The 57671-nt window shown below is 55.3% G+C and carries 51 protein-coding genes and 4 pseudogenes (2 of these 55 running past the window's edge); 6 read left to right on the forward strand and 49 right to left on the reverse strand.

Features of this window, described 5'->3' with window-relative positions; all coding sequences use genetic code 11:
- Nucleotides 1-951 (reverse strand): annotated as a pseudogene (locus DG357_RS13375) (RHS repeat-associated core domain-containing protein); its annotated part reaches 420 nt to the left of the window's first position; the annotation flags it as partial.
- Nucleotides 952-953: 2 nt separating this feature from the next.
- Here DG357_RS13375 and DG357_RS13380 point away from each other — a divergent pair.
- Nucleotides 954-1055, forward strand: a pseudogene (locus DG357_RS13380) (DUF933 domain-containing protein); the annotation flags it as partial.
- Nucleotides 1056-1105: 50 nt separating this feature from the next.
- Here DG357_RS13380 and DG357_RS23190 read toward each other — a convergent pair.
- The 7 genes and pseudogenes from DG357_RS23190 to DG357_RS22975 all read right to left on the reverse strand — a co-directional run bounded on the left by DG357_RS23190 (nt 1106) and on the right by DG357_RS22975 (nt 3982).
- Nucleotides 1106-1398: pseudogene (locus tag DG357_RS23190) on the reverse strand (YciI family protein).
- Between the two features lie 140 nt (nt 1399-1538).
- Nucleotides 1539-1865: a hypothetical protein gene (locus DG357_RS13390; protein ID WP_224222655.1), complete on the reverse strand. Its 327-nt coding sequence runs from the start codon at nt 1863-1865 to the stop codon at nt 1539-1541.
- A gap of 16 nt (nt 1866-1881) precedes the next feature.
- Entirely contained in the window at nt 1882-2262 is a 381-nt protein-coding gene (locus tag DG357_RS13395) for a hypothetical protein (protein ID WP_049119986.1), read from the reverse strand.
- A 79-nt stretch (nt 2263-2341) separates the two neighbouring features.
- Nucleotides 2342-2818 (reverse strand): hypothetical protein, encoded by a 477-nt coding sequence (locus DG357_RS13400; RefSeq protein WP_088204315.1) that lies wholly within the window; start codon nt 2816-2818, stop codon nt 2342-2344.
- 26 nt (nt 2819-2844) lie between these two features.
- The gene (locus DG357_RS13405) at nt 2845-3327 is read right to left on the reverse strand and encodes a hypothetical protein (protein ID WP_088204314.1); all 483 of its coding nucleotides are present in this window, start codon (nt 3325-3327) and stop codon (nt 2845-2847) included.
- A 224-nt stretch (nt 3328-3551) separates the two neighbouring features.
- Nucleotides 3552-3707 (reverse strand): hypothetical protein, encoded by a 156-nt coding sequence (locus tag DG357_RS23195; protein WP_224222656.1) that lies wholly within the window; start codon nt 3705-3707, stop codon nt 3552-3554.
- A gap of 89 nt (nt 3708-3796) precedes the next feature.
- A complete protein-coding gene (locus DG357_RS22975) occupies nt 3797-3982 on the reverse strand; it encodes a hypothetical protein (protein ID WP_126346166.1) in 186 nt (61 codons plus the stop codon).
- Nucleotides 3983-4223: 241 nt separating this feature from the next.
- Between DG357_RS22975 and DG357_RS13415 the strand changes: the two are divergent.
- Nucleotides 4224-4304: pseudogene (locus DG357_RS13415) on the forward strand (DUF933 domain-containing protein); the annotation flags it as partial.
- Nucleotides 4305-4365: 61 nt separating this feature from the next.
- Here DG357_RS13415 and DG357_RS13420 read toward each other — a convergent pair.
- From DG357_RS13420 to DG357_RS13610, 38 genes are all read right to left on the reverse strand, one after another.
- Entirely contained in the window at nt 4366-4839 is a 474-nt protein-coding gene (locus DG357_RS13420) for a hypothetical protein (protein ID WP_088204312.1), read from the reverse strand.
- 171 nt (nt 4840-5010) lie between these two features.
- Complete coding sequence (locus DG357_RS13425; protein ID WP_088204311.1) at nt 5011-5493, reverse strand: SMI1/KNR4 family protein; 483 nt, start codon at nt 5491-5493, stop codon at nt 5011-5013.
- Between the two features lie 89 nt (nt 5494-5582).
- On the reverse strand, nt 5583-6026 hold the full coding sequence (locus DG357_RS13430) for a tetratricopeptide repeat protein (protein ID WP_331847211.1): 444 nt from the start codon (nt 6024-6026) through the stop codon (nt 5583-5585).
- A gap of 337 nt (nt 6027-6363) precedes the next feature.
- Nucleotides 6364-6570, reverse strand: coding sequence for a hypothetical protein (locus DG357_RS13435; protein WP_088204310.1), 207 nt, complete (start codon nt 6568-6570; stop codon nt 6364-6366).
- A gap of 5 nt (nt 6571-6575) precedes the next feature.
- Nucleotides 6576-11009, reverse strand: a complete 4434-nt coding sequence (locus DG357_RS13440; RefSeq protein WP_088204309.1) for an RHS repeat-associated core domain-containing protein — start codon at nt 11007-11009, stop codon at nt 6576-6578.
- Nucleotides 11010-11012: 3 nt separating this feature from the next.
- Nucleotides 11013-11453, reverse strand: coding sequence for a DcrB-related protein (locus tag DG357_RS13445; protein WP_059358115.1), 441 nt, complete (start codon nt 11451-11453; stop codon nt 11013-11015).
- A 73-nt stretch (nt 11454-11526) separates the two neighbouring features.
- Nucleotides 11527-12603, reverse strand: coding sequence for a hypothetical protein (locus DG357_RS13450; RefSeq protein WP_088204308.1), 1077 nt, complete (start codon nt 12601-12603; stop codon nt 11527-11529).
- Nucleotides 12604-12606: 3 nt separating this feature from the next.
- Nucleotides 12607-13161, reverse strand: coding sequence for a hypothetical protein (locus DG357_RS13455; RefSeq protein ID WP_224222657.1), 555 nt, complete (start codon nt 13159-13161; stop codon nt 12607-12609).
- Between the two features lie 75 nt (nt 13162-13236).
- Complete coding sequence (locus tag DG357_RS13460; protein ID WP_047366809.1) at nt 13237-13749, reverse strand: hypothetical protein; 513 nt, start codon at nt 13747-13749, stop codon at nt 13237-13239.
- Nucleotides 13730-16270: a type VI secretion system Vgr family protein gene (locus DG357_RS13465; RefSeq protein WP_108780355.1), complete on the reverse strand. Its 2541-nt coding sequence runs from the start codon at nt 16268-16270 to the stop codon at nt 13730-13732. Before DG357_RS13465 ends, DG357_RS13460 begins: the two co-directional genes overlap by 20 nt.
- 157 nt (nt 16271-16427) lie before the next feature.
- Nucleotides 16428-17495 (reverse strand): ADP-ribosylarginine hydrolase Tri1, encoded by a 1068-nt coding sequence (gene tri1 / locus DG357_RS13470; protein ID WP_063438215.1) that lies wholly within the window; start codon nt 17493-17495, stop codon nt 16428-16430.
- 25 nt (nt 17496-17520) lie between these two features.
- Nucleotides 17521-17871, reverse strand: a complete 351-nt coding sequence (locus DG357_RS13475) for an immunity protein Tsi6 family protein (protein WP_045261346.1) — start codon at nt 17869-17871, stop codon at nt 17521-17523.
- A 348-nt stretch (nt 17872-18219) separates the two neighbouring features.
- Nucleotides 18220-19293, reverse strand: a complete 1074-nt coding sequence (locus tag DG357_RS13485; RefSeq protein ID WP_047366826.1) for a hypothetical protein — start codon at nt 19291-19293, stop codon at nt 18220-18222.
- A gap of 22 nt (nt 19294-19315) precedes the next feature.
- Complete coding sequence (locus DG357_RS13490; protein WP_028013479.1) at nt 19316-19750, reverse strand: hypothetical protein; 435 nt, start codon at nt 19748-19750, stop codon at nt 19316-19318.
- 24 nt (nt 19751-19774) lie between these two features.
- A complete protein-coding gene (locus tag DG357_RS13495; protein ID WP_088204532.1) occupies nt 19775-20830 on the reverse strand; it encodes a PAAR domain-containing protein in 1056 nt (351 codons plus the stop codon).
- Nucleotides 20831-20852: 22 nt separating this feature from the next.
- Nucleotides 20853-22811: a type VI secretion system Vgr family protein gene (locus DG357_RS13500; RefSeq protein WP_108780336.1), complete on the reverse strand. Its 1959-nt coding sequence runs from the start codon at nt 22809-22811 to the stop codon at nt 20853-20855.
- Between the two features lie 64 nt (nt 22812-22875).
- On the reverse strand, nt 22876-23286 hold the full coding sequence (locus DG357_RS13505) for a hypothetical protein (protein ID WP_047367777.1): 411 nt from the start codon (nt 23284-23286) through the stop codon (nt 22876-22878).
- A 279-nt stretch (nt 23287-23565) separates the two neighbouring features.
- Complete coding sequence (locus DG357_RS13510; RefSeq protein ID WP_088205033.1) at nt 23566-24987, reverse strand: serine/threonine protein kinase; 1422 nt, start codon at nt 24985-24987, stop codon at nt 23566-23568.
- A 24-nt stretch (nt 24988-25011) separates the two neighbouring features.
- Complete coding sequence (gene tssH, locus DG357_RS13515; protein WP_088205034.1) at nt 25012-27627, reverse strand: type VI secretion system ATPase TssH; 2616 nt, start codon at nt 27625-27627, stop codon at nt 25012-25014.
- Between the two features lie 35 nt (nt 27628-27662).
- Nucleotides 27663-28706 carry a type VI secretion system baseplate subunit TssG gene (gene tssG / locus DG357_RS13520; RefSeq protein ID WP_069733000.1) on the reverse strand — a complete coding sequence of 348 codons (1044 nt, stop codon included), beginning with the start codon at nt 28704-28706 and terminating at the stop codon, nt 27663-27665.
- Nucleotides 28703-30574 (reverse strand): type VI secretion system baseplate subunit TssF, encoded by a 1872-nt coding sequence (gene tssF / locus DG357_RS13525; RefSeq protein ID WP_088205035.1) that lies wholly within the window; start codon nt 30572-30574, stop codon nt 28703-28705. Before tssF ends, tssG begins: the two co-directional genes overlap by 4 nt.
- Before the next feature lie 2 nt (nt 30575-30576).
- Entirely contained in the window at nt 30577-31140 is a 564-nt protein-coding gene (tssE, locus tag DG357_RS13530; protein ID WP_028013485.1) for a type VI secretion system baseplate subunit TssE, read from the reverse strand.
- Entirely contained in the window at nt 31133-31945 is an 813-nt protein-coding gene (locus tag DG357_RS13535; protein WP_108780337.1) for a type VI secretion system accessory protein TagJ, read from the reverse strand. The genes tssE and DG357_RS13535 overlap by 8 nt, the downstream gene beginning before the upstream one ends.
- Before the next feature lie 9 nt (nt 31946-31954).
- The gene (locus DG357_RS13540; protein ID WP_063437358.1) at nt 31955-32953 is read right to left on the reverse strand and encodes a hypothetical protein; all 999 of its coding nucleotides are present in this window, start codon (nt 32951-32953) and stop codon (nt 31955-31957) included.
- A gap of 16 nt (nt 32954-32969) precedes the next feature.
- Nucleotides 32970-33767 (reverse strand): PP2C family protein-serine/threonine phosphatase, encoded by a 798-nt coding sequence (locus DG357_RS13545; RefSeq protein WP_023336024.1) that lies wholly within the window; start codon nt 33765-33767, stop codon nt 32970-32972.
- A complete protein-coding gene (gene tagH, locus DG357_RS13550; protein ID WP_047367784.1) occupies nt 33764-35524 on the reverse strand; it encodes a type VI secretion system-associated FHA domain protein TagH in 1761 nt (586 codons plus the stop codon). Before tagH ends, DG357_RS13545 begins: the two co-directional genes overlap by 4 nt.
- Before the next feature lie 86 nt (nt 35525-35610).
- Nucleotides 35611-35964: a T6SS amidase immunity protein Tai4 family protein gene (locus DG357_RS13555; protein ID WP_088205037.1), complete on the reverse strand. Its 354-nt coding sequence runs from the start codon at nt 35962-35964 to the stop codon at nt 35611-35613.
- On the reverse strand, nt 35961-36452 hold the full coding sequence (locus DG357_RS13560; RefSeq protein ID WP_023330611.1) for a type VI secretion system amidase effector protein Tae4: 492 nt from the start codon (nt 36450-36452) through the stop codon (nt 35961-35963). Before DG357_RS13560 ends, DG357_RS13555 begins: the two co-directional genes overlap by 4 nt.
- Before the next feature lie 58 nt (nt 36453-36510).
- Nucleotides 36511-36993, reverse strand: a complete 483-nt coding sequence (locus DG357_RS13565; protein ID WP_008502640.1) for an Hcp family type VI secretion system effector — start codon at nt 36991-36993, stop codon at nt 36511-36513.
- 225 nt (nt 36994-37218) lie between these two features.
- The gene (tssC, locus tag DG357_RS13570) at nt 37219-38718 is read right to left on the reverse strand and encodes a type VI secretion system contractile sheath large subunit (protein ID WP_006810956.1); all 1500 of its coding nucleotides are present in this window, start codon (nt 38716-38718) and stop codon (nt 37219-37221) included.
- 3 nt (nt 38719-38721) lie between these two features.
- The gene (gene tssB / locus DG357_RS13575; protein ID WP_008502644.1) at nt 38722-39246 is read right to left on the reverse strand and encodes a type VI secretion system contractile sheath small subunit; all 525 of its coding nucleotides are present in this window, start codon (nt 39244-39246) and stop codon (nt 38722-38724) included.
- A 75-nt stretch (nt 39247-39321) separates the two neighbouring features.
- Complete coding sequence (gene tssA / locus DG357_RS13580; RefSeq protein ID WP_047367787.1) at nt 39322-40338, reverse strand: type VI secretion system protein TssA; 1017 nt, start codon at nt 40336-40338, stop codon at nt 39322-39324.
- A gap of 11 nt (nt 40339-40349) precedes the next feature.
- Nucleotides 40350-41066, reverse strand: coding sequence for a type VI secretion system-associated protein TagF (tagF, locus tag DG357_RS13585; protein ID WP_028013492.1), 717 nt, complete (start codon nt 41064-41066; stop codon nt 40350-40352).
- Between the two features lie 16 nt (nt 41067-41082).
- Complete coding sequence (gene tssM / locus DG357_RS13590) at nt 41083-44703, reverse strand: type VI secretion system membrane subunit TssM (protein ID WP_045260278.1); 3621 nt, start codon at nt 44701-44703, stop codon at nt 41083-41085.
- A 2-nt stretch (nt 44704-44705) separates the two neighbouring features.
- Nucleotides 44706-45944, reverse strand: coding sequence for a DotU family type VI secretion system protein (locus DG357_RS13595; RefSeq protein WP_028013493.1), 1239 nt, complete (start codon nt 45942-45944; stop codon nt 44706-44708).
- A 17-nt stretch (nt 45945-45961) separates the two neighbouring features.
- Entirely contained in the window at nt 45962-47305 is a 1344-nt protein-coding gene (tssK, locus tag DG357_RS13600) for a type VI secretion system baseplate subunit TssK (protein WP_041909533.1), read from the reverse strand.
- A gap of 28 nt (nt 47306-47333) precedes the next feature.
- On the reverse strand, nt 47334-47837 hold the full coding sequence (gene tssJ, locus DG357_RS13605) for a type VI secretion system lipoprotein TssJ (protein WP_088205038.1): 504 nt from the start codon (nt 47835-47837) through the stop codon (nt 47334-47336).
- A 23-nt stretch (nt 47838-47860) separates the two neighbouring features.
- Entirely contained in the window at nt 47861-48355 is a 495-nt protein-coding gene (locus DG357_RS13610) for a hypothetical protein (protein WP_028013496.1), read from the reverse strand.
- A gap of 978 nt (nt 48356-49333) precedes the next feature.
- Here DG357_RS13610 and DG357_RS13615 point away from each other — a divergent pair.
- Together DG357_RS13615 and DG357_RS13620 are read left to right on the forward strand one after the other, a co-directional pair.
- Nucleotides 49334-51622, forward strand: a complete 2289-nt coding sequence (locus DG357_RS13615) for an FdhF/YdeP family oxidoreductase (RefSeq protein ID WP_088205039.1) — start codon at nt 49334-49336, stop codon at nt 51620-51622.
- Between the two features lie 23 nt (nt 51623-51645).
- A complete protein-coding gene (locus tag DG357_RS13620; protein ID WP_063437361.1) occupies nt 51646-52542 on the forward strand; it encodes a LysR family transcriptional regulator in 897 nt (298 codons plus the stop codon).
- Here the strand turns inward: DG357_RS13620 and DG357_RS13625 are convergent.
- Nucleotides 52521-53279, reverse strand: coding sequence for a phosphate/phosphite/phosphonate ABC transporter substrate-binding protein (locus DG357_RS13625; RefSeq protein WP_063437362.1), 759 nt, complete (start codon nt 53277-53279; stop codon nt 52521-52523). The genes DG357_RS13620 and DG357_RS13625 overlap by 22 nt on opposite strands.
- Nucleotides 53272-54243: a fatty acid desaturase gene (locus tag DG357_RS13630; protein ID WP_088205040.1), complete on the reverse strand. Its 972-nt coding sequence runs from the start codon at nt 54241-54243 to the stop codon at nt 53272-53274. Before DG357_RS13630 ends, DG357_RS13625 begins: the two co-directional genes overlap by 8 nt.
- 148 nt (nt 54244-54391) lie before the next feature.
- On the opposite strand from DG357_RS13630, the gene DG357_RS13635 reads away from it, so the two are divergent.
- A complete protein-coding gene (locus DG357_RS13635) occupies nt 54392-55372 on the forward strand; it encodes a GlxA family transcriptional regulator (protein ID WP_028013500.1) in 981 nt (326 codons plus the stop codon).
- 78 nt (nt 55373-55450) lie between these two features.
- Nucleotides 55451-56461, forward strand: coding sequence for a type I glyceraldehyde-3-phosphate dehydrogenase (gene gap, locus DG357_RS13640; protein ID WP_049138809.1), 1011 nt, complete (start codon nt 55451-55453; stop codon nt 56459-56461).
- Between the two features lie 41 nt (nt 56462-56502).
- Here the strand turns inward: gap and DG357_RS13645 are convergent, their stop codons facing one another.
- Nucleotides 56503-57671: the 3' portion of an MFS transporter gene (locus tag DG357_RS13645; protein WP_045260284.1), read on the reverse strand. It continues 19 nt past the right edge of the window; the window shows 1169 of its 1188 coding nt (coding positions 20-1188); the start codon falls outside the window, past its right edge — the gene reads right to left on this strand; it ends in the stop codon at nt 56503-56505.

Below are 57671 nucleotides of genomic sequence, written 5' to 3' on the forward strand. Positions count from 1 at the left end.
GTAAAGGTTCATCCCCCCCGCCAGCCCTATCGGGTCCTGCTGCGTAAACCGTCCGCAGTCCGGGTCGTAATATCGGAACAGATTGTAGTGCAGCCCTGTCTCACGGTCCAGGTATTGCCCCTGCATACGCAGGTTCTGAGAATATCCTGATACCTGCGTCTCGCTTTCCCGCAGCAGCTTGCCCCAGGCGCTGTTCACCCCTTCCCAGCGTACCTGCCCTTCGATATCCGTTATCCGCTCCGGCGTGCCGTTGGGCTGGCAGTGGAACCAGAAGATCTCCGGCGCTTCCACGCCATCAATACGCGCCAGTGGATCGTAGCTGTCCTGATCGCTGTAGACGTAGGTGAGCGGCACATCCCCGTGAACTTCCTGCAGCAGGCGGAACCCTTCCCAGACAAACCGGGTGGTGACCGGCTTGCCGGTTGGCTGTCCGCCCAGCATCTGGCGGCGCGTTTTGCTGATGCGTCGCCCGAGCGGATCGTAGCGGAAGCTGACCTGCGTCTGCGGCCTGTTGCGGTCCCGCGGCTGGCTGATCACCTCCGTCAGACGGTGCTCACCGTCGTAGCGATAGTGCCAGCGGGTCTGGCCGTTATCTTTCTCCACGGTGCGTCCGTGGACGTCATAGCACCAGCGAATGCCGTTCAGCTGCGTCAGGCGGTTATGCGTGACCTTCTCAGCAGAGCCTTCGAGCGGGTTACCCGCCGCATCCCAGCGCCACTGCTCCTGACCGGGCAGCGTGCCGTCCTGAACCAGCAGGCGCCCGGCGCTGTCGTACTGCCAGCGGGACCAGCGGCGCGGCGACGGGCGCTGGGCATTGCCGGTAAAGACGTCCCGGCGATGCAGTCGGCCAAGACGATCGTATTCGCTGCGGGTGGTCAGCAGCCCCTGGGTGCGGCTGGTCTCGCGGTGGAGTTCGTCGCGGGTTAAATTGGAGATCGACAGCTTATTGAGAACAAGGTGAGCAAGGCGAGAAAGAATCAGGCAAGATGCGTGCGAAAGGGAAAGATTACATCGTTAAAGATGGCTATGTGATGAACTTCCTGTTTAATGTTTGATTTGTTTTGAATGAAGAAAATCCACGCTTTGGCGTGGATTTTTTGCGGGGTTAAAACACATTCTCTAATAGTTCTGTTTTCATGCTGGGTTCAAAAGGAATGATCTCAACAGTCTCAAGCTTTAACCTCTGAAAAGGATCCTCGCATAATCGTTTTGAAGTGAGGCAAGACTCTCACACTTAGCGAGAATGACTCCACCGTTTCTTGAGGTCCTTCTTTCGGACGCCAGGAAAATCCCTTCTGCATACCCCTTTTTAAGTCACTCAACATGAGCAGGTATCGCTGCGTCGATTTCTTCGAGTGGTTTTATATAGGTCAAAATGACAATGTAAACCGTGCTTATCCTTTGCCACTTAACTCAGTTTTTTAAACTGCTTGTCGGAACTGCTGATACAGTTCCTCTTTTGCCACTGATTGTTGTTATCATTTTTTGGCGCTTTTGATCTTAATATGCAGGGCCCGATTGAGTCAACGCGTTACGCTTCATATCCCAGGAATAAAACCTGTCATGCCAGCCATTTTTTTTGCTGGATAGCTACAGACAACGACCACTTCCTTTGACAGGTTGAATGTTAAGTAATAGAAAATCGCACCTTCAGGAGGTGCAGACCAAAATAGTTTTTCGCCCTGCGCATTGAAGATGGTCAAAACGGTCGGTAATGGCTTTGGTTCGCTTAACGCAAAGACTAACTGGCGTGTTGAGTCGACCATTGCATAGACTAAAAATGGCATACTAACCAGTATGTTACTTTCGCCACACGTCCATTGAAGCAGGTCATTTTCTTTGATGAAATTGAGATTTTTAATCACAGGTTAACCTCAACTTTTAAAGTTTAATCTGTTTCAAATCACCTTCAAAAAGCCCCACAAGATATACCCGATATCGGGCTGGCTGCACTTCTTTATACGTTAATACAGCAGAAAATTCTTTCAAACACTTTGAACAAATGTTTTTCGAAACATCTAATTGGCTTTCATCGTAACTATATTTTTTATATTCACTAACAAACTTCACGCCTCTCATTTTCTTAACCAAAAAGCATTTTACCTCTACAGGGAGCGTGTCAAACTCATATGAGTTCACTATGGAATAGACTATTACGCCTTCGCATTCAGGGCATGCTATTTCCTTTCCATACTCTATGAAATCATTGTCAATGCCATCAAGGACTAGTAACTTCTTTTTAAGTCTATTAATTATTTTCATTTCTAACCTTTTATTGTGTTAATAGAAAAGTCAGGTGAGAGGAAAATGAAGGCTTTTATTAATCAATTACATCATATAGTCAAACATTCCATTCAATATAAACACCACAATCGAAGCTTTTTTCATTAGATTGTACAACAATTCTACCCCAATCATGCTCCCATTGAAATCCATATGGGGGATTGTTAATTTTGAGCTTAGGGCTTGAGGTTATTTCATTCTGAACCCATGATATCAAACGCTGCTGCTCATCCGATAAATTACTTAGACTAGCCCTTTTATCCCAATCCGCTAGAGTTTTATAAAAACTTCCATCCTTACTAGTAAGGAATATTAATGGAGAAAAAGAAAATACTGAAGGCCTCAGTTCCAAAATGAAAACTTGATTTTTCCATTTAATATTATCGATAGCAAAATAAAAAGGACCTACTGTAGTCAATGACGAAAAGAACCTGTAAAATGCGGAATTTTTAAAAGTATCAACATCTTTTAATTCGATGGGGTAGTTGTTGATTGCTACAAATCCAGTATGAACATCAAGTTTCATTTCTAACATATCTAAACCACTTTGTCTGGAAGTGACTACGTTAAATTCCAAACTATATATGCCCCATGATTAAATGACTTTGTCTCATATGAGACTGAAACCCGCCCCCACTCAAAGTTCCACCTAATGATGTCTGTTTTCGTGGTATCAGGAGTGTCCAGGTTTAGTGATTCTTTCAGCCAATCAGACAAGCTTTTCACTGATTCATTTAGCATGTTAATATTAGTTCGGGCATTCCAATCATTAAATGATTTATAGTATTGACTGTTTTTATCAACAAGATGAAGCATAAAAGGAAAACCATAGCACACAGGGCGTATAGTAACTTGAAATTCTCTTTCAAAAAACGCTAGTGAGTCAACAAGGTAGTGATTTGGTATGATTTTCTTTATAGCTCTCTGCTTTACTAATCCGTGGTATAAATCACACCTACAAAAGCCTTCTTCAGTATCAATTTTCAAAGGCAGACCATCAATATTTAGTTCACCTGTGATCGGTTTAAAATTTAATTCAATCATGTTGCCCTATTCTAATTTTGAATGCCGATCACGAGATTGTAACTAAATCAACTACAACATGATGGCATCCATATAAAGAAGCATTTCCGCGTACAGATTACAGGTGTTATATGCAAGGCTCACACTGCATTTTCCACTACGCAAATAAAATGCATCTGCATCAATTATTGCATTACGCCAAACCGTTATAACCATTTCAATCTAATCTACATGACAATAAACCCTTATTGCCAATGGTGCAATAAATCAATCCACATTTCTTTTTCTCCAAAGATAAATTTAATGTTATCTCTATTTTCTTTTACATACTGCATGTACGTTTCATAAATAGCTCTTATAGTCACGGTTTTTTCAGAGCCAGAACCTTCAATTAAAGTCATCAGTTTTTCTAAATAAATTGATGAATCCACTCTTTCGTTGAAAAAAACCTTGAGATAATCGAGTACTTCATCATATGAATCGTAATTGATTATTCCTCCGGAAGAATATGAATTTTGTCGAAAGTAATTGTCCGTTTGTCTGCATGCATTTGTTCTACGCCACCCTTTCCATATTGCGGATAAGCATGCGTAAATTGTTCTAATGGTGCACCAATTTCATCTCCAAACATTCTTGGATGCCTCTCTTGAGGAGTACCGTTTTCATAAAGTTGCAATGTATCAAACGTTCCTCTAATCCTTGCATCACTCCAAGAGACATCCGCTGGTAAAGTTGGAGCAACCTTATCGGGACCTTTTATCTAAAACGCATCACGAGTAGCTTTACCCGTTTCAAATTTTTCGAATCCAAAATACGTTACTGGCACTTGTTTTGTTTCGAGAAGACCAGGAACCCATTTATCTAAACTGCCATCGTCATTCAAATATCGAACATAACGATAAGCAGTTGAAGGCATAGAAGCAGGCAAGTTTCGTGCAGAAGGGAAAGATTACATCGTTAAAGATGGCGACGTGATGAACTTCCTGTTTAACGTTTGATTGGTTTTGAATTGGTGAGAAAAATCCACACCAAGGCGTGGATTTTTTTATTGCGAGTCTATCAATAGATAACTAGTTTTCCCGCTGGCCAAATACCTGACCATCCACAAGGCATATGACTAGCTTCATAAACATTAATCAATCCATTAAAAAAGAACGGCTCTCGTAGTAAAGAACTATACGCATCTTCAAGCAAGTAATTGACAAGATCCCATTTTAAGCTCTCAATCATTGAGATTTTCTCAGACTCTGGGAAGATTATTTTTGGGGTAATATCAATCTCCACAACTTTCTTCGCTTCTTTGACCAAATAGTTCCAGTATTGATATTTTTCAGTGTGTTTTATTGCGAGATAACCCGTTATTTCATTAACAGCCTCTAGGGTGGCACTCTCCCATTCATCACTATTGAGGCTTTTTATAAACAAGCTAAGGGACTGAGCCTGGAGAATCACAGGGAGTGTCGTCGCCTTACCAAGATTAACAAACCAATTAATTTTATTTAACCTATCTATTGCTAGCTGGGATATTTTCATGTTTTAACCTGATTTATTCATCCTGGGATCCACGGTATGTTCATAGCACCAAGCGCCATGCTGTTTTATAATAAAACTCTATGATCTGCGTTACAGAGTCTTATTAAAATTAAGAATATAAAAATAACAGCAATAGAATTAAATAAATTGATTAAATTTTTTAAATGTACTTTAAGAAAGATTCTCTTCTGCAACTAATTGGTTAACAAAGTTAGCAAATGAATTTGTCAGATATCTTTGAAGTTTTGTGTGATTCTCTTGCATAGTCAAATCCTCATCAAAAGAATCTGAAGCATAATATACAATTGAGTAATTATCTAAATCCAGGCAGAAAAAATTCCCTCCCCAATCATTTGCGAAAGGAAGCAGGTTTTGAGGAATCACTTCTCTATCCACCATGCTGATATAGCAACTGTCAATAAAAGATCCAGGATCATCATTTGTCTGACCATTATAAACAAATGACTTAAACGCAGCCACCTCTATAGGCTCAAAATTTTCATCACCGTCCCACCAACTTTTCTCTGGAGTGCCACCATTAAATTGCAGATAATGTGAAACGAAATCATCCGGAAGAGTAATAGATAATTTCTCTTCCGTTTTAGCAATATCTGTACGTCCTATCTTTTTTTCACAGTTAATGATATTATTCATAAGTATGTAGCTTAATGACGATTCTTCGTAATAAATTACGTGGAAAACGCTTATTCTAGCTGTCTAAGTAACGTAATACAGCGAGGCCTTCACGTTATTTTGCATAAATAAAATTCAAGATATTTTTTAGGCCTATGCTTAAACGCACGCTCTTTGCCGTAGTTATAAGCATCGTTAAAATATTTATACGCTTCATCACATTGATTCAACTCGTAACAGACCATCCCGAGGTCGATTAAGGGCGCAGTGTATATATCCGATCCACGAGTGCGTAACGTCACCTCTCCCCATTTCTTCGCCTCCGCATAATCCGTGAGGTCATAATAAGCGCTGTACACACACGCAGCGATCCAGTTAGCAAGTTCCGATTCGAACTTTGGGTCAGGAAGAGCTTGCCAGGCTTTTCGGTACTGCTCTAAAGCTTCGGCGTATTTTTGGTTCTCGTGAAACTCTATTCCTATTTCAACAAGAGATGTAACTCTTTTTTCATCGAATTTATAGCATACATTTTTCATATGTTTATTCATTATCATTCGAAAAGAGACCTCCTTGCCTATATAAAAGGGATATCAGCGATAAATGCCTTCATAAGCAATGAGGTCTCTAAAAGAGTGAGTTTTGATTGTTAACTAACCAAAAAAGAATTATTTAAAACCTTCTGCCTCAACATCCTTATACAAACCCCAGCATAATTAAATATTTCCAGTTATTTTTTCTTCTATAAGATCAGCCTGACCAATAATTCTCCAAACGCCTTTACTGATATTATAATTGCCGGTAAAAATAATCTTCATCTTTTTACCGCCCCATTCGCCAGCAAAAAAATATAAAAAACGAACGGAGAAAATAAATTTTCAATGTGATTAGCTGTCAACAAAAATAAAAGTAAATATCCCGTATCAAATCTCCATCAACTTCATCAACAGTTCTAGTTTTGACTTTATTGAAGTCAGCTAAAATACCTTTCACTGGCACAACAGACTTTGATATATCATCATAAAATGCTTTTTGTTGACTTTCCGGAACATATTTTTTTATTAAAAAAACAAGATTCTTTCGTAACTCTTCATCTGTCATCGCTTTTACTCCGGAATTATAGTTACACGTTCAAAAATAACAGGGAAATTACGTTCGATTGGTAGCAACTGTAATGCCCCACCTTTACCATACTCAGGGTATGCGCTGGTGAAAAGCTCATATCCAGGCCCTCGGCCACCATTGGCAAGAGGTACTTGCACCTGAGGCACTCCATTTTTATACAGTTGTAATGTATCAAACTCACCTAATAAACGTGCATCACTCCATGAATCTGGATTACCTTTTTCATAAAAAATTTGATAGGCGTCCCTGGCTTCATGTGCAGATTTATATTTCGTATACCCAAAATAACTTAACGGGGCTGATTTATTTTCTATTGTCTGTGGAGCATATTTGCTATCCATATAACGATATGCTGTAGAAGGCATAGTTGAACTAGGGCCACTTGGACCGACATAAAAATCAGGTTTTGTTTTACCGCTACACTCCCGGCTCAACCCCCACGGATCCACCCACCCCAGCGCATTCGGCGCATACTGGTAAAGGTTTATCCCCCCCGCCAGCCCTATCGGGTCCTGCTGCGTAAATCTTCCGCAGTCCGGGTCGTAATACCGGAACAGATTGTAGTGCAGCCCTGTCTCACGGTCCAGATATTGCCCCTGCATGCGCAGGTTCTGAGAATATCCTGATACTTGCGTCTCGCTTTCCCGCAGCAGCTTGCCCCAGGCGCTGTTCACCCCTTCCCAGCGCACCTGTCCTTCGCTATCCGTCATCCGTTCCGGCGTGCCGTTCGGCTGACAGTGGAACCAGAAGATTTCCGGGGCATCAACCCCGTCGATACGCGCCAGCGGATCGTAGCTGTCCTGATCGCTGTAGACGTAGGTCAGTGGCACTTCCCCGTGCACTTCCTGCAGCAGGCGGAACCCTTCCCAGACAAACCGCGTGGTGACAGGCTTACCGGTTGGCTGGCCGCCCAGCATCTGGCGGCGCGTTTTGCTGATGCGTCGCCCGAGCGGATCGTAGCGGAAGCTGACCTGCGTCTGCGGCCTGTTGCGGTCCCGCGGCTGGCTGATGACCTCCGTCAGGCGATGTTCGCCATCGTAGCGGTAGTGCCAGCGGGTCTGGCCGTTGTCCTTCTCCACGGTGCGTCCGTGAATGTCATAGCGCCAGCGAATGCCGTTCAGCTGCGTCAGGCGGTTGTGCGTGACCTTCTCAGCAGATCCTTCGAGTGGATTACCGGCTGCATCCCAGCGCCACTGCTCCTGTCCGGGCAGCGTGCCGTCCTGAACCAGCAGACGCCCGGCGCTGTCGTACTGCCAGCGGTACCAGCTGAACGGATTATCGTCCCGCTCTTCGCGAACCAGGTTATTACGGTAATCGTAATCCCAGCGGCGGGACCAGCGGCGCGGCGACGGGCGCTGGGCGTTGCCGTTAAAGACGTCCCGCCGATGCAGTCGGCCCAGGCGGTCGTATTCGCTGCGGGTGGTCAGCAGCCCCTGCGTGCGGCTGGTCTCGCGGTGAAGCTCGTCGCGGGTAAAGTCGGAAACCGACAGCTTATCGAGGGCAATGCTGAGCAGATGCCCGCTGCCGTAGTAGAACTGCTTCAGCTCGCGGCCATCGGGCAGCGTAACGGAGGTGCGGTTGCCCAGCGCATCATATCCCCACGCCAGCTCACCATGCTCGCTCGCTTCGCGCGTAACGCGACCAAGCGCGTCATACTCAAAGGCAAGCTCCTGCTCTGCCTCGGTGGTCCATGCGTCGGCTGAAAGCGCCGGATGCAGCCCAATCCGGCTTAACAGCCCGGACGGCGTGTAGTGGTAGCGGGTCTGCCCTTCTGGCGTGGTGCGGGCGACCAGCTGACCGCTCGCGCTCCAGGCGAAGGCGTGGGTAATGGCCTCCGGATGACCGGCGGCAAAGGTGCGCGCAATCGTGCGTCCGCAGGCATCATAGCGATACTGTGAGGCCACGCCATCAAGCCCTACCTCTTCCAGCAGCAGCGAGTCAGCGCCCCAGCGGAACTGGTACGCTTCGCCGTTTTCGTTTTCCAGGGCAATCAGACGCCCGCGGCTGTCCCAGCGGCGACGGACCTCTTCGCCCTGCGTATTACGGGTGGCGGTTAAGCGCCCCGCCTCATCGTATCTGAACTCACATTCTTTCCCGTCGGCGCCCGCGTGCCTCACCGGCAGGCCACGTTCGTTCCATTTAAGCGACTCAGTCCAGCCTTCCGGGCGATCGAGCTGCACCGGGCGCCCTGCGGCGTCGTAGCGGTAGCGCGTCTCTTCACCGTCGGCGCTAATCTCTGCCACCAGCCAGCCCAGCGGGTGATAGCTATAGCGGGTAATACGCCCGGAACAGTCCGTCGAACGGACAATCTGCCCGGCCTCGTTGTACTCCTGATAGCGGCTGTTGCCGGCGGCATCGATCTCTTCCACAACCTGGCCAAACTCGTCCCGGCGCAGCTGCGTGGTCTGCCCCAGCGGATCCAGCACGCGCTTCAGTCCGTGGTGTTCGTCGTACCAGAAGCGGGTGGCGCTGCCGTCGGCTTCGATAATGGCCGAGGGAAGCGCGCGATGCTCCAGCCAGGTGGTGGTGCGGGTATTGCCGTCGGCATCGGTCTCCTGCACCCGGTTGCCCATCTCGTCGTAGACGAAGGTGACGGCATTGCCGAGCGGATCGATGCGACGCGTCAGAAGCTCGTTATCGTCCCACTCGTAGCGCCAGTTTTCACCGCGCTCGTCCACGTAGCGGACGATAAGATTCTGCGCGTTCCAGTAGTGGCGGCGCGTCTGACCATCGTAGTGCTCGACGGTCGTCAGCCCCGCGTCTAAATCGTAGCTAAAGCGGCAGCCGTCGCCGGTGCTGGTGCGGTTTTCCACCACGCGCCAGTGGTCGAATTTTTGCCAGCGGTATTCGCTTTCCAGCCCCCCGGGCATCCGGTGCCAGACCATCAGGCCGTGGTCGTTGTAACGGTATTCACGCGTCACCACGCCGGAGGCATCCGTCGCGCTCGCCAGCTGGCCGCGCGCATCGTAGCCCCACTGCATCAGCGGCCAGGTTTGGTTGCCGTCGAAATGGCTGGCTGCGGTAACCCGCTGCGGGAAACGTTCATCCTCATAGCGCAGGGTGACGTCTATCGCCCGCGGCTCGTCGTGAAGACCAACCAGCCTGCCGTGCTCGTCCCACGCCGTCAGCAGCGCATTGCCGTACTCGTCGCTGAGGGATGCCAGACGCAGGATGGAGGGGTTCGCCCGGGTCGGTTTGTACAGACGCCACACCGCGCCGTCATCGTCGGCAATCGCCACGTCGCCGTTCTCATTGCGGCGGATAATGATGCCTTCGCTGATGCTGTAAAACGCGCGGTCGACCGGCGGCAGCTCGAAGCTCAGCTCGCGCCCGGTTTCATCGAACCAGGTCGCATTGCTATCTTCCAACGTCAGATAGCTGTCAAAAGTTGTAGCCCAGCCCAGACCGAACAGCCCTTCGCGGGTGGTCAGGCTGTTATAGCTGCGCTGCCAGCGCAGCGGGAAGCGCCCCGGCAGCGAGAAATCAAGCTCGTCGTCGTCATTCAGGACCTTCACGCCGGTGGCGGCGTGAACCGGGTGCGAGGAGCCAAACACGGCATTCACCGCCATATCCGCCAGCATCCCACCGCCTGCCGCCGCCAGCGCGCAGGGCATGTTTTTCAGGATCTTGCCCGGACGCCCGCGCAGCAGGGAGAGCGCAATCATCCCCAGCGCCAGACCCGGCGTTTTACCGCTTTTGATATCGCGGACCGTGAGCGTGTCCCCGCCGATGATCACGTTAGGAGAGACATCGTCGGAAACGGTGCCTTCGCAGGTGGTGCGATCTTTCGCGCGCACCGCAGGCTGGCCGTTGATGAAAACGCTTTTGGAGCCTTCCGCCAGATACTGCGGCCCGGAGTGTTTTTCACACGCCACCTTGTCTTCTTCCAGCGGCGAAGTTCCCGCAGCGGCAGAGGCCACGCTCGGCTGCCACATTTCGCTGCCAAACTGTCCGGCGGCGGAAAGCAGCATGCCCGCGTAATCGGCAAAGTTGCCCGGCGACTGCGGTTCAGGGGACGGGGTATCGGCGGGCGTGAGCGTGCCTGCCGCACGCGCGGCAGGGATTGCGTTGGTCAGAACGTTATTCGAACCGGTAGTGATTTTGCCCGCAGGCGACGGCGGGAAAAGCGCATTACCTAACCCTTCCGCGGCGTTGCTGATATCGTCTGTGATACCCGCCACGTTCGCCAGCACACCACCGATAATTCCGCTTAACAGACAGCTGGACCCAATCGCCGCCACGCCCGCTGCGGCGGCTCCGGCACCGAGTAATGGTGCCGCAGCCGTAGCCGCCAGCCCTACCGCCGCACCGATCACCGCATAGGCGGCACCTTCCGCCACAATGCTGGTGATGTCAGCAAAAATGCTGGAGTGAATAATCTCGTCGCCCTTACGGGCCGCGTTGTTATCGCTCATGCCTTACACATTCCGGTTGTCGTTTAGCGCCAGACTCTGCTTAAGCGCGCTCCAGCGCACCTCGTCCTCTTCAGTGAATGCTCTGAGCGCTGAGAGGGTAAAAATCATCAATACCGGTTTGCCCGGCGTCTGCACGGCCAGCTGTTTTTGCCACAGGCGCTGCCCGTTGCGGTCAAAGGTGGTCTCAACTTCCAGTCCGTTAATGTTTCCGTCTGGCCCGGCTTTTACGCTCCGGAACTCGCTCTGGGCAATCTCACCCATCTGAGGACGCAGCACGTCCCACTGGCGGTGAAACTCTTGTTCGTAGTCGCTGCCATCGGGAATCACGCCGCGGCTGACCACCACGGACAGCCCGCTTTCGTCATCGCGAATGATGTTCATGCTGTTATCCTGCCAGGCAGCAGGAAAAAGGGAAAATGAACCTTCCTGGAGGGTGTATTTCATAAGTGAACTCGGGATGATTAATATTGAGAGAAACAAAAGAGGCCAATCCATGCTGACCTTTTGGCTGGCTGTTTTATTTAAGCCACTGACCTGACTGTTCGACTAAAACATGACTGCCTTTGCTGACAACCAATTTCACAGGTGCATACGTCACGGTATAAGCGATCTCGCCATTCTTGTACGTTGAGCCGATTATTTTACCTGCGGAGTCGTGTAACGTTTTACCCCTTAAGGAGATCGTACTGTTATCGCTTTTGCGCACGCCGAGATAAACCATCTCGTCACATTTGCTCTCAAAATGGCCGCATTTGTTTATCAGCGAAATGGCGAATTTATCGGTGTCCAGTTTTCTGGTTTCCGCGTTTTGAACCGAAGCGGCTTTACGTAATGTATACCGCAGCAGGGCATAGTAATTTCCTTTTTGAGGAGGAGTAACTAAACGCCATTCCATTTCACGCCCCTTTATTTCCAGAACAGCCCGTCCACCTACGCCGCCAAATGATGAGTTGAACTCAACGCTGGCACGATTGCCAGCAATCGTACCACTAAGATTTTGCTCATCATCTTCCGGGCAATCTATGCGGTTTCCTCTCTGGGAGATATAGCAGTAAGAGCCGGTGATCCGCTTGTCTGATTCAGCTAACCGCAGGGTTAACGTCGAGTCGTTCTTGTATTCGCCAGCCCACTCCCCGTCAAATACGAGTTTTGATTGGCCGAACGTTGCAAAATGCATCGCATTAAATCTGGCGGCCCACTGCTGAATATCGGCATGAATAACCGCGCTATTGTCAGATGACTGGTAATGAATAACGTCCGACGTCGGAACCACCCAGGCTGCAAAGATTTTGCCGTCAGGATTGATGACCAGCGCGGATGCATTCTCCTGATAGAGATCTTTTAACCAACCTTCAACAAACAATCCACCACCTGTGGTGGTATGCGGTTCACCGAAGACATCAAAGTTATCAATAAAGGTCTGGTAATGATTTCCCAGCGTTTTCCTGAGATTGTCTGTCACTTCGCTGTCGTTAACGATGTGACTGACCGTATCGAGCTTATTATATTGCGATAATTCAAGCGCCGTTGTGGTTTCAACGAAGCCTGTCAATAACGCCGTGAACAAAACGACTGCCAGATATTTTTTGGCCATAATTCACTCTGAAGTACCATTTTCGTAATTCATTGTTATTTTTACAACCTTACTGTCTTTAAGCTCAAAAGAGAGCAATTCCTTACCCAATTCATAGGAAACCCACTGCTCCCCGGAATCATTTTCGACCTGACCACTGCCGTAAGCTTTATTAAGTTCATTTATTGTTGAACCAATATGGATCCCGCGAACTGTTTTGCCATCCGGAGCAGTTAACGTAATCTGCGCCACAATATAATCGTCAACACTTCGCTCGGTTTTATCCCACCAGAGATTGGAACTGAATATTCTTAACCCAGTCTTCTGATGCTGGTAGAATTTATAGTTCGTTCCGTCAAAAGGAATTTCACCGACAAAACTACCTTCCACAGAAACTGCAATTTTACGCGCAACCTCAGGAGTCCATCTCTCACCCAGTGCCACAATCTGGTCGTTTAACTGCAGAGAAAAATCATCTTTAGCCAGAATGAGCGGCATAGTCTGAGCCATTACTTCATAACTGCTCAGAAAGGTAGACATGAGGGTAAAAAAAAGAGAGACAGAAAGGCGTTTTTTCACGTTAATCGTCATTTGCTGGATAAATATTATGCTACTCACTACTTTAAAAAGCAGTGAGTAATGAAATAAACATTTTTAGTCAGCGCTAATAGCGACCCCACCCAAGCAGTCAGGTTTTTTTACCGTGAAACTGAAGCTTATTTTTTGCCCATTCATATCCTTTAGCGCTGTATAACTGGTCACTTCGTTCTCCGAACGGCCTCGTGGATAATCAGTTAACGTCAGTTGCGGATAATGTTTTTTAACAGTGTCGAGAGTGATGCACTGGCCGGACGGTGAAAAATTCAGTAACGGTGCCATCCCGTCACTTTCTTTACTTAAACGTAAATCAATTGCAGTAATGTTCGTTCCATCCGCCAGTTTGATATCGTCGGCATTGTAGAAATTGATATATTCATTTTGTTTCGTTAGCTTGAATGACAACGGAGCGTTATCCAGACTGTTAACGGACAATGTTTTGAGTGATGCGCTCATTTCTTCAATGAACTGCCAAAGATCCTGTTTCTGCATGTTACCTCCTGCCATTCCCGTCGTTAATAAAGCCGCAAGCACCGCACCCGTTTTTAGACTATGGATAATTTTTATCATACCAACCGCCATAATAATCTTCGTAATATTGCCCTGTGGTAGACGTTTGTTCGCCTTTGCCAAAGATACGGCCTATCTGCGTACGCGCTTCACTTTCCTTTATAGCCCCACGTTCGAGAGAATCATAGATACGATTATATTGTGTCTGATTTGCCGGATTGCCTGCAATACCTATATCCCCACCCTTGTTGGCTATGATTTCGCGTTGGACCCGGATATTGTTCAAGGTTGCAGCGCCTTCATCACTGAGTGTGCTGTTGAGATAGGCGTCGCGCGAAGAAAAATCAATGTTGGGTTCATATAAAGCGTGACCACTTTCATGTGACAGAGACTGAACGACTGCATTCGGGTTACCGAGCTCATTTTTATCAACGGTAATAACGCGCTTTTGACGATTGGCAAACGTCCCCTTGCCTGCTTCACCTTCTTCAAATGTCCAGCCTCGTTTCTTTAACGTCGCTATGTCATTTTTCATCGTCGGTGATTTATCGACAAGACTATCTACATCCTTTCCATATCCGCTTGAAGGAACATTGGATGCTGGAGGCGTAGCGTTTTTAGAGGTTTCGGCAGGTGCGCTGGCAGCCACACCAGCCTTACTCTCCTTTCCCGGCGTAAATTTCGCCTGCACCGCCGCATCAATATCCCCTTTATGCCCAGAACCCGGCGCCGTTGTGCCCGGCTTGGTGCCAGAAGTATTCAGATGCAGCTTACCGCCCGTGGTGATATAACCATCCCCTTCCACGAAGAAGTTAAACTCTTTGCCGATCAGGTTAATCTTGCCGTTAGCGTTAAGCTCAATAGCGCTCTCACCTGAGACCAGCCGCAGCTTCGTCCCGGATGCAATAACATACTGCTCGACCGCCGCATCCAGCTTGCCTTTCCCCGTCAGGATCTCGGTGCCACCTTTCACGGCCTGCGTCTGGTTCGCTTCTACGCGATGCAGCTCATTTTTCTTCACGTAATGGCTGCGCGCCCCGCCGACGCTGTGCGTTTCATCATTTTTAACGCTGGTGTCCATGTTGCGCTCGGCCTGGATCCACACCTGCTCTGCACCCGCTTTATCCTCAAAGCGCAGGGCGTTAGCGTTGTCCACGGAACCGTCTTTCGTGCGGCTCATAAAGCCCATCTGCGTTGCCGCAGCCGGCAGCGCCCACGGCGGCATGCTCGCGTCGTTATACACGCGGCCGGTAATGATCGGACGGTCCGGGTCGCCGTTGATAAAGTCCACCACCACCTCGTCGCCGACGCGCGGGATCTGCACCCCGCCGTAGCCCTGGCCCGCCCACGCGCTCGACACGCGAACCCAGCAGGAGCTGGTGTCATCGCCCTTCGCCAGCCGGTCCCAGTGGAACTTCACCTTCACCCGGCCATATTTGTCCGTCCAGATACTCTCGCCCTTCGGCCCGACCACTTTCGCCGTCTGCGGGCCGTAGGTGCGTGGCCACGTCGTGCTCTGCGCCGGACGGTAAACCACCGCCGACGGAATGACCGTGAAATCGGTACGGTGTATGGTCTCCCCCTCGCCGCTGGCGTAGCGGTTCTCCTCGAAGTGGTAGCCCGCCGCCGTCACCAGATACTCCCCGTTGTCGCTGAAGAACGGCGCGCTGGTTAACGTGAAGGTGTGCCCGGGCGCAATCCCCGCCGCCGTGGCGGTGGCCTGAATCTGCTGGTGCTCAACCTGCCAGCGCTCCTGACGGATACGGGCATAAAACTCCCCGTGACCTTTGTCCACAAAGCGACCCGGCCAGTCGTACACGTCGATGCTGCCCGGCTTCGGCGACGCCGGATTCTGCTGGGCCTGGAAAAGCCACGCGTTCGGCTTGCGGAAGTCATAGTCGTCGAGGCTGTAAATCCCCGGCGTCACGCTGTCCTCCAGCGCCCACTGGCTGATGCCCTCTTCATCCGTGCTGCCGCCGGACGGCGTCTGGTGGTAAGGAATGACCTCATAGCCGCTGAACGGCTGATGCTGCGTGGCGGCGTCAGTCAGCACCAGCATGTGCTTGTCCGCATCGTGTCTGAAGTGATACGCAATCCCTTCCAGCTCCATCAGGCGGCTGATAAAGTCCAGGCTCGACTCCTGATACTGCACGCAGTAGTCCCAGACCCGGTAGCTGCCGGTGAGCTTATCCTCAACGTTGACCTGATGCTCACCGAGCAGGGTTTTGACAATCTGCGGCACCGTCTGGCCCTGGAAGATACGCAGGTTACGGTCGCGCTTCATCGGCCACAGGTCCGGCTCCACCGTCAGCTGGTACACCGCATAGCGGGTGCCCGTCAGCTCAACGGCGCTGACCGCCACGCGGGTAATTTTTCCGTTAATATAGCGGGACGTCAGCAGATTCTGCGTCGGGATGGTCACCGTGACCGGCTGGCCCAGCAGCTTACTGCGGTCAATGCGCGCGTCCGTGCCGAGTACGGTCAGCGTCAGCGCGAACGACTCGGACATCGCCTCGCGGCCTGAGAGTTTCCAGAAAAGCAGCCCCTCCACCGGGAGCTGAACGGTAATTCGGTTGAGCATAATCATTATTCCACTATGGACTAATCTCAGTGCCAGAAGTTAACTCATTTCAATACGCAAAGCGTAAACGCTGCTGGTTTGATAATGAGTAGCTGTAAGATTGACTTCTCATGCCACAAAAAAACCACTTTTCCTGAATTTTCATCGAGATAAACAGTTACAAGAAAGTGTCTTCAGGGGCTCTATCGAACAATTCACCAGCCATTTTGGCGATACGTTCATGTTGTACGAGTTTATTTTTCCACTCCTGCGGAATAGCGGAATAACCATATAATGCTCCCGCTATTTGTCCCGCCGTTGCCGCAACGCTGTCAGCGTCATCGGCAAGATTGGCAGCCAGCAGAATCGCATCCCGGAAATTATCAGTATTCCATACGGACCACATCGCGGCCTCAAGCGTATCGATAACATAACCACTTGAACGAATCTGATCGCGAATTTTTTGCTTATACTCACCCGCATTTATGATCATTACACGCGCGCACAGTGGGAAAACATGAGGGGAAAAAGCTTCTTCTTTTTGATAACCGTTAATTAAATAGTGCAATACCAATCCGAGAAATTGGCATGCGTTAATTGACTCTACCGCGCCATGCGTTGCTCGACTCTGAGCCTGGGATTCGAAGTAAATCGCACGCAGCGATTTTCGACGAAAGATAGACACCGGTGCTTGACGAATAACCCCAGCATTACCAGCAGTGTGTTTCTCTGTATTACCATACCAGGAAGGTCCGACACGCATATACTGTTCAAGTGCGAATCGCGTCGTATTCCCGATATCGAAGCACCGACCATTACTACTATTCTCTCCGTCAAGATACCATTTCAGGAGATATTTTCTAAGCACATCGGTGTGCATTCTGTTTTCTGAAAGATAAGTCTCTGCCAGACATAATGCCATGGACGTATCATCTGTCCATTCACCAGGTTTTAATTGAAAAGGTCCCCCACCAATCATATCCGCTACATGTTCGCTGTCTCTGCGTTTAAATTCAAGAGTAGTGCCAACTGCATCTCCAACAGCCAAACCCACTAACGCCCCAAGTGCTTTATCGCGTGAAACATCTTCATTTGTGATTAAAGGTAATATTTCATCCCATACATGAGAGGAATTTGAATCATCAATGCTGCTTCTTATTACCTTACGAACATTAACTGGCATGTAGTTACGATAACGATCGGCATAATGATTAATTACTGAGTCTTCGCTGTAAAGATCTATCATCCCGCACCCTTTAATCAAACGTTGTTTACCACTTGCGATATCGTTTTTGCCTTTTCAAATACTCAACGTCTTGCTCATGAGGGAGAATAAACTTCAATCCTTTTCCCATTTGCGAAGCTATATAATTAACATTGGACAAATGCTGAGCAAGTTCTGCATCGGTTGTATCAAACTCTTTTGACGCAAGCACTCCAAGATTTAATTTGTGCAATTTACTTTTATCTTTCTCAGACCCCGTTAGAATAGACTTAATATAGTCCAGCTGATTCTTCGCCATAACATATAAAGAAAATGTAGGATTTTCATCTAATCGATGATTAATTGCATCAATAGCATCATTGATATAATCCAGCGCGGTGTAATTTTCTTTACTCATGAGTCACCTCAAATACTGCCCTGGCGATGGCCTGAACCTGCGGATGCTCCACTTCTACCTGTTACACAGCATAGTGCATGCCCGTTCTCTCAACGGCACCGTTCGCCACATGGATAATCTTGCCGTTAACATAGCGGGATGTCAGTTTTCAGAACAGAATATCCACTCCCGCGAGCTGAACGATAGTTCAGCTGAGCATGATTTTTTATTCCACGATGATCTGTTCTCAGTGCCTGAAGTTAACTAATCCTCAGAACGAGGGCGGTTATGATATTATTTCTGTGAAACAAAAAATAAAACCACATTTCTATGGTTTTATTTAGATGGCCATGAATTAACTTTGTCAGCTCATCGTTTTTCTATGCGAAACGTAGAAAGAATGATTTCCATGCATCGTTTATTGGCTTCGTAATAATAATCCTGATGATTACGATGAGGCCCAACCACCTCAACGTAACACCACAAATCATTCATTTTAAAGATACGCATATCGTAATAAGCCCTGATATTCTCAGCAGCACTGACTACCTCTCCCGTACAGCTATAAAGATCGCCTGTAAACGAGGGATTGATATCATTTGGGATGCTGGCAATGTCCGATGTCGTAAGAGAGACCGCACTATCGTGGCGGTTAAAGCGCGCAGTTGCTTCATCGAAAATAGCCTGCGCAGCGGGATAATCAGCCTGACGGAAAAGACAGAAATTAATCACTCCATGGTTGACGTTACCTATTGTGTGTTCAATTACCAGACGATTATCATCCAGCGTATTCACCAGCCATGAATCCGGAATTTTAAATCCACTGTCATTTTTGTTGCTAAGGCTGACTGTTTTCAACAGTTCTGAAAGCATCAAATTGCTGCGATGCAGTAAATCCCAGTTGATAGCAATCAGGAAAATAGTATCGGCAATCGTGTTGTAATCTTTCGACGCACAAGCCGTTTTCAAAAGGAAGTAATTTCCCCCACCATTTACAGGATTATAATCCTTCTGCACCGTATATCGTGAAACGACCTCATCACCCGATGGCATCGTTTTAATGGACAGGATATCCGCAAACTTCCCGCTTCCTGAAGGATGCGTAATTATTCTTTGGCTCAGTACTTTCTCACCCATTAAATCGAGCTTATTTATAAGCCAGTCTGACGCATTCATCTCCCACTGACAGTGTTCATATGCAGCCCAGACTTCAATATAGGGGCCGGTGTCATCGGCGATGTATCGTCCGATATTCGTCAGCCCAACCTCCTGAAATGTGATCGGCTTTAACTCTGCTGGCTTAACATTCTGGGGTAACAATAGCCAGTAATGAAGCATCTCTTTTTCTGCAGAGGTATAGAGACATTTCCAGAAATTTTCCCGAATCTCTTTTTCCTGATCCTTCATCTCAAGAGGAAAAAAATATTGTTTTTCAGCAACCATAATGCAACCTCACTCGTCGCGCTTACTTAAGCCATAAACCCGAAAACATAAGGAAGCTTCCGAGGGTAATTAAGCTTTTAGCAAAGATAAGTAAGCCAGGCGCCACGGCACGTGTCATAGACGATAATTTTTCATAATTTTCCGCGTTGTATCTTTTGTGCCCCCCCATAATCCCGGAAAATAACGTGCAGAGCAGCACTACTGTGATCTTTAATCCCCAAACACACAAGAAAGACATGGATAAGATGATCGAATAATGCTTGGCCGTTGCGACGGAAAATAATGACATTGACTGAGCAAGCCATTTCAACGTAAAGCCAATGACGACCGTAGCCACTAACACTAGAACGAACATTAACCCCGCAAGGAGCCATTGCTTTTTGTTAAATAAATCTTTTCCATTCCAGATAAGCGCTAGCGTCCAAATCATAAAGACTATAAAGAAAAACCAATGCATCACAACGTTCCCCATTTACACATTTTAATCTCCTATCAGGACTGTAACACAGCCAGTCTTAATCACACCATCGCCACTGCCCGCCGCTGGGGACGGCTTACTTTCATCATCGTCATAAATCCAGTCAAGAATCGGTTTGAGAGCAAATTTGATACTGGCATCCCCTCCCAGACCGAGCGCCGCTGCAAGCTCACCGGACACCTTAAGGTTAAATGAATAATCAGTGCTATCAATCCAGGTTCCCACGCCTGCAGAAGCGCCAGCGCTCCCTGCACTCCCTGAAAGCTTGCCATCGGCAACGACTACGCCATAAAAATCGGCTTTAGCCGTCGCCTCTCCTTTGACCGCCGCGGCTTCTGCGCCAAGTTCAACATTAAAACCATAACGCCCTTTATTTCCGTCATATAGTTCACTGACGGCCTTCGCTTCAGCGGTTGCCAGGTATACATCCCCACCGACGCCGCCGTATTGTTGCCCTTCTTTTCCAATGCTTCCCGAGGCGCCATATTGTATTGCGGTGGCGTTTGCATTGAGATTAATCGCCCCGTAATCAGCTCGATCGGTCACTAACGTGCCGCTGGCAGTCGCCACCCCTACTTTAGTACGTACCTCGCCTTTATATTTATCCTGACTTTTTGTATTCCCGACCGTGATATCGGCAAGTGCGAATCCGGCTGAAGCCGTATCGGGTGTTCCAAAGCCGGATTTATCTTCAAGGCTTGCATAGGCGCCAAGCACACGGGCGTCGTAAACATCACCATGTATAGCACCATCTTTACCCGCATCCTTCGCCGCCGTTCCGCCCCAGTATTGCGGAGGTGCGGGTTGAGTGGATGCGACCGCAGGGGTTGCTGAGGTATTGCAACCCGTCTTGTCACCTTCCCTGGCGAGAGGCAAACCATTCACAAATACCGTTGTTGAACCACTGAGAATACTTCCCTGACCATGTTGGGAGCATGAAAGCGGGTCGCCTTTTCGTGCTGCCGGAAATCCGCCAATAATTACGTTGGGACTTCCGCTTTGAATTGGGCCAGTATGTGCGCTGGAATCAATGCGCGCTCTGGCGGCTGGTTTTCCCATAATAGCGTTCTCTGTACGCAGATTAACTGTTAACTTTTACAATCGCGCCCTTAATATCGGTAAGGTTAGTTCCCGTTATACTCACCGTATCATTTGCTTTGAGCTCGGTATTGATCCCATCACCTAGTCTTGTAAGCTCATCACCTTTGAAGATGGCTTGTTCCACAGCCTCTGCTTTGAGGTTGCCTTGGCCTACGTGAATCTCAATGGTATCCGGGGCGATCAGAATATAATTGTCTTTAACTTTGAGTTTAATCGTGGTCACAGATTCCAGCAGCGCGTTACCTTCTTTATCCATGGTCAAGACGGTTTGATCTTTCCCAACGTTTATAACGTGCTTGTTACCAATATTATGCGTTTCATTATTACCTACATCTGATTTCAGGTTCCGCTTAATCGTAATATTCTCATCCTGTCCGATGGTTTTTCTACGATCGACACCGACATCATGAGTTTCAGAATTTTCAATATCCGTATCCATATTTTTTTCTGCATGGATCCAGATCTGCTCGTGCCCGGCTTTATCTTCAAAACGGAGAATATTGGCATTGTCTTTATGGCCATCTTTGCTGCGGCTATAAAAACCCATCTGCGTCGCCGCAGCCGGAAGCGCCCACGGCGGCATGCTCGCGTCGTTATACACGCGGCCGGTAATAATCGGACGGTCCGGGTCGCCGTTGATAAAGTCCACCACCACCTCGTCGCCGACGCGCGGGATCTGCACCCCGCCGTAGCCCTGGCCTGCCCACGCGCTCGACACGCGAACCCAGCAGGAGCTGGTGTCATCGCCCTTCGCCAGCCGGTCCCAGTGGAACTTCACCTTCACCCGGCCATATTTATCCGTCCAGATGCTCTCCCCCTTCGGCCCCACTACCTTCGCGGTCTGCGGGCCGTAGGTGCGCGGCCAAGCCGTGCTCTGCGCCGGACGGTAAACCACCGCCGACGGAATGACCGTGAAATCGGTACGGTGTATGGTCTCCCCCTCGCCGCTGGCGTAGCGGTTCTCCTCGAAGTGGTAGCCCGCCGCCGTCACCAGATACTCCCCGTTGTCGCTGAAGAACGGCGCGCTGGTTAACGTGAAGGTGTGCCCGGGCGCAATCCCCGCCGCCGTGGCGGTGGCCTGAATCTGCTGGTGCTCAACCTGCCAGCGCTCCTGACGGATACGGGCATAAAACTCCCCGTGACCTTTGTCCACAAAGCGACCCGGCCAGTCGTACACGTCGATGCTGCCCGGCTTCGGCGACGCCGGATTCTGCTGGGCCTGGAAAAGCCACGCGTTCGGCTTGCGGAAGTCATAGTCGTCGAGGCTGTAAATCCCCGGCGTCACGCTGTCCTCCAGCGCCCACTGGCTGATGCCCTCTTCATCCGTGCTGCCGCCGGACGGCGTCTGGTGGTAAGGAATGACCTCGTAGCCGCTGAACGGCTGATGCTGCGTGGCGGCATCGGTGAGCACAAGGGTGTGCTTGTCCGCATCGTGTCTGAAGTGATAGGCAATCCCCTCCAGCTCCATCAGGCGGCTGATGAAGTCCAGGCTCGACTCCTGATACTGCACGCAGTAGTCCCACACCCGGTAGCTGCCGGTGAGCTTATCCTCAACGTTGACCTGATGCTCACCCAGCAGGGTTTTCACAATCTGCGGCACAGTCTGGCCCTGGAAAATACGCAGGTTACGGTCGCGCTTCATCGGCCACAGGTCCGGCTCCACCATCAGCTGGTACACCGCATAGCGGGTGCCCGTCAGCTCAACGGCGCTGACCGCCACGCGGGTAATTTTTCCGTTAATATAGCGGGACGTCAGCAGATTCTGCGTCGGGATGGTCACCGTGACCGGCTGGCCCAGCAGCTTAGTGCGGTCAATGCGCGCGTCCGTGCCGAGCACGGTCAGCGTCAGCGCAAACGACTCGGACATCGCCTCGCGGCCCGTCAGTTTCCAGAACAGAAGCCCCTCCACCGGGAGCTGAACGGTAATTCGGTTGAGCATAATCTTTATTCCATTTAGCTTATGCGATGCAAAAAAGCGGGTCGCATCTCTGATAAAGCATCATTCAAGAAAGGGGCTTTTCCCGCTCGTTCATCCAAAAAACAAGAGAGTAGATTTTCAGTGACTCTGATGTGATAAATAACCCTACATTCAACCAGACGTTTGAAATTCCAAACACGCTTACTAAAAGAGGGAAAAATGAGACTGAACATCTGAATGAAATCAAACGAAATAATTCCTGAGCAAGAGCAAATTTGACTGCACCGTTCTTTCGTTTGAAGAATAACCAGGCCGAAGCAAACAAAGAGAGTAGTAAAAGTAAGTCAAGCACAAAAAAAAGCATGACCAAAATGCTGAAACCATCACCTGCAAAATAATTCAACGAAGCACTAAATGCTTTTGCGTCAGAAAGAAATGGGATTCTGTTGTGGCGTACTGAATTCGCGCAATAAATTAAAATTGCGAGAAGATCCATACTTCCCCAGAAATACCCTGATTTACTCTTTAAATGAGCGACATTTTGTTTATACACGTAATTAACACTGACAAAAATGGAATTCCGCAACTTCGCTTCAGCTAACTCTCCGGGGTCGGAGACAAAAGGGCCTGTCGTTTTTCACTGACGGTGGTCAATTAAGACCACCGCTACTAAGCCAACTGAGCTTTCAATCCTAAAGCGATTTTGTACATAAAGAGGAGAGACGCTCTTCGAACACCTTTGGAATAAGTCTCTGGCCTTGAAGATCGTGCATTACTAAGGATTCACCAGCCAGGTGCCCGGCTTGCTGATATCCAGCGTCTGGCTGCGCGTTCTCCCGTTGCCCTGCAGCTCAATCTTCGTCTCACCGGCTGGCAGCTTGAGCGAGGCATAGCCGTTGGTCGCCGGACGCAGCGCTTTTGGTTCGCCGTTCACTTTCAGCGTTTCACCGTCCTGGATACGGATATAAACCAGCGCGACCGGGCTGGCGTCGGCAGGTGGTGGCGTCTGTTGCGCCGTCGCTGACTCGCTCACCGTCGCCGTTTCTGGCTTCACCTCTGGCGCGTTCGCGGCAGTTTCTGTCGGACGCGTCTCTGACGGGGCCTGGGCAGCCTGCTCAGGCGCATCATTCCCACCGCTGAACAGCATCGCCCCGGCGACAACGCCCACCAGCACGCCCGCGGCAACCATGCCCGGGATCTTATAGCGACGCCAGTCGAGCACCGAAGCTGGCTTCTCTTCCTCAACCGGAACCAGCATGGTGCCGGTCTTTTTGGCGGTGAGCACGTCGTTGATCCCGGCGACCGGCATCTCAATCAGCGCCGCGAATTCGTCGATAGACTGCGGACGGTCCTCCATGTGCAGCGCCAGCGCGCGGTCGATGGCCTGCAGCAGCGGAATGGAGTAGCCCTGCGGCATGATTTCCACCAGCGGCTTACAGGTATCCTGGATGGAGCGCACCACGCTGACCGGCGGCGGAGAACCCACAATCAGGGTACGCAGCACCGCGCCGAGGGCGTAAATATCCGTCCACGGCCCCTGCTCGCTCTCGTTGTCGTCGGTGTACTGCTCAATCGGCGCAAAGCCGGGGCGCAGCATGGTTTCCGTTTCGTCGGAAAGGTTGCCGATGGTGCGGCGCGCGGAGCCGAAATCGAGCAGCACCGGCAGGCCGTTATCCTGGATCTGAATATTATCCAGCGAGATGTCGCGGTGCAGATAGCCTTCGTCGTGGATGGTCTTGATCGCCCCGAACAGCATCGGCAGCGTGCGGCGGATCCAGGCCTCGTTGATCAGCTCCGGTTTTTCTTCGCGCAGGCGTGAAAGCGTGGTGCCGCTATAAAACAGCGTCCCCATGTAAGCCGTGTCGTTTTGCACCCAGAAACGCAGGACGTGCAGCAGGTTCGGGTGGTTAAAACGCGCCAGCAGACGCGCTTCCTGAATAAAGCTGTTCAGGCCCGCGGAAAATGCTTTGCCAAAGCGCTCGCTGCGCAGCACCAGGGTCATGTCGTCGCCGCGCACGGCGAGCGAGGAAGGCATAAATTCTTTGATAGCGATAGTGCGTTCGAGCTGGTGATCCCACGCGCGATAGACAATGCCAAAACCGCCGCCGCCGATCACCTCTTTGATTTCAAACTCGTTGAAGCGGTACCCGACCGGGAGCGCGTTTGGGACAGTCCGATTGTTATCATTATCCGTCATCTTTTACAGTTCTCTTGATGATTATTACGCGGCAAACTGACAGTGAAACTCGCCCTGCTCGCAGGTGACATGCAGGCGTCGGAACTGCTCGTCGCTGCGGCTGGCGGTAAGTAAGATCTGGCTCATCTGAGGCAGCAGGGTGTTAGTCAGAATAGCATCCACCATGCGGCCACCGGACTCCACCTCGGTGCAGCGCTGAACAATCTGTTCCACCACGCTGTCGTCAAACTCAGAAATAATGCTGTGATTCTCTTCCAGACGACGCTGAATGCGCTTGAGCTGCAGGCGCACAATCTGCCCGAGCATCTCGTCGCTGAGCGGGTAGTACGGCACCACCAGCAGGCGGCCCAGCAGCGCCGGCGGGAATACTTCCAGCAGCGGCTGGCGCAGCGCGCCGCTTAATGCGTCAGGCTCCGGCATCAGCTCCGGATCGGCGCACATGGCGCTTATCAGCTCGGTGCCGACGTTGGAGGTCAGAATAATGATGGTATTACGGAAATCAATGTGGCGCCCCTCGCCGTCCTCCATCCAGCCTTTATCGAATACCTGGAAGAAGATCTCATGGACGTCCGGGTGCGCTTTTTCAATTTCGTCCAGCAGCACCACGCTGTAAGGGCGACGGCGCACGGCCTCGGTTAACACGCCGCCTTCACCATACCCTACGTATCCCGGAGGCGCACCTTTTAAGGTGGAAACGGTGTGCGCTTCCTGGAACTCGCTCATGTTGATGGTGATGACGTTCTGCTCGCCGCCGTACAGGGATTCCGCCAGCGCCAGCGCGGTTTCAGTTTTCCCGACGCCGGACGGGCCGCACAGCATAAAGACGCCCACCGGTTTGTTCGGATCGTCGAGCTTCGCCCGCGAGGTTTTCACGCGGCGGGCAATGAGATCCAGCCCGTGACGCTGGCCGATAACGCGCTGGTTCAGCGTATCGGCAAGGTTCAGCACCGCGTCGATCTCGTTTTTCACCATCCGGCCCAGCGGGATCCCGGTCCAGTCAGAGACGACTGCGGCGACCACGTTTTCATCTACCGCCGCAAACAGCAGCGGCTCGTCACCCTGTAAGGCGTTCAGCGCCTGCTGCTGCTCCGCCAGCCGGCTGCGCAGCTCGGCGGTCTCTTCCTCGCCCGCCGCAAACAGCGCGGCGCGCAGGCGGATGATCTCCTGCACCAGACCGCGCTCGTCTTCCCAGCGCCGGGCCAGGGCTTCGCGTTTTGTTTCATACGCGTCGCGCTCTGTGATTAACGTCGCTACGCGCTCTGCGTCACCGGCGCCGACGCGCGCTTCGCGTTCAGCAATTTCAATTTCCACGTCCAGCGCGGCAAGATGGCGCAGGCAGTCTTCCAGCTGCGCCGGCGGCGCGCTCTGGCTGACGGCCACGCGGGCGCAGGCGGTGTCGAGCAGCGCAACGGCTTTGTCCGGCAGCTGACGCGCCGGGATATAGCGATGGGACAGCTTCACCGCCGCGCTGACCGCTTCGTCGAGCAGCAGGACCTGGTGGTGCGTCTCCAGCGGCGACACGGTGCTGCGCAGCATCAGAATGGCTTTCGCTTCGTCCGGCTCGTGAACCTGTACGGTCTGGAAACGACGGGTCAGCGCCGGGTCTTTCTCAATGTACTTTTTGTATTCCGCCCAGGTGGTGGCACCGATGGTGCGTAGCTGACCGCGCGCCAGGGCCGGCTTCAGCAGGTTCGCCGCATCGCCGGTTCCCTGCTGGCCGCCTGCACCAATCAGAGTGTGGATCTCATCGATAAACAGAATAATCGGCGTGGCGCTGGACTGGACTTCATTAATGAGCGCCTGCAGACGGGCTTCAAATTCGCCTTTCATGCCCGCGCCTGCCTGCAGCATGCCGATATCCAGCAGCCACAGCTGAATGTTCTGCAGTGGCTCCGGCACGTCGCCGTCGGCGATACGCAGCGCCAGCCCTTCAACGACTGCGGTTTTGCCGACCCCGGCCTCCCCGGTCAGCAGCGGGTTGTTCTGGCGGCGGCGCATCAGGATATCCACCATCTGGCGGATCTCCTCGTCGCGCCCGACAACCGGGTCAATCTTCCCGTCGCGGGCGCGGGCGGTCAGGTCCTGGCCGTACTGGGCCAGCGTACCCTGAGCCGCCGGGACCGCACCCGCCGGTGCATCGACGGCGGCAGCGGCCTGCTGCGTCTCTTTACTGTTGCCACAGATGGCGTCGAACTGCTCGATCAGCACTTCGACGTTAAGGCGGGTGAACTGCGCCGAGATGCTTTTCAGCACGTTGGCCAGATTCCAGGTCTTGAGGATGCCAATCAGCAAATGGCCGCCGCGAATGCGGCTGACGCCAAACTTCAGCGAGCCGAAGACCCAGGCGCGCTCCACGGCGCTGTCGATATGTTCGGAGAGATCGGAAACGGAACTTGCGCCGCGCGGCAGAGCGTCCAGCGCCGCCACGATATCGCGCGTTAGCTGCTGTTCGTCGAGGGCAAAGTGGCGGATGACCTGCTGCAGATCGCCATCCTGCTGCTGCATCAGCTGATGCAGCCAGTGCACCAGCTCAACGTAGGGGTTGCCGCGCAGCTTGCAGAAGGCAGTCGCGCTTTCCAGAGAGGTAAATAACAGCGTATCCAGTTTGCCGAAAAGCACGGCACGGCTAATTTCTGACATGTTCGGTTCCGTTGATAACAATGCGTTAGAAAAATTTATCGCTCTGCGCGATACACCAGATCGCCACGCGGGACAGGCTGCGGCTGATGCCCCAGCCAGGTGTTAAAGCCTAATCGCCCATCGCTGCCGAGCGTGGTACCCTGCACCGCGTCTTCACGCAGGATCACCCGTGTTTCCCATTCAAACTCAATTCCCGCGTACTGGCGCACCCAGTCGCGCAGCTCGGTGACCCACGCTTCGCCCGGCAGAAAGCGGTTGTACTCCTCCGCGCTCAGCGGGCCAATCTCGATACGAAACTTATGCTGCACGTCGCGGACGGCGACGCCGAGAAAAGCGGATTCCCCCATGCGCGGCATGCGGCGTCCTGCTCCCAGCTGCGCCTGCTCGCGGGTGGAGAGCGGCATCCACTGCGGCACGTTGCTCACCAGCTTAACCGGCGCTTTAAAATAGCTGCGCAGGATCTTCTCCAGCCCTTCTGGATCCCGCCCGTGGCGGGTCAGGTGCCCGGCGTGGGCAAAGCGGGCATGGGCGCTCAGGCTGCCCTTGTTCATCTGACCCGGCTGTCCCATGCCGATCAGCGACGCCAGGTAGCCCTCAAAGCGCTTATTGTCGGCGCGATCGAGGGAAACGGCAGGCTGCGCATCCGCCCAGGCGCGGTAAAACAGCAGCGCCAGACGATGATGGAACAGATCGGCAAACGCGCTGAGGCTGGTGTCCTGGTGATGATGAATCCGTTCGCGGGCGTACTCGGTCATATGCACCGGCAGCGGGCCGTTCGGGCCAAACAGGCCAAAGCTGAGGATCGACACCTCATGCAGCCCGCTTTCTTCACGCTGTCGCACCTGGGCCAGCGTCGACGGCGCAAAGCTCATTGAGGGCTGCTGGCCAATGCGCAGCGGCTCAAATTTCGGCAGCGGCGCGCGTCCCAGCGGGTAGCGCTCGCCGCCCTGGGCATCAATGCGCCTTAACAGCTGAAACAGATCGTAGCGCCAGGGCGTCTCGCGGACCCCGTGCCAGAATGTATCCGGCAGCTTCGTCAGGCGATGCACGCGCAGCGGTGCGGTGGCAGCGTCACTCATACCAGCGCCCTTTTACCCATGCGCGGCGCCCAGTAGCCTATCTCGCCGCGCTGCTGACTCTTCAGGGTGAACTCGGTGAAGCTGTTGATGGAGACCAGACGGGCAAAAAGGCGCTCCATCACGCTGCCGAAAAGCCACGGGCTGGCGCCGGAAAACGCCCGCTCGTCCACCGTCAGGGTGATGCCAATTCCGCGGGCGAAAACGACCGGGCCGGGTTCAGGCACGCGGCGGTGTACCGGCTCCAGCACGCAGTGGCGAACCCCCTCCACCTGACGTGCAACCGGCGTTTCGGCCAGGTTGGCATACAGACCTAACAGCTGGCGCAGCGCCGCTGCCCCCTCTTCATTTTCGCTGTCCATCAGGCTGAGGTAGTTCATCTGCAGCTGGCTGATGAGCCGCCAGGTGCTGAACCCTTCCGCCAGCGCCGGACGCGGCGGCGTCGGACCTTTGCGCAGGGTTAACCCCTTCACCGGCATGGAGTCGGCCATAATGAACTGCCCGAGCTCCTGCTGGAGCATCAGCGGCAGGTCGCGGCTGGTACAGAGCACCTCGGCAGAGATGTAGCGCAGGTTTTCCTGCCACGGGGCATGCTGTTCATCCACCAGCGAGACAAAGACCTCCGAGCCGATATAGCCGGTACGGGTGCCGTAGCGCAGGGCGTGTTCGGAGAGCACGCGCTGTTCCCGGCGCAGGGAAAAATAGGCCCCGTAGTTGCCCGCGTCGCCGCTCCAGGTGCTCCAGAACGGACGAAACGTCTGGTCGTCGCGCTGGCCGTCGGCGCTGCCAAAAATTTTATTTACCGCATAAATTTCGTAGTCCAGCGGGCGGATGTTATCAACCACCAGATGGTATTCATGCTGGCCTTCATTCAGCTTCTGCCGGGCCGCCACTTTCGGGAACAGGTTGATGACCGGCGTGCAGTGCAGCGCCAGATGGCTGGCGTCGACCACGCGCTCCAGCTGTTCATCCGACTTATCCAGCAGAATGAAGATATCGAAGGCTTTTTCGTTTTCGCAGCGCTGGATAAGCGTGCTCAGACCGCTCAGGCTGATAAAGCGGAAGCGGGCCGGAAACGCAAAATACTCCTGCAGCAGACGGTAGCCGTCAAAGTTGCGCAGATCGTCCGGGAGGAGCGCCTGGTCCGGCGCAAAGCCCTCCTGACGCAGCGCATCCGTTGCCAGCAGCTGTCGCTGCGGCTGCGGGCTGACCGTCTGGCAGACGATCCCGGCGTGGTGCTCCATCACCAGCTCCAGCAGCTTCAGCACCTCAATGTCCGGGCCGCTAAGGAAAAACTCCAGCCGGTCAAAATTCAGGTGCCCGAGGTTTTGCGGGCCGTCGCAGGCAATGCGGATCCGCAAGGCGCTGTTGATCCCCCGCTGGCTTAAGCCGAGCTGCGCCAGCGGCAGGTCAGCGGGCACGCCGCCGAGCTCAACTTTGTCGATTTTCAGCGGCAGCAGATTGACCTCGTGCGCGGTGGTATAGCTGCAGGTTACACCGATTTTTTTCAGCGCCAGGCTGTCCATCATGGTGCCGCGCGGCACAATAAAGCCGTTGCTCAGATCGCCGCGGCTGCTGTCGGGCTCAATTTCCGCAATCGCCATGGAAGGGGTGGGCGCGAGGTAGTTCGGCGCGATCATCTCCAGCAGACGCTGGGAGAAGCGCGGAAACTCCGCGTCCATTTTCATCTGCACGCGGGAGGTCAGAAACGCGAAACCTTCCATCAGGCGTTCGGTGTACGGGTCCGCCACTTCGATGCCGCGCATGCCCAGCCGCCCGGCGACCTTCGGATAGCGTTCGGCAAACTCGGCCCCCATTTCGCGCAGGTAGGCCAGCTCACGGTTGTAATATTCGAGCAGTTTACTTTCCATGATTACCCCGCATCTTTCAGTTCAAAATGGCCGTTTTCCAGATCGACATCGGTGCGAAACAGAAACTCCAGCGGGTACGGCACACACCATAAGCGCCCTTTAATCTCAATGGAGAGCACGTTATGCAGATCCAGCGAGGAGGTATCCGACACGCAGCGGACCTGCAGCCCCTGCGGCAAAATGCGCGGTTCAAAATTGATGATGGCCTCGGTGAGCTTGCGCTGAATGTCGTGCCATTCGATGTCCGACATTCTCTTCCCGGCCAGCGGCGCGACGCCGAAGTTAACCACCGAGCGGCTCACGTGCGGCAAGGCGCTCAAATCCCCGGAGGCATCGTGGTTGATGGTGTTAAACAGCCACTGCAGATCCCGCAGCACGTTACGACGCAGCGCGGCGTGGGTGATCAGGTTGCTGTTGGCCGGCTCGCGTTTTTTTTCCGGATCGTTATCGGTGAGGCGATCGAGCAGCGAAGGCTGCATTTTGTCGCGCGCCCCCACCTTCTCCTGCCTGCTGCGGGCTTGCCAGCCGCTGCGCAGCAGATCGCCTTCGCCAGCGGGATTACTCATCGGCTCCATCCGTCGCAAACGACACGAGGCTTAACGACAGCAACGGGCTTTCGCTTTGCTCGCTGAGCCAGGCTTTCTGGCCCATCCCTTCGTACAGGGTGCCGTCCTCATCGAGCGGCTGCCACTCGGTAGTGCGGCCCAGTTTGATCGCATCCGACGCATCGGCAGCAAACGGGTAACGCGCCGGGATCTGACATACCTGCTCCGTACCGTCGGTCAGGCGCACCAGCGCGTGACGCCAGACCAGATCGGTCACGCTGGCAGGCGCCTGGAAACGGATCTCGGCGATTGCGTTAAACGGCAGCCAGAAATAGCGGCCGTTCACGATGGTTTCGCACACCGGGCCGAGACGGGCATCGCCGTCCATCAGCCAGTCAAACGGCTGAGCCTCATCGTTTTCGAGGGTGATGTGGCCGGGAGTGGCCTGCGCCTGGTCAAGCGCTTCAAGGCGCAGCGACCGGGCACGCTCGCCCTCCTCGCGGAGCGCCGCGGCCAGGGTGGTCAGCCACGGCCACTGAGTTTCAGGCATGGCCGGACGCGCCTGCCCCGCCATCACCTGTGCGCGCTGCAGCTCGCCCTGAATGGACTGCTCCAGCAGCGTGACGGTGGGTTTCGCCTGCGGCTTCAGCGCCAGCCAGCTTTTCAGCTGGGTCAGCGCGCGCGTCCCGTTGCCGCTGAGGATTAAAAACTGCACGAACGCGGCGCGGAGGTCTGCATCTGCCGGACGGGCTTTGATCTCTGTTTCAAGACGCGCCAGCGCGTCGTTGAGCGTTTCACCCGCAAGCTGTTGATAGAGCGTATTCATAGCCATTCCTTAATTCGCCGCGCGCCAGGCGCCTACTGCCGGATCGCGCAGCTGAGGACGCAGGGTATCAATTAGAACGATATTCAGCGGGGTGCCTGGGGCAACCCAGGCGCTCCAGGTTTTCTTCACCGCCGCAATACGCGCCTGCAGTTTTGCATCGTCGCTGGCGGTCTCGCGGGAAATTTCTACCGCAACCGTGCCGTTGCTCTTCCAGCTGTTCAGGGTGCTGTCGTAAGGCAGGATCATCCAGCTCTGATCGCTGTCTGGCGTGCTGAATACCATGCGCTCTTTATTGACGGAGGTGATCAGCGCGTTTTCCGGATCGGCGCTCTGATTCAGCCCCATCACCGGGAAGCCGTGAATGTACGTCACCGCCATCTCTTTCTGCCCGCCGTTGCGGGACTGAGAGATAACGGTGTGACCGCTCAGCCAGCTGCCGTTACCGCAGCGGGTGGTGTCAGAATCCGGAATAAAGAGCGCCGGAGCGGACGCGCCGCCCTCCCAGAAGGTGCGCAGGTGGCAGCCATCCTGCAGGGTAAACTCCTGCCACGGCGTGCGGTCGGCCGCAACGGTGCGGGAAGCCACGTTCTGATCGGGTGGCAGTAACGCGCCGCTGGCTGGGGTTGCGGTGACGGTCTCGGCAGGCGCGGCCTGCTGCTGTTTCACCACCAGCGCCCAGTCCTGCGCTTTAGCTGCCGTGCCCTGCGCCAGCGTCGTTCCCTCGGGATCGTTGAGCGTCCAGCTGAGTTTATTCACTTTGCTGCACTGGTGTTCCAGCAGCGAGCCAAGACGCGGCACAAAGTTTTCCAGCACGGAGACGTCTTTCTTGCCGTTCGCCACAATGCGCAGCGCCACTTCTGGCTTACACCAGCTCTGCGGGGTGTTGTCTTTGATGTTGTCGATCCAGATATCCAGCTTCTGCGCAGGAGACTGCACGATGCGGAAATTTTCAGCCTGCGCGGTGGAGGTCGCCGCCAGAAGTGCCAAACCCGATAGCCAAAGTTTCATATCGTTCCTTGTGTGTCTAATCAGTTCCGCAGGGAAGAAATTGTGCTGCGTCAGAGAGGGTGTGCAGCAAAGTGGTGTCCTGAGGGTTGCCCATCCATACCGCTAGGGCGGTATAGTTATCCTGCGCATTCCCCTCCTGCTCGCCATTCTTTTGAATGATTTGGTTCATTAAGGTCAGCCACTCCTGCGGCGTATTGACCATGTGCAGCGACTGCTTCATTTGCTCTTCGCTGACGCCGTGCCAGAATCCGTCGGTGCAGAGTAAAAAGGCATCGCCGTCTTCTACCTGCACCACGTCGCTGTAGCTCGCTTCCGGTCCGCCGTTTTCAATTCCCAGCGCCAGATAAAGCAGGTTGCTGTTGAGATCGTCCGTCTGATGCCCGGCATCCTTCATCTGCTGCACCAGACTGTGGTCCGTGGTGACGTGCCACAGCCACCCCCGGCGAAACAGGTACAGGCGGCTGTCGCCGGCATGCGCCCAGTACGCCAGCCCGTAGTCCCGGTCAATGAACAGGCTGACCAGCGTCGTGCCCATCCGGCGATAGTCCTGAACGGCCTGCTGTTCGCTCAGAATGGTGCGATTCGCCGTCTGCACGTAGTCGCGGATATGCTGCGCGTTGAGGTGCTTGTCGCCATCGAAGCGGGAGATAATGCTGTTACGGGCCAGTTCCGCGGCGACTTCACCACCGGGCAGACCCGCGATGCCGTCGCAGACGACAAAGCAGGCCGAGCGTTCCCCTATGGTTTCTCCCGTCTGATCCTGGTTGCTGGCGCGCGTCCCCTGGCGGGAGAGAGAAGCGGTTGCGATATTCATTTGTCTTCCGATCCGCTCTGTGAGTCTTTGTACTGATTCACCTCCATGTCATACGCATGAAGGAAGGCTTCGCCGAACAGGGTGTGGAAGTCATCCTCAATCTCGCCCGCCGTCTCGCCATAGCTGCGAACAAAATAGTCCCACAGGGCGGCTTTGCGGCTGCCCGGCAGCGCCAGACGCGAGGTCATGCCGTTCTGCTTCGCCTGCTCCTCCAGCTGTTCCGGGTTAAAGGACTGCAGCATCGCGGCGATGATGGCGCGGATACCGGAGATCATCCCCAGCTGGTGCGCCTGCAGGTCGATCAGCGCATCGCGCACCGATTTGGTCGGCGGCATAAAGCCCGGCATCGGGGTGCCGAACATCTGAATTAAGACGGTTTTCCCGGTCGGCAACAGCTTGAACGGGTTGTTGGCATCGTCCAGCACCATGGTCATATCGGCTTTTACGCCGCGTTTCAGGATGGAGCGCGACGAGAGCAGCGCCACGGTGCCCTGCGAGAACATGCCGAGAATCTGCCCCAACTGACGCATATTTTCCCGGTCAAACTGCGGAACAGGCTGCATTTCGCTCAGGCCCATACCTTCAAGCAGCGCCTGCAGCAGCTCGCCCTGCAGCACTTCACCCTTCTCGCCATTATTCGGGCTGGCGGTTGGGGATGCCGCGTTATTGACCGGGTCGATGCGCAGGCGCCCCTTCGGTGCCTGAGCGCTGCTGCGCGCAACGGCCTGCGGCGTAGGCATGGTGAAGCCTGCGTAATCCGGCCGCGCCGGCTCTTCTTCACGCGGCGTTTCCTGCGGCTCTGGGGCGAACAGCGGAGAATCGGCAAGCACGTCCTCTTCCTGCTCCGGTTCAGGCGTTGATGCTGGCTTTTCGTCTGCAATATCATCCGGGTGGGTTAACGGTGCTCCGCCCATCAGCCCGAGCGGGTCATCATTGCGCGCGGCTGGCGCGCTGGCCTTTCCACCGAACAGCGCCAGCGGGTCAAGCTCGTCCGCCGCGTCTTCTTTAGGGGCGGGTTGCCCCTCAACCGGCGGCACCAGCGTGGAAGGCGTCACGTCGTCAAAAATGCTCTCTTTTTTGAACAGCGCTTCGTCGCTGAACAGCGTGTCCGGGTCGACGTTCTTGCGCTCAAGCGTTGGATCGCTGTCGTTGAACATCGCCAACGGATCTTCGGCATTACGTTCCGGCGCGACGGGCTGGGAGAAGGGATCCTGTGAGGCCGCAGGCTGCGGTTTTGCGCGGTTGCTGGAGATGCTGTCGGAGATGGAGAACTCCTGCATCAGGCTGTCCCAGATTTCGGAAGGCACGGCGGTCGGTTCCGCCTTCCCGCGTGGCGCGGGGTTAGCAGGCTTCGCTTGCGCTGCGGGCGCAGCGGGTGCGGCTGTCGGACGCGCCTGCTGCTGCATGCTGGCCGCCATGCGGCTCACCGGCTGCGTGTCGTGGATAAGCTCTGTCACTTCAATACGGTAGTCATCAATACCGAGAATGTCGCCATCCTGCAGTTCAACCTGACGTCCGCGCTCCAGCGGAATATCGTTTAATACCACGCGGGTGACGCTGCCACGGTTGGTGACACGGCATTCTCCCTGAGCGTCAACGTGGACAATGGCCTGCAGACGCGAGATGGTGCGGTCATTGTCCGGTAATACCAGATTGTTATCCGTACCGCGCCCAATGGTGCCGCCCGGGGCGTAAAAATCACAGCTGCTTTGCGGCGGCTGATGACCGGGTTTCGTAGAAATAATCGTGAATCGCATGGCGTATTCCTGCTGGTATGATTAGCGCTCAAACGCTGCCGCTCTCGGGACGAGAACGGCGGCGTTTGGGGCCGCTTCCACTGCTTCTATTTTGCGGTTTTGAGCGGACGAATCGCGTCGCTGTTGGCGATTAAGCTGCACTTTAAAACCTGATATTGACCCGGTTCCGTACCGCCTATCTTCTCTTTCAGAGAAGAAACAATGATCTGGTCAGCTTTTTCAAAATTTTCAGCAGGGAGATTGCTTGCTTCCAGCCAGGCGGCCGCGCTGGCCTCTGCATCATCTTTCAGACTTTTACTGGCCGCGATCTTACTGATGCAACGGTTTTGCACCCAATTTTCAAAGATTTGTTGCTGAGTAAAAGTGCTGACGGCAGGCAGATTTTGGGCATAAACAGCAGAGGCATTGATAGCCAAAACCAGCAGTAATAAACGTTTCATTTCAGGCTCCAGAAGGTGGCGTTGGTCGGAATAAACGAACCATTACCCGGTGAGCCGAGGAAATGGCAATCATCAGAGCAAATATTTCCATTCCAGAGTGTGACATGACCGGTTGCGTCGCTCCAGCCATGCCCGGTAAAGATGATAATGCCTTGCTTGCCTGCAAATTGCGCAGGCGTTGGGGAAGAGACCGACATATCTGCATTGCCCAGTACCGTGGGGAGAAATGCAATCATATCTTTAACGCGGAACATATAGCGCTTTTTGTCATTCCCGGTCACTGTCGCATATTTACTGTTAGAAGGAATCGGAATGCCACAGTAATTTAAAACGTAACTCATACGAATTGGGCAGGCATTTTTAAAAATACCGGCGTCGATATTATGCTGAACTTTTCCACCCAATAATTTGCCAACCTGTTCTACGTTTACGTTCACTTCTCTGAATCTGTTCCAGGCGGCACCAAAAGCAGGACGCATATGAGACATCTCGTTTCTCCTTGATAAGAAGCTCAGGGTAAAGTGAGCCCTTTCGGGCCCACTATTATTATGCTTCTTTGTTTTCTTTGATATTCCAGCCAGCGCTGCTTTCAGCACCTTTACCACCCGACGTGGTCTGCTCCCAGTACTGCTGTTTCACTTTCGCAGCCTGGAATGCATAGGTCACACCCACGGTGTCGCCGTTGTCTGCACCGGTGTACTGAACGGAAGTCACCAGCACATCTTCCAGCGTAATGCGGGAGTATTCCACCTGCTGACCGCCCGCTTTACAGACGGACAGCTCAACCTTAGTCAGGTGTTTACCGCTGGCGCAGTGTTTCAGGATAGCGGTGGTGGATTTGTCGATCAGCGCGTTAACGTGCAGGTCGTTAAAGTTAACTTTACCGGCACCGCCGCCACCGCCAACGCTCATATTACCTGGCTGGGAAGCGCCCCAGGAGAAGGAGGTAATATCAGTCCAGCCGGTGTGGTTAGAATCTTTAGATTCGCCCGTAACACCCTCGACCTTCAGAAACATATCAATAGCCATAATATCTACTCTTCGTGGATGAACAATATTGCTTTCGAAAAAGCACTTATATGGCAAACAGGAAAGCATGGGGCTGAATAAAACCGTCCATATTTTACCTCTGCCTCATATCAAATGACCCGTGTCATTTGACAGTCTTACATTCCTCCGAAATAACGGAATGAATGTGAAGTCATTATTACCGTTCCAGCCGTCTTTCTTGCCGGCCCGTGCAAGATGTTGCTCTTACGCGTCTTTCGTCTTCAGCGACGGCAGCTTAGATACCAGACGCAGGGAAACGGTCAGACCTTCCAGCTGGTAGTGCGGGCGCAGGAAGAACTTCGCGGCGTAGTAGCCCGGGTTGTCTTCGATTTCCTGCACCTGCACTTCCGCAGCCGCCAGCGGTTTGCGGGACTTGGTTTCCTGGGAGGAGTTAGCCGGGTCACCGTCGACGTAGTTCATCACCCAGTCGTTCAGCCAGCGCTCCATCTCTTCGCGCTCGCGGAAGGAGCCGATTTTGTCGCGCACGATGCACTTCAGGTAGTGGGCAAAGCGGCAGCAGGCGAACAGGTAGGGCAGACGAGACGCCAGGCGCGCGTTGGCGGTGGCATCCGGATCGTGATACTCGGCCGGTTTTTGCAGAGACTGCGCGCCGATGAAGGCGGCAAAGTCGGAGTTTTTACGGTGAACCAGCGGCATAAACCCGTTTTTCGCCAGCTCGGCTTCGCGACGATCGCTGATGGCGATCTCGGTCGGGCACTTCATGTCCACGCCGCCGTCATCGCTCGGGAAGGTGTGGCACGGCAGGTTTTCCACCGCCCCGCCGGACTCCACGCCGCGAATCGAGGTGCACCAGCCGTACTCTTTGAAGGAACGGTTGATGTTGGCGGCCATCGCATAGGCCGCGTTCGCCCACGAGTAGCTGTTGTGGTTTGCGCCGTCGGTCTGCTCTTCAAAGTCAAAGCTGTCCACCGGGTTAGTGCGAATGCCGTACGGCAGGCGCGACAGGAAGCGCGGCATCACCAGCCCCAGATAGCGGGCGTCTTCGGATTCACGCAGTGAACGCCAGGCGGCGTATTCGGTGTTCTGGAAGATCTTGGTCAGATCGCGCGGGTTGGCCAGCTCCTGCCAGGACTCCATCTGCATCACGCCCGGCGCGGTGCCGGTGATGAACGGACAGTGCGCCGCAGAGCCGATGCGCGCCATTTCCCCCAGCAGCTCAACGTCCTGCGGGCTGTGGTCGAAGTAATAGTCGCCGACGATGCAGCCAAACGGCTCGCCGCCGAACTGACCGTACTCCTGCTCGTAGATTTTCTTGAAGATCGGGCTCTGGTCCCAGCCCACGCCCTTGTAGCGCTTCAGGGTGCGGCCCAGCTCCTGCTTGGAGATACTCATAAAGCGGATCTTCAGCATCTCGTCAGTTTCGGTATTGTTGACCAGGTAGCTCAGGCCGCGCCAGGCGCTCTCCAGCTTCTGAAACTCTTCGTGGTGAATAATCTGGTTCACCTGCTGCGAGAGCTGCTCGTCGATACCGGCAATCAGGTTCTGAATGGTGCGGTAGGTGTCGTTCGAGAAGGTGACGGTATTTTCCAGCGCCTGCTGCGCCAGGGTCTTGACCGCACTCTCCACGGCGGAACGCGCCTGATCGGTTTTCGGGCGGAACTCTTTGTTCAGCAGCGCGCTGAACTCATCCTGGCTGAACGCCTGACCCGCCTGCTGATCGTGTTGTTGAGTCTGGTTGCTCATCGATTATTCCTCGCTACCTTTCGCACTTTCGTCATTTTTTGGCAACTGGCTCAGGGATTTGAGCAGCGTCGGATCCTGGAGAATTTTTGCAATCAGCTCTTCCGCACCGTTTTTGCCGTCCATGTAGGTCAGCAGGTTAGAGAGCTGCGTGCGCGCCTCCAGCAGCTTGTTCAGCGGCTCGACTTTGCGGGCCACCGCGTCCGGCAGGAAGTCGTCCATGCTGTCGAAGGTCAGATCGACGTTGAGCTTACCTTCGCCGGTCAGGGTGTTATCTACCTGGAACGCCACGCGCGGCTTCAGCGCCTTCATGCGTTCATCGAAGTTATCGATGTCGATTTCCAGGAATTTACGCTCGTCGACGGCTGGCAGGTTTTCCACCGGCTTGCCAACCAGATCGGCCATAACGCCCATCACAAACGGCAGCTGAATTTTGCGTTCTGCACCGTAGATCTCTACGTCGTATTCGATCTGCACGCGGGGAGCACGGTTGCGTGCGATGAATTTCTGTCCACTGTTACTCATTGCCATGATGTTCTCCATCAAAGATGCGCGGTGAAGGTGAAACGGCAGACTCCATGCCTGTCGTCATAATGCCAGGACGCGTCATTCGCGGCGTCCAAAGATGTTTTCCAGTTGGTTAACGCCGTCTGGCGCCAGGTCGCGAATAATGTCCATAAAGTTAAGTTCTGACAGCCGCTGCACCCGTTCAATCATCAGCGGCGCGGGGTGGCTCGGTTCGTACTGCGCGAAATACTGCTTCGCTTTTTCCAGCATTAGCTGCGCGTCGGCGCGGCTGGTAACCTGCACGCTGCGCCAGTCGGTGACCGGCTGAACGGGATGCGCTGCCGCAGGCTGCGGCTCAGCGTGCTGTTCAGCCTGCGCTTCACGGTTCGGCAGCAGCTTACTGATGTCGGTCACCTGACAGGCGCTGGCGACCAGCCCCACGGTTTTCAGCAGCTGCTCCATCTCGGGTACGCCGCTTTCACCGAGATGCCCGGTGAGCAGCTCGCGGATGGCCAGCAGCCGTTCGTTAATCACAATGACCGCTGCGGTCCCCGGCTGGTCGCCGCGCGCCAGTTCGTCAATCAGCCTCGGGCGACCGCCCGGATAGTCCGGACACTCGGTTTTACTGCCGTCCAGCAGTGCCTGGGCGTCACGCAGCGAAATTTCATCGCCGTTTGAACGCAGCAGCGAGGCGTTACGTACCGCGACGGTGAGCTCGGATTTATCGCTCAGCCCTGCCAGAGCGTTAATGCGATAGAACGGGTCGGTTTCGCCATACTCTTCCAGCAGCGGATAGAGCGGCTCCCAGTAGCGCGCGATCGCCTCCTGTACCAGCAACAGTCCGTCGGCGTAGCCTGCAAGACCGCGACGGCGGGTCCAGGCGTGGGTTAACGCCAGCATCACGCGAAGATCTTTGGTGCGGCTCAGCAGGCTGGTAGCGAATTTTTCTACCGTGTTCCAGTCCGCAGGCTCTGCCGGGATGATGGTGTCGCCAAACTGCTGTTCCGCTTTGCCCTGACTGGCCTGGTTCATCGCCTGGAAGTCAGCGTCATATTCCAGATTGTCGCCACAGGGCTTGTCGGGACTTATTGGCGCGAGAAATTCTTCGATATTCATGAGATCCCTGCTTATTCAAACATAGGCGGATAGAGACCGTGACGCCCCGGGCGGGCGCCCCCTGCCGGGTCGAACAGCAGGGTAAAAAGCTGCCCGGTGAAGTTGCCGCTGTGAACGTGGGTGTACAGCGGGTAACCGTCGCAGCGGTTGGTCCACCAGTAGCTGGTCTGACGCAGCGGGTCAAAGCACTCTGCCGCCTGCGGCCAGCCCAGCGTGCTTTGGCCGTCCTCGTCGTAACCAATGACGTCGAGGATGTCAGAGCGCTTCTGCGGCTCGACGGGCTGCGGCGCCGGAATGGACATCAGCATCTCATCCAGCTGCGAGGCGGAAAAGCTGTTACGCACCGCGTGCAGCCCCAGACGACCAATTTGCTGATACCAGCTCTCCGCCTGGCTGAGCAGGCTGGTCGACCACTCTGACGGGGCGAAGCTCAACTGAATGCAGACCGGGTACTGTCGGCCAACGCTGTCGCGGCCGGGCAGCAGGCAGCCCATCTGGATCATCTGGCTGCCCAGCATCGGCGGGACGACGAAATTCCAGACCGGAGCTTTGGTGAACTGGCGCTCGCCGCTGCGCTGCTCTTCCTGCTGCCAGGCCAGCAGGCCAACCTGAAACCAGTGCGACCACTGGCGCTGTAAGGTGTCAGGAAAGCGACGCTGCAGGAAATCTCCGGCGCTGGGTAATTTGCCATACCAGCTGTAGCGGTTCATCGCAGGGGTATTCGTCATACGGCTGTCCTTGCGGTTATGGGCATGAAAAACGGGGAAGCTGGAACGGGTTGCGGATGCTGTTCGGCGCAAACTCCAGCGTGACCTGATGTCCGTCGACGTTGAAGGTGGCCTGACGGCTCAGGCTACCCGCGCCCGGACTGGTGCTCGCTTTGTCAAAAAAGCGGTTGAGCGCCCAGGAGCCGTTGGTCACAAGCGTCGCGGTGCTGCCGTTAGCCAGACCCAGCTGCATACGGACCTGGTTGGTACCGCCCGGCCCCGGCCAGTTCATGATCTGCACCGCCTGCGGACCGTGGCTGTAACGCAGCAGCTGACCGTCGACATCCAGCGTCAGGTTCAGAATGGTGTTATCCATTCGAACGGTGCGAACCGTCACCTTGAAAGACGGCGTGGTTGCGCCGTTAGCAAAGAAGGCGTCGCGAATCGACTGGGCCTGCTGGAACGGTCTCAGCAGCCCTTCGCTGCCCGGCAGGGTTTTACCGTCGATACCCGGCATAAAGCGCCAGTTTGCCTGCGTCGTATCCACTTTGCTGGTCAGGTTATCGCGAAAGAAGGTATCCATCAGCCCGGTGCCCGGCGCGAACATGCGGGCGAGATCGTCCGGAGTGACCTCAGTGCTGGCGCTGCGCACCAGCGGGTAGCGACCGGCGATCGCCTGACGGCAGAAACCGCCGACTTCAACGTTGATCCGCTTACGCACGTTTTCCAGATCGCGGCGCTGGGTATCGCTGCTGGCCCCCACCGCCATGTTGCTGAACATGGTTTGCAATCCGCCCGGCAGTCGACCGGCGCTGGCCTGCAGACGGCTGATCGCCTCGCCGCCCGGTGCCGGCATACCGCTGTTGGCGGCGTCCTGCACGGCGGTCAGGTAACGATAAAGCTCGTCCACCTGCTTAAGAAAATCATCAAAGACGATGGTCTTGCCACCCTTTTCCAGCGGCTGGGCCAGCTCAATCATCGGCGCGTAGTGGTCCGTCACCAGCTGCTCCGGCGCCTGAGTAATCGCGGCGGCCTGCGTCGGAGCATTGTCATTATTGCTGAACAGCGCTTCCAGCGTGCGGGTGGCGCGGTTGCTCTGCGCCTGCGCTTTATCGGCATCTTCCGGTGCCGGGGTATCCCGGGAGAGCGTCAGCACCTGGCTCAGGTTCTGCACCAGACGGCGCAGGGGCGAGTTTGCGCCAGAGAGCAGGCGCGCAGTGTTGATGCGCTGGGAGAGATCGGCGCTGTTGTTAAGCTGGATGTCGGCGAGAAAGCGATCCCAGTTCGCGATAAAGTCGCGCATGTAGAGCTGGCGTACGGCGTTATCGATCTGCTGTTTATCTTCCTGCGCGGTCGCGGCGCCCAGCACCCAGGCGTCGTCTTCATGCAGGGCGGTCGTTACGCTGTCAATCTGGCTGTTAAAGCTTTTCCAGTAACCGTCCGGCGTATAAAGACCCGGCACCCCTTCGCTCACCGGCTTACCGCTTTTGCGTGAAAACACCAGCTCGCTCTGTGGCCCGCCCAGGTCGGAAAGGGAGACCGGTTTGAGGTTGTCGTCATGTTCCAGCAGGCGCTTCAGGCGACCGTAGACGCGGGTTGAAAGCGGCTGCTGGTTGATCAGCGCTCTTTCACGTGCCACCAGGGATTCGTCCTGCGCGTACGGCGAGGCCTGAATTTTCGGCTCCAGCAGTTGGGTGAGATGCCATTCGAGCTGCTGCAGCTGCGCCTTCGTGACGTTTTGCGGCAGGTTGCGCTGCAGGTTGAGCATCACCCAGGAGTGCAGGAATTTGCCGTCGTAGTGCTTCGGCTGATAGAGCATCTGATAGGCTTTCAGCGCCTCGTAGCTGTACTCCACGTCGCTGCCGTTATCGTTGCGCAGCCAGGTGGTGATGTGCATAGCAACGGCGGGCAACAGCAGCTGATCCAGCGCCTTCTGGTACAGGGACTGCGAAGCATCGCTGACGTCATCCCCACGGTAAAGCCCCATGCGGCGGGAGACTGGCGGATCGTTGACATCAAACGCGTCGCTTTTCGGCAGGTCCACCAGGCCATTCAGCAACGGCAGCAGATCGAACAGGTCACGCTGCGGCTGGTTCTGCAACGCTTTGCTCTGCTGGTCCAGCAGCGGCACCTTCGCATCCACCTCTTCCAGATAGGCCTTGTTTTTAGCATAGCTGGTCAGCCACAGCCCGCCGAGGATCGCCAGCAGGGCCAGCAGCGCCACGTAGCCGGACCAGATCACCGCCCGGTTGCGCAGTTCCCACCAGCGGTTTTCCCCGGCGATCCCGGCTTCCTGGAAAATAACGTTTTGCAGCAGGTTCTTGATGAAGAAACTCTGGCCCTTCGCGCCCGGGATTGGGGCTTCTTTACTGACCGAATCCCAGTTATCGCGCTCTGCCCCTTCCGGCAGGGAGAGCGCGCGGTTCAGTTCGCCCATTACGCGGTCAAACGGCATGCCTTCCTGCGTCCCGCTGGCGAAGTAGATCCCGCGCGGGGAGAACTCAGTTTCGAAGTTGGAGCGCGCAAAGACCGTGCTCAGGTAGTCCGCCAGCAGCGGACGCAGCGCAGCGAACTCCTGCGGGAAGAGATACGCTTCGGCGCGGGTTTTCGCGTCATGCTCTTTGAGCATGGTTTCCGGCAGCCCGGCATCGAGGCGCTGCTGCAGCAGCGAAAATTCCTGCTGGAAGTTGCCCATCAGGTCGTAATCGGCGTGTTTGGTCTGCTCCCACGGCAGCGTGAAGCCCCAGATCTGGTCGCGCTGCGCTTTATCGTAGTCGGCAAACCAGGCGCGGAAGCCTTTGAGAAGGTCGGCCTTGGTCACCATCACGTACACCGGGAAGCGGATACCCAACTGTTCATGCAGCTCGGACAGGCGCTGGCGCAGGTTCACCGCCTGCTGGCGGGACGCCTCGGCAGACTGTGTCAGCAGGTCCGAAATGCTGATCGTGACGATGACGCCGTTGATCGGCTGGCGGCGACGGTACTTGCGCAGTAGCCCCATGAACTGCAGCCACTCACCGGCATCCTGCGCCTGCTCGCTCTCCTGGGTGGTATAGCGACCCGCGGTGTCCAGCAGCACGGCCTCGTTGGTGAACCACCAGTCGCAGTTGCGCGTGCCGCCAATACCGCGCAGCGCGGTCTTACCAAAACGGTCGGCCAGCGGGAACTGCAGCCCGGAGTTCACCAGCGCCGTGGTTTTACCGGAGCCCGGCGCGCCGATAATGACGTACCACGGCAGTTGATAGAGATATTGCGTGCTGAAGCGCTGGGTCCACTGGGCGCCCTGGCCCGCTTTGCTGAAGTGCGCTTTTTTAAGCATCTGCGCGGCTTCATCAAAACGGCTGGCGAGGATCTGCTCCTCACTGTTCAGGCGCTGCTGCGGATCCGCCGCCTCCGGGCTGGTGGTGTTCTCGTTGAGCTTGTCCATCAGCTTGCGGTTCAACCAGGCGTTATAAAGGCGCGGCAGAATATGGCCCTGCGCCCACAGCAGGTAGACCACGGCGATACTGATGATGCGGTTCTGTTCGGATTCGAGCGGTCGGGTGTCCACGATGGACAGCAGAGGGCCAATCATCCAGATCACCGCCGCCAGCGCCGTTACGCCGAGGAAGCTCCACAGAATGCGGTTGGTCAGAATGGAAAGAAGTGTAGTCAGCATCCTTAGTTTCCTTGCGGCAATCCGTTCAGCTCGGCCTGGGTGTTTTCAGGCGACACCAGCAGAGTAATTTCCACACGGCGGTTACGGGCGCGGTTTTCCGGCGTCGTGTTCGGCGCCACCGGGTTAATCTCGCCCCGCCCTTCCGCCTTCACGCGGCCAGGCTGAGAGAGGCTTCCCTGCAGCATTTTCTGTACGGAGCGCGCGCGTTCCAGTGAGAGCTCGTAGTTAGAGGCAAAGCGCGCGCTGCGGATCGGCACGTTATCGCTGTAGCCCACCACCAGAATTTTGCCGCTGACGTTGTTCATCGCCTGCGCAATGCGGTTGATGACCGGTTCATAGCGGTCGCGCACGACGGTCGAGGCGGAGGCAAACAGCCCGTCGCCCTTCAGGATCACGACGCTGCGATCTGCCTGGTCTTTTACCGCCACCAGGCCCGCCTCAATTTCAGGCTTCAGGAAGCCGCGCAGGTTAAGCACCGCGGGCAGCTGACGCGCCGGCTGCTGGATGGTGGTTTCCGGCAGCTGGGACTGATAAATCTTCGCCAGCACCGGGTTGGTGTTGTCGCCAAGGCGCCAGTTAAGCACGATATAAAACAGGCAGGCGATAAACCCGGCCAGCGCCACGCAGGCCCACAGGGGAACCATCGGCCGCCAGAGCTTGCGCAGCACCGGACGATCTTCCGGATGAGGAGAAAGCGGCGGCGGATAGCTGCCGCGCACGCCGCGGATCATCTGCCACAGCCGCTGCTTGATGGTTTCAAGCTGGGTGCGGCCATTGTCCAGCACCCGATAGCGCCCCTCGAAGCCGAGCAGCAGGCAGTAGTTGATCATCTCCAGCAGCAGGATATGCTCGCGCGGGTTCTGCGACAGGCGCGCCAGCAGCTGGAAGAACTTTTCGCCGCCCCAGGTTTCGTTATGGAACGTCACCAGCAGGCCATTGCTGGACCAGACGCCGCTGCTGCCCCAGGGAGTCAGCGCGGCGGCCTCGTCCAGCGCCGTGCACAGGCAGTAGCGCGCCCCGACGATCACTTCGTAGGGCAGCCCCGCCTGCTGACAGCGGACTTCAAAACGGCGAATCTCATCGATCAGGCGCTGGCGTAACGCCACCTGATCGTCATGTGATACCGAATGACGGATCTGCGGAATCGCGTTGAGCAGCGGATTGGCGGCCGCCACCAGCTGATTGTTGCTACTGGCTCCGGTAAACGCGGCATCACTGCCGCTATCCTGTCGTTCCTGCATATTAAGCGCTCGCTTTATTATTCTGTCGGGCTACGGATGGCCCAAAACTCCATATCCAGCCCCGGGAACTCCCCTGCAAGGTGCAGGGCGAATGCGCCGGACTTATCCATCTCGTGCCACAGCTCGCTACCCTTCTCCAGCTCGAAGTAGCTGTAGCCGGCATGCCACGGGATCTGCGGCGGCGCGACCGGCATGGCGCGCAGCATAATGCCCGGCAGCTGCAGCTGAACCAGATCGCGAATTTTCGAGACCGGGGCAATTTTCATCTGCGCCGGGAAATGGGTTTGCAGGTGTTCGCCCGGCACGTTTGCTTTCACCGCCAGCACGAAGCCAAATTCGCGCACCATGCTGGTTTCAGGAACAGTGGCGATGTTCAGGCCATGCGAGCGCTCGTTAAGCGGCAGCTGAATGGCGTGGTCTTCCATCACCAGCGACAGCCCCTGGCGCAGCATCAGCATCAGCTTGCTGAAGCAGTTCGCCAGATCGTCGTGATCGTAGATCGGCAGCACGCTCTCGGTGGTGCGCTGCGACGTCCAGGTCGTGAGCTCGGTGGCAAACGGCAGCCAGCTGCGCCAGAGCGTTTCCGGGTGCAGCAGCGGCAGCGTTTTTAAATGTGAAACCTCGCCCAGATGACGGTTCACGAGCGAAAGCAGCGTAAATTCAATCAGTTCAGAGGTATTAAAGCGGCCAGGCTGACGCAGGCGGCCGCCAATCTGCTGGCTGCGCTGCACCAGCAAACCGTGCAGATCGTTGATCATGCTGTAGATCTGCGGGCTGTTATTGGCGTTCAGCATCGGCGGGATGTAGCTGTTATCCAGCCGCACGTGGTTGTCGTTGCGTTTTTCAGTCACAAACGCCACGCCGATGGATGTCCATTCTGCCGTGAGGTCTTTTTCCAGCATCAGCGTCAGGCGCAGGCGGCCAAACTGGACGGTGGCATCCCCCACCGACATGGCGTTATCGTCCTCCACCTCCTGCTCAAACGCGACGAAGCGGGCCAGCGAGGCAGGCTCTTCGCTGAAAATCACCTCTTCCCGCTCGCCACGACGAACCGGCAGCGCGAGCACCACCTTTTCGTTGGTGAGATTGTCAGGAATTTTTAGCGGCGCGGGACCATTGCGTCCGTTGCGGACCTGGAAAAAGGTGCCGTCCGGCAGTAACCCGCTGCAGTAGCTCAGGGCAATGCAGCCCTGGCGAAGCATCGCTTCGTCCAGTTCTACGTCGAGAAAGCCCCAGAGATAGGAACGCTGCAGCGCACCCCACTCACGAACATGGTTGAGCAGATAACTTTCAGTCCGCTGAAAATGGTGTGGACGCAGGAACATGCCTTCGGTCCAGACGACCTTTTCTGCTTTGGTCATGATGATGTGTTTCCTGTTGTGAAGCGCGTTACTGGCTGATGACCCGAATGCCGTTTACGTCGAGAAAAACGTTGGCCTGGAGTTCATCCGCGGACCATTTCCAGAACTGGTAGATATGATTTTCGCCTGGCACAGGTAGCGGGAGTGAAACGCGCCATTTTTTACCGTCCAGCTTTTGATATTCCGCCATCACGCCGATATAACGCGCCTCAGGATCGCTCTGACCGCTGAGGGTTTTGGACAGCTGTCCCGGCATCAGGAAGAAAACGTCGCTGTTCAGCAGATTCGCGCCAAGCGTTGTTGACGCGTTGTTCTGCAGGGAATAGAAGTCGCTGGACATGAAATCCGCATCGGATTTCAACAACAGCACCCGGACTTTAAGTGGCGCAGAATCATTGATTTGTGGATGAGCCTGAAACTGCAGATTGTAGCGGGAAGGGTCGCTGTGTGAAGACGACGTACAACCACTGACAAGGGCGAAAATCGCCGCGTAAAAGACTAACCACAGCCTATGAAACTTTTTATTATTCATAAAAATACGCCCACGAAAGCCGTTTAGTTCAGGATCCAGGTACCGTTAGCGCTGTCTTTGCAGGCTTTGCTGTTGCCATCCACATCGACGCAGGTCGCTTTTTTACGCACCTTAGGACGAATGGCCTGTTTGCGGACGGTGGCTTCGTACTGGTCGGCTTTGATAACGGCACGCATCGGGACGTAGCCAATCAGCTGGTCGTTCCCCTCATCGGCGAGCGCCATCCAGTAGTGTTCAACCTGCCCCAGCACTACATAGGTTTTTCCGGTTTCCAGCGTACGGATAACCTTTCCGCCAAAATCAGGACGGCTCATCAGGGAGGCCGGGTACATGGCACGATAAGGCTCGTTGAGCTGGGTGAATTCCGTTGGCGGCACCACGGCGTGACGGTGGGTCAGGGTGACACCGTTGACCTGGCTGGTCACGATCGTGTCGTCAGTGATTGCCGGTTTCTGTGGCGCTTTACAGCCCGCCACCGCCATTACAAACAGAAGTGAAAACAGTACGCGCATTTTCATATGCTTTTCCGTAGCGATATTTTGATGATGGAGATAAGGGGATGAAATTTGACTTAGGTGCTATTGTTAAAATAGTCAGGATAATTTCGGGATGTTACTAATTTAAAGGCATAGCTACCGCACGAGCCCTTCAGAATAAGGCCCAGCGTCTTCCTGACATATTTTGACAAACGGTAAACAAGTTTACATGAGCTTTGCTTCAATTCAATATTTACCGCAGCGTAAGTGGTGGTAATTGAAGCAGCCAAAACATTATAGGATTAATCTGATAAAAAAACCCGACATGGCCTGGATCTACTTATTTCAACACCATCTAATGATATAACGCACTGTTATTAAAGCATAAAATTCAAAAGAGAACGGATTTCATTAACGCAATAATGCTATTATCGCCACTACCATAATTAGTAGAAATGGCGTTTTGGTGATATCAGAAGAAGATATCGACGATGAATTATTTGTTGCACTAACAGGGTATGTTTAATATTGCCGCATCACCTGACGACACCATCGCTATTTAACTTATTGACTGCGCCTTTAATTTCACGACTCAAAATAACTTATATTTCATGTTGTGATAATAACCCTGTAAGTGATTATACATTTTCATTAATAATTAAGCCTGAGTAAACCTTCTCATCACTATTTCGAATACCGACGTTGCTACAGTGCCTGTCAGCCGCCATGTTTCCATTTTTGAGCGACCGTCTCTTTCATTCGAAATTTTACCTGCGCTACATGCTTTCTCTCTCGATGCTATCTATCCTGCCTACCGGATGATAGATACAATTTATTATTAAAATGATAAAATTTCGTTATAATTTCTTTAAATAGTTGCATGCCAACATTTTTAACTCATTGTTATAAAGATAATTACAGGCAAGAGCCGTAACTCGACCGCGTGGATTTCCATCTCCGCCAGTCATTGCTTTTGCTTATTACCCAGCCGTTGCGCGACCAAACACGTCAGGAGTCAGTATGAACACGAAAAGACGCTCAGTTCCCGGTATCAGACACTACGATGGTCCTGCCGGCGGCTGGGGCGCGTTGAAGGCGACGGCCATTGCAGTACGTACCCAAATGGATACCCTGGACGCTCCCGCGACGCTGCTGCGTACCAACCAGCCGGACGGTTTTGACTGCCCCGGCTGCGCGTGGCCCGATAAAGAGCACAAGTCGACATTCCAGTTCTGCGAGAACGGCGCGAAAGCGGTAACCTGGGAAGCGACCAGTAAGCGCGTGACGCCCGATTTTCTGGCGGAAAACAACGTCTCCTCGCTACTGGCTAAATCAGACTTTGAGCTGGAAGGTTACGGTCGTCTGACGCATCCCCTGCGCTATGATCGGGCCAGCGATACCTTCCGGCCCGTCGACTGGGACGAGGCGTTTCAACGCATCGGGGAAATATTGCGCGGGCTCGAACCGGACCAGGTCGAGTTCTATACTTCCGGGCGCGCCTCTAACGAAGCGGCGTATCTGTTCCAGCTGTTCGCCCGCGAGTACGGCACCAATAATTTCCCGGACTGCTCGAATATGTGTCACGAGGCCACCAGCGTCGGCTTGCCGCGCTCCATCGGAATTGGGAAAGGCACCGTCTCGCTGGACGATTTCGACAAGACTGAGCTGGTGATCTCCATCGGTCACAACCCCGGCACCAACCATCCGCGAATGATGGGTACCCTGCACGAGCTGGCGCGTCGCAATGTGCCGATTATCGTTTTCAACCCGCTGCGCGAGCGCGCCCTCGAACGTTTTGCCGACCCGCAAAGCGTGATTGAAATGGCAACCTATGGCTCTACGGACATCGCCTCGACCTACTTCCAGGTGAAGGCCGGGGGCGATGCCGCCGCGCTGAAAGGCATTGCTAAACACCTTCTGGAGATGGAGGCAGAACGCGGTGACGTGCTTGACCGCGCGTTTATTGCAGAACACACCCGGGGTATTGAAGATTTTGCCGCCGATATCGCGCAGACCCGCTGGGACGACATTGAGCGCGAGTCGGGGCTCAGCCAGGCGGCGCTCAAAAAGGTGGCCGAGGCCTATGCCAAATCAAACGCCACCATCATCACTTACGGTATGGGGATTACCCAGCACAATAAAGGCACGGCGAACGTCCGCCTGATTGCTGACCTGCTGCTTCTGCGCGGGAATATCGGCAAGCCCGGCGCGGGGATCTGCCCCCTGCGCGGCCACTCTAACGTTCAGGGGAACCGGACCGTCGGGATTAGCGAGAAGCCTGCCCCGGCCTTCCTGAACCGCCTGAAAGAGGTGTTTGGCTTTGAGCCCCCTTCCCGTCACGGACACGATGCGGTGCAGGCGACGCAGGCCATGATCGACGGTCGCGCAAAAGCGCTCATTTGCCTCGGCGGTAACTTTGCCGTCGCGATGCCCGACCACGAGAACGGTTTCCCGGCGATGGGTAACCTGGATCTGAGCGTGCACGTCGGGACCAAGCTGAACCGTACCCATCTGCTGGTGGGCAAAGAGACCTTTATTTTCCCGTGTCTCGGCCGCACGGAGCTGGATATGCAGGCCACCGGCCGTCAGTCCATCACCGTCGAAGACTCTATGTCGATGGTGCATACCTCCTCCGGCAAGCTGAAACCCGCCTCGCCGTTGCTCCGTTCGGAGCCTGCCATAGTCGCTGGCCTCGCAAAGGCTACCCTGCCGGAAACACGCGTGGACTGGCTGACGCTGGTCGAGGATTACGACCGCATCCGCGATTTGATCGAGCAGACCATTCCGGGCTTTGAGAACTACAATGCGCGGATCCGTGTTCCCGGCGGCTTCCGCATGCCGCTGCCTCCGACACAGCGTATCTGGCCGACCGCAACGGGCAAAGCGATGTTCTCGGTATTCGACGGCGTACAGGAAAACGCCAGCGGTGAAGGCGAGCATGTGCTGCGCCTGATCACGCTGCGCAGCCACGACCAGTACAACACCACCATTTACGCCCTGGACGATCGCTACCGTGGCGTATTTGGCCGCCGCGACGTGCTGTTTATGAACGAAGAAGATATGGCGCAGTCAGGGCTGGAACACGGCGATCGCGTGGATATCGAAACCGCCCTCCCCGGCAGCGCGCAGCGTCTGGAAGATATTACGGTGGTGGCGTACAACATCGCCCCGGGCTCCGTCGGCGCGTATTACCCGGAGGCCAACGTGCTGGTGCCGCTCGATTATCTCGATAAGGACAGTGGTACGCCGTCGTATAAATCGGTTCCGGTTCGCATTACCCTGCGCTCGAAAGAGATCCGCATGCTGTAAGGCTTTACGCGCAGAGAAGAGTGATGGACATAAAACAGTTAAAATATTTACTCGCGCTCGACGAGACCCGCCACTTTGGTAAAGCGGCATTGCGGTGCAATATCACCCAGCCGACCCTCTCCATGCGCATCCGCAGCCTGGAAGAGGAGCTGGGGCTGGTGCTGATCGTGCGCGGGCAGCGTTTTGAAGGGTTTACGCCGGAGGGAGAGCGCATCCTCGCATGGGCGCGCGCGCTTCTTGCCGCGCACGACGGATTGCAGGCGGAAGCCGCGCTGTGTAAAGGCCAGGTGGTGGGAGAATTACGTCTGGGGATGGTGCCGCTGGCGAGCGTGGATCCGATGATCTTTATCCGCCTGCTTACGCAAAAGTACCCGGAGCTGACCTACAGCCTCTATTCTATGTCTTCGGCGCAGATTGCCGACGGCGTCAGCCGCAATCAGCTTGAGCTGGGGATTTGCTACCTGAACAGCATCGACACCAGCCTGTTTGACATTATTCAGCTTCCTAAAACGAAGATGGGGCTGCTCCACGACACCCGTCATTTCCAGCTTACCCCGGAGACGCTGACCTGGCACGACCTGACGGATTTTCCGCTGGGGTTCCTGACCAAAGGGATGCACTACCGGGCGCATATGGAGGCCAGCTTTAAAGCTGCTGGCATCGAACCGACGGCCGTTTTTGAGAGCGACTCCACGTTCCAGATCATTCAGGCGGTTCAGAGCGGCGTATGCTGCGCCGTGATGCCGCTGAATAACGGGCTGGAAGCCCTGAACAGCACTTTCAGGATTGTCCCCATCGCCGACGCGAACATTGAGGCTCCCATCGGCCTGATTATGCGCAGGCAGAAACCCGTCTCTTCGCTGGCGCTGCGCTGTTTTACCGACGCGCAGGCGATTTATCACGCGGGCAAGGAGGCGTAAGCCTGACGCGTCACCACGCTGAAACCGCCGATCAGCACCGCGGCGCAGACCTCCCGGTATTCCGGCGCACTCACCAGCTCGCGCAGCGCATCGCGAATGGCGTTGAGCGTTTCTGGGGACGTGCTTCGCGACGTGATTAATGGCAGCCCTGGCGTCAGCGGCGTTCGATCGAACGCCGCCAGCCCCGCAAGCCGTTCCGGCTCATGACGCTCCAGCAGCGCCCAGGTCACGCAGTCGATGGCGGCGATATCGCTCTTCCCGCGCTGCACGTCAATCAGCGACTGACGGTGGCTGCCGCTGAAAGACGTTTGTGAAAAAAATGGTCCGTCAACAATCAGGGGAGCCACCTTTTTTCGCAGCGCGTTATAGCCGGACTGCGAGTCTTCCGAATTACAAACCGCCCGACGTCCGCGAAAATCCGCCAGCGTGAGATGCCTTTCCTCCGCGCGCGCTACCAGAAAACTGCGGTACTGGCTCCCTTCGCAGCCCGCGGCGGTGTAGTGAAAACAGCCCACCACCTGTACCTCCGGGAGCTGCGTCACCAGCGGGTAGCCGCATGTCTGGCTGAGGATAAGCTCAGGCTGCTGCCAGTGGGCCAGCAGGTCAGACTCCGGCCAGCCGGGAGCACCACCGACGGGCACGCCACGCGCGGCCAGCAGATGCTGCACCGCCAGCCAGAGCGCGCGGGTATCGCCGCGATCCACGGCGTACATGGGAAACGCCAGCAGGTTACTCATACCTCTCCTCCTGTTGTTTTCCGGGATGGACGGTGACCTCCACTGGCCGGGTCCAGAACTGGCGTAGCCATTCACCGTAGCCCCGGACCACAAAGCCGTGGTTACGCTGCCGGTACGCCTCCCGGTTTTGCCGGTAGATCGTCGGCAACCCGTACCAGGGAACGCCCGGTAAATCGTGGTGAATAGAATGGTAGTTGAGATTCAAAAACAGCACCCGCCAGACTAGCCCGGCCTCGTTAATCACCGAGCGCGCGAGCGGATCGTCTGCCGCCCGATGTTCGTAGAACGAGCGGACCTTGGTCAGCGCCAGCGCCGGATAGCTCACCGCCAGCACAAACCAGACGGGCGAAAAGCCGTGATGCACCATCCACGCGAAAAGTGCCGCCAGCAGCAGAACGTGAACCAGCCACATCGTCATCGCCCGCAGGTGAAAATCACGAAACGCCGCCACGGCGCCACCCAGCGCCTGAAGTATATCCAGCAGCGGCGCCAGCACCAGCCGCCCGACGAAAGTATTCCGGGCCCGGATCGCGCGCTTCTGCCACGGGGAAAAGCGCGCCCAGCTCGCCTCGGTGAAATAATACGACTCCGGGTCATCCGCCGGAAAGGTCAGGCTATCGTGACGGTGATGGGCCAGATGGGAATCCCGGTACAGGCCATACGGATACCAGACCGCCAGAGGGAGCGTGCCGAACAGCTGGTTAAGCCAGGCAAAACGGGTGGGATGCCCGTGGATCAGCTCGTGCTGCAGGGACATGTACCAGGCGGTAAACCAGATAAGCAGCAGCGTGGCGGGAAGCAGGCCGAGCGTTTGCCAGAATGTTAGGGTGGAAAACCAGCCGGTATAGATAATGACGATCAGCAGCCACGTAGGGAGTTCACTTCGCCACAGAATCCCAGATGCAAGTCGGTGGATGTGATTGCGCTGCTGCGGATGTAAATAGAGGGAGCTTCGTTTACTCATTCCTTCAGATGCCGTTTCGCCAGAGACAATACTCTGACGATCGGGGATAACGCCTGAAATGACAAAGAACTTAAATCGCTTTGCTTTGCCGGAAACGCAGGGTCACGCCCGGCTTGACTTATTCTGTGGTAAAGGTACTTTTCAGGACATGAAGAAAATACTAATTATCGTACCTGACGGCGGCATGCTGTTTGAGGCCGCCGGTATCGCCGACATTCTGATGCAGGCCAACCGGCTGCATCCGGAAGGGCTGACCCAGCCCCGCTACCGTATCATCATTGCCACCACTCAGCCCCATCAGGTGATCCACGGCCAGTCTGGCCTGAACCTGCTGGCGGACTATCGTCTGCCGGAGCTGGATCCGCGCGAACCGCTGGACACCATTATCATCACCGGACGCGGGATCAACGAGCAGGAGAGCACGGCGGTGGTGGACTGGCTGCATCTCGCTGCGCCGCACGCCCGGCGGGTCGCCTCCATTTGCGGGGGCGCGATGCTGCTTGCCCAGACCGGCTTGCTGGACGGCCGCCGCGCAACCACCCACTGGCGGCTGCTGGAGACGATGCAAGCCCAGTACCCGGCTATCCACGTCGAAGGCGGCCCGCTGTATATTCAGGATGGCCCCATCTGGACCTCCGGCGGCGTGAGTTCCGGGTTCGATCTGACCCTGGCGCTGGTGGAAGACGACTACGGATTTACCCTCGCCCGCGACGTGGCGCAGGATATGGTGATGTATCTGCGTCGCCCCGGCGGACAGCTGCAGTTCAGCCGCTACAGCCTGCAGCAGCCTGGCGCATCGGGGCCCATAAGCGAACTGCAAACCTGGATCCTGCAGAACCTCACCGCCGACCTGTGCGTGGAAAATTTGGCCGAAAAGGTGGCGATGAGCCCGCGCAATTTCACCCGGGTTTTTACCCGCGACGCGGGCGTCTCGCCTGCCCGTTACGTGATGGAAGCGCGCCTGGCCGCCGCCCGACAGCTGCTTGAGCAGACCCATGATCCCCTTGAGCGGGTTGCCGAGCAAAGCGGGTTTGGCACCAGCATTAACCTGCGCCGCGTGTTTGAGAAACAGCTCCACCTCACGCCAGGCGAGTACCGCCAGCGCTTCCACTGCCGCAAGATGGCGTAATCTGATCCTTTTTTGTCGTTTACGCCAACCGGTCCCGCGCCTACAGTGACTCCAGACAACAGAGATAAGGAGTGCACCATGGTTAAGGTCGGTATTAACGGTTTCGGCCGTATCGGACGTAATTTCCTGCGCGCGGCGCTGGGTAACCCGGATCTTCAGATTGTGGCCATTAACGATCTGACGGACAGTAAAACCCTCGCCCACCTGCTGAAACATGATTCCCTTCTGGGCAAACTGCCCGCGCCCGTTGAAGCGGCTGACGGCGCGCTGCAGGTGGACGGTCAGCGGATTGTGGTGTTTAGCGAACGCGACCCGGCAAATATTCCGTGGCGCGATGTTGGTGTTGACGTGGTAATTGAGGCCACCGGCTTCTTTACCGATCGGGAAAAAGCGGCGGTGCACGTCACGCAGGGTGGCGCAAAGCGCGTCATCATCTCCGCGCCCGGCAAGAATGACGATCTGACGGTTGTGATGGGAGTGAACCACGATCGCTACGACCCGGCTCAGCACGTGGTCGTCAGTAACGGGAGCTGTACCACTAACGGTCTGGCGCCGGCGGCTCAGGTGCTGCATCAGCAGTTCGGGATCGAGCATGGTCTGATGAACACGACGCACGCCTACACCAACAGCCAGGCGCTGCACGACCAGCCGGAAAAAGATCTGCGCGGCGCGCGCGCGGCGGCGCTGTCGATTGTGCCTTACTCCAGCGGCGCGGCGAAAGCGCTGGGCAAAGTGATCCCCTCCCTGGACGGCAAGCTGACCGGGTACTCCCTGCGCGTGCCGGTGCCGGTGGTGTCGATTGTGGATTTAACGGTAACGCTCAGCCGTAGCGTAACCGCCGAAGAGGTGAATGAGGCGTTCCGCAACGCGGCCGCCAGCGGGCCTTTGAAAGGGATCCTGGGCTATAGCGATGAACCGCTGGTCTCCAGCGACTACCAGGGCGACCCGCGCTCCTCCATTATCGACGGGCTTTCCACGCTGGTGATTGGCGGGAACATGGTGAAGATCCTGGCGTGGTATGACAACGAGTGGGGCTTCTCTAACCGCCTGGTGGATCTGGCGGTGCTAATGGATAAGAAAGGGCTGTAAGCCTGGAGCCGGGTGGCGCGAACGCTCACCCGGCAAAAAAATCATTCCGCTTTCACTTTCACGCCCATCAACACAATCACCATCGCCGTCACCAGCAGGAACCCGCTTCCGGCGAATACGCCGCTGGCACCGTTAAGGTCAAATACCGCCCCGCCCCCGGCCGCACCGGCGCTTATCGCCAGCTGGATTGAGGCCACCAGCAGCCCCCCTGCACTTTCGGCTTCATCCGGAACGGTGGTGGCAAGCCAGGTTGACCAGCCCACCGGAACCAGACCAAACGCAAAGCCCCACAGCGCCACCAGGAAACCGTCCAGCATTGCCAGATGGCCAAACGCCACCATCGTCAGCGCCAGTATGCCCATGGCGAACGGCACCAGCGCCAGCGTCAGGCGTAGATTACGTGCCAGCAGATGTCCGGCAACGGAAGTACCGACAAAGTTCGCCAGCCCAAAGCCCAGCAGGATCAGTGAAATGGTCTCAACGTTCGCCTGCCCCACCGTTTCCAGGAACGGGCGCAGGTAGGTAAAGAAGGCGAAATGGCCGCTGAAGATCAGAATAGTGGCCAGCATGCCGCCGATCATGCCCGGTCGACGCAGCACGCGGAACAGCGTGCTGAGGCTACCGCTGCTCTCGGGCTTCATGGACGGCAGCACCCAGATCTGCCACAGCAACGCCAGTACGCTCGGCAGTATGCAGAGCACAAAGACGTTGCGCCAGCCGATCAGGCTACCCAGATAGCTCCCCAGCGGGGCAGCAACCACGGTGGCAATCGACACGCTGGAGAAGATCACCGCCAGCGCCTTCGGCACTTTATCCGTCGGAACCAGGCGCATCGTGGTGGCCGTCGACATCGCCCAGAAGCCACCGATGGCGACCCCTAACAGCAGGCGCCCCATCAGCAGGACGTGCAGCGTAGGCGCAAAGGCCACCAGCAGGCTGGAGATGATTTGCAGCACGGAGAAAAACATGAGTACCCAGCGACGGTCGATACTTTTGGTCGCCGGCGTAATCAGAAGCCCGGTGACCAGCGCCACCAGCGCGGTGGCGGTGACGGCCTGCCCGGCCATGCCCTCGCTGACGCCCAGGCTCGCGGCCATCGGCGTCAGCAAACTGGCTGGCAGGAACTCAGCCGTTATCAACCCAAACACGCCCAGCCCCAGTGAATAGACGGCCCGCCAGGCGGGTCTGGCTGGCGCCACGGCCTCTCTCG

The sequence above is a fragment of the Enterobacter bugandensis genome, from assembly GCF_900324475.1.
GTDB classification, from domain to species: Bacteria; Pseudomonadota; Gammaproteobacteria; order Enterobacterales; family Enterobacteriaceae; genus Enterobacter; species Enterobacter bugandensis.

Coding starts and splice junctions, on each gene's coding strand:
- DG357_RS13440 (WP_088204309.1), bottom strand. CDS start 11,009: ATGAGCGATAACAACGCGGCCCGTAAGGGCGACGAGATTATTCACTCC.
- tssC (WP_006810956.1), bottom strand. CDS start 38,718: ATGAGCAACCAGACTCAACAACACGATCAGCAGGCGGGTCAGGCGTTC.
- DG357_RS13450 (WP_088204308.1), bottom strand. CDS start 12,603: ATGGCCAAAAAATATCTGGCAGTCGTTTTGTTCACGGCGTTATTGACA.
- tssA (WP_047367787.1), bottom strand. CDS start 40,338: ATGAATATCGAAGAATTTCTCGCGCCAATAAGTCCCGACAAGCCCTGT.
- tagH (WP_047367784.1), bottom strand. CDS start 35,524: ATGCGATTCACGATTATTTCTACGAAACCCGGTCATCAGCCGCCGCAA.
- DG357_RS13485 (WP_047366826.1), bottom strand. CDS start 19,293: ATGGTTGCTGAAAAACAATATTTTTTTCCTCTTGAGATGAAGGATCAG.
- DG357_RS13495 (WP_088204532.1), bottom strand. CDS start 20,830: ATGGGAAAACCAGCCGCCAGAGCGCGCATTGATTCCAGCGCACATACT.
- DG357_RS13430 (WP_331847211.1), bottom strand. CDS start 6,026: ATGATAATGAATAAACATATGAAAAATGTATGCTATAAATTCGATGAA.
- DG357_RS13435 (WP_088204310.1), bottom strand. CDS start 6,570: ATGACAGATGAAGAGTTACGAAAGAATCTTGTTTTTTTAATAAAAAAA.
- DG357_RS13635 (WP_028013500.1), top strand. CDS start 54,392: ATGAAGAAAATACTAATTATCGTACCTGACGGCGGCATGCTGTTTGAG.
- tssG (WP_069733000.1), bottom strand. CDS start 28,706: ATGAGTGACGCTGCCACCGCACCGCTGCGCGTGCATCGCCTGACGAAG.
- DG357_RS13465 (WP_108780355.1), bottom strand. CDS start 16,270: ATGCTCAACCGAATTACCGTTCAGCTCCCGGTGGAGGGGCTGCTTTTC.
- tssH (WP_088205034.1), bottom strand. CDS start 27,627: ATGTCAGAAATTAGCCGTGCCGTGCTTTTCGGCAAACTGGATACGCTG.
- DG357_RS13395 (WP_049119986.1), bottom strand. CDS start 2,262: ATGAAAATAATTAATAGACTTAAAAAGAAGTTACTAGTCCTTGATGGC.
- DG357_RS13615 (WP_088205039.1), top strand. CDS start 49,334: ATGAACACGAAAAGACGCTCAGTTCCCGGTATCAGACACTACGATGGT.
- DG357_RS13400 (WP_088204315.1), bottom strand. CDS start 2,818: ATGTTAGAAATGAAACTTGATGTTCATACTGGATTTGTAGCAATCAAC.
- DG357_RS13505 (WP_047367777.1), bottom strand. CDS start 23,286: ATGGATCTTCTCGCAATTTTAATTTATTGCGCGAATTCAGTACGCCAC.
- DG357_RS13555 (WP_088205037.1), bottom strand. CDS start 35,964: ATGAAACGTTTATTACTGCTGGTTTTGGCTATCAATGCCTCTGCTGTT.
- DG357_RS13565 (WP_008502640.1), bottom strand. CDS start 36,993: ATGGCTATTGATATGTTTCTGAAGGTCGAGGGTGTTACGGGCGAATCT.
- DG357_RS13460 (WP_047366809.1), bottom strand. CDS start 13,749: ATGATAAAAATTATCCATAGTCTAAAAACGGGTGCGGTGCTTGCGGCT.
- DG357_RS13620 (WP_063437361.1), top strand. CDS start 51,646: ATGGACATAAAACAGTTAAAATATTTACTCGCGCTCGACGAGACCCGC.
- DG357_RS13595 (WP_028013493.1), bottom strand. CDS start 45,944: ATGCAGGAACGACAGGATAGCGGCAGTGATGCCGCGTTTACCGGAGCC.
- tssE (WP_028013485.1), bottom strand. CDS start 31,140: ATGAGTAATCCCGCTGGCGAAGGCGATCTGCTGCGCAGCGGCTGGCAA.
- DG357_RS13500 (WP_108780336.1), bottom strand. CDS start 22,811: ATGCTCAACCGAATTACCGTTCAGCTCCCGGTGGAGGGGCTTCTGTTC.
- DG357_RS13475 (WP_045261346.1), bottom strand. CDS start 17,871: ATGAGTAAAGAAAATTACACCGCGCTGGATTATATCAATGATGCTATT.
- tagF (WP_028013492.1), bottom strand. CDS start 41,066: ATGACGAATACCCCTGCGATGAACCGCTACAGCTGGTATGGCAAATTA.
- DG357_RS13445 (WP_059358115.1), bottom strand. CDS start 11,453: ATGAAATACACCCTCCAGGAAGGTTCATTTTCCCTTTTTCCTGCTGCC.
- tssM (WP_045260278.1), bottom strand. CDS start 44,703: ATGCTGACTACACTTCTTTCCATTCTGACCAACCGCATTCTGTGGAGC.
- DG357_RS13420 (WP_088204312.1), bottom strand. CDS start 4,839: ATGAAAATATCCCAGCTAGCAATAGATAGGTTAAATAAAATTAATTGG.
- DG357_RS13545 (WP_023336024.1), bottom strand. CDS start 33,767: ATGAATATCGCAACCGCTTCTCTCTCCCGCCAGGGGACGCGCGCCAGC.
- DG357_RS23195 (WP_224222656.1), bottom strand. CDS start 3,707: ATGACTTTAATTGAAGGTTCTGGCTCTGAAAAAACCGTGACTATAAGA.
- tssK (WP_041909533.1), bottom strand. CDS start 47,305: ATGACCAAAGCAGAAAAGGTCGTCTGGACCGAAGGCATGTTCCTGCGT.
- tssB (WP_008502644.1), bottom strand. CDS start 39,246: ATGGCAATGAGTAACAGTGGACAGAAATTCATCGCACGCAACCGTGCT.
- tri1 (WP_063438215.1), bottom strand. CDS start 17,495: ATGATAGATCTTTACAGCGAAGACTCAGTAATTAATCATTATGCCGAT.
- DG357_RS13490 (WP_028013479.1), bottom strand. CDS start 19,750: ATGCATTGGTTTTTCTTTATAGTCTTTATGATTTGGACGCTAGCGCTT.
- DG357_RS13625 (WP_063437362.1), bottom strand. CDS start 53,279: ATGAGTAACCTGCTGGCGTTTCCCATGTACGCCGTGGATCGCGGCGAT.
- DG357_RS13510 (WP_088205033.1), bottom strand. CDS start 24,987: ATGACGGATAATGATAACAATCGGACTGTCCCAAACGCGCTCCCGGTC.
- DG357_RS13630 (WP_088205040.1), bottom strand. CDS start 54,243: ATGAGTAAACGAAGCTCCCTCTATTTACATCCGCAGCAGCGCAATCAC.
- DG357_RS13610 (WP_028013496.1), bottom strand. CDS start 48,355: ATGAAAATGCGCGTACTGTTTTCACTTCTGTTTGTAATGGCGGTGGCG.
- tssJ (WP_088205038.1), bottom strand. CDS start 47,837: ATGAATAATAAAAAGTTTCATAGGCTGTGGTTAGTCTTTTACGCGGCG.
- tssF (WP_088205035.1), bottom strand. CDS start 30,574: ATGGAAAGTAAACTGCTCGAATATTACAACCGTGAGCTGGCCTACCTG.
- DG357_RS13535 (WP_108780337.1), bottom strand. CDS start 31,945: ATGAATACGCTCTATCAACAGCTTGCGGGTGAAACGCTCAACGACGCG.
- DG357_RS13425 (WP_088204311.1), bottom strand. CDS start 5,493: ATGAATAATATCATTAACTGTGAAAAAAAGATAGGACGTACAGATATT.
- DG357_RS13540 (WP_063437358.1), bottom strand. CDS start 32,953: ATGAAACTTTGGCTATCGGGTTTGGCACTTCTGGCGGCGACCTCCACC.
- gap (WP_049138809.1), top strand. CDS start 55,451: ATGGTTAAGGTCGGTATTAACGGTTTCGGCCGTATCGGACGTAATTTC.
- DG357_RS13405 (WP_088204314.1), bottom strand. CDS start 3,327: ATGATTGAATTAAATTTTAAACCGATCACAGGTGAACTAAATATTGAT.
- DG357_RS13560 (WP_023330611.1), bottom strand. CDS start 36,452: ATGTCTCATATGCGTCCTGCTTTTGGTGCCGCCTGGAACAGATTCAGA.